The sequence below is a fragment of the Faecalibacterium prausnitzii genome, from assembly GCF_019967995.1.
Classification (GTDB): domain Bacteria; phylum Bacillota; class Clostridia; order Oscillospirales; family Ruminococcaceae; genus Faecalibacterium; species Faecalibacterium prausnitzii_E.
Map to the genome: position 1 here is coordinate 2,456,975 of NZ_CP065377.1, position 57,671 is coordinate 2,514,645.

47 protein-coding genes, 3 pseudogenes and 1 riboswitch (2 of these 51 running past the window's edge) are annotated in these 57,671 nt (G+C 54.0%); of the genes and pseudogenes, 27 read left to right on the forward strand and 23 right to left on the reverse strand.

All coding sequences use genetic code 11. The features are described 5' to 3' along the window. The 3 genes from I5P96_RS11930 to I5P96_RS11940 form a co-directional block, all read left to right on the forward strand. Positions 1-202, forward strand: partial view of a hypothetical protein gene (locus tag I5P96_RS11930; RefSeq protein ID WP_223382303.1) — the 3' portion only. Its footprint begins 2 nt before the window's first position; 202 of the gene's 204 nt are visible here — the last part of the coding sequence; only part of the start codon is in view: it crosses the left edge, with 1 base visible at position 1; it ends in the stop codon at positions 200-202. 12 nt (positions 203-214) lie between these two features. Beyond that, positions 215-1,090, forward strand: a complete 876-nt coding sequence (locus I5P96_RS11935; protein ID WP_223382304.1) for a hypothetical protein — start codon at positions 215-217, stop codon at positions 1,088-1,090. 144 nt (positions 1,091-1,234) lie between these two features. After that, complete coding sequence (locus I5P96_RS11940) at positions 1,235-1,381, forward strand: hypothetical protein (protein ID WP_223382305.1); 147 nt, start codon at positions 1,235-1,237, stop codon at positions 1,379-1,381. Positions 1,382-1,496: 115 nt separating this feature from the next. On the opposite strand, the gene I5P96_RS11945 is transcribed toward I5P96_RS11940, so the two are convergent. Next, entirely contained in the window at positions 1,497-1,748 is a 252-nt protein-coding gene (locus I5P96_RS11945; protein ID WP_118554049.1) for a DUF6061 family protein, read from the reverse strand. A gap of 554 nt (positions 1,749-2,302) precedes the next feature. Between I5P96_RS11945 and I5P96_RS11950 the strand changes: the two genes are divergently transcribed. Continuing rightward, positions 2,303-2,554, forward strand: coding sequence for a DUF6061 family protein (locus I5P96_RS11950; RefSeq protein ID WP_118554047.1), 252 nt, complete (start codon positions 2,303-2,305; stop codon positions 2,552-2,554). A 79-nt stretch (positions 2,555-2,633) separates the two neighbouring features. Here the strand turns inward: I5P96_RS11950 and I5P96_RS11955 are convergent, their stop codons facing one another. Genes I5P96_RS11955 through ribD form a run of 6 tightly spaced genes read right to left on the reverse strand, consistent with a single transcriptional unit; the run spans position 2,634 to position 6,953 of the window. Next, positions 2,634-3,083 (reverse strand): low molecular weight protein-tyrosine-phosphatase, encoded by a 450-nt coding sequence (locus I5P96_RS11955; RefSeq protein ID WP_223382306.1) that lies wholly within the window; start codon positions 3,081-3,083, stop codon positions 2,634-2,636. Further along, complete coding sequence (locus I5P96_RS11960; protein ID WP_223382307.1) at positions 3,080-3,496, reverse strand: winged helix-turn-helix domain-containing protein; 417 nt, start codon at positions 3,494-3,496, stop codon at positions 3,080-3,082. The genes I5P96_RS11955 and I5P96_RS11960 overlap by 4 nt, the downstream gene beginning before the upstream one ends. Positions 3,497-3,516: 20 nt before the next feature. Next, the gene (gene ribE, locus I5P96_RS11965) at positions 3,517-3,993 is read right to left on the reverse strand and encodes a 6,7-dimethyl-8-ribityllumazine synthase (RefSeq protein ID WP_223382309.1); all 477 of its coding nucleotides are present in this window, start codon (positions 3,991-3,993) and stop codon (positions 3,517-3,519) included. Between the two features lie 21 nt (positions 3,994-4,014). Then, positions 4,015-5,211, reverse strand: coding sequence for a bifunctional 3,4-dihydroxy-2-butanone-4-phosphate synthase/GTP cyclohydrolase II (locus tag I5P96_RS11970; RefSeq protein ID WP_223382310.1), 1,197 nt, complete (start codon positions 5,209-5,211; stop codon positions 4,015-4,017). 12 nt (positions 5,212-5,223) lie between these two features. Next, the gene (locus tag I5P96_RS11975) at positions 5,224-5,865 is read right to left on the reverse strand and encodes a riboflavin synthase (protein ID WP_223382311.1); all 642 of its coding nucleotides are present in this window, start codon (positions 5,863-5,865) and stop codon (positions 5,224-5,226) included. Then, the gene (gene ribD, locus I5P96_RS11980) at positions 5,829-6,953 is read right to left on the reverse strand and encodes a bifunctional diaminohydroxyphosphoribosylaminopyrimidine deaminase/5-amino-6-(5-phosphoribosylamino)uracil reductase RibD (protein ID WP_223382312.1); all 1,125 of its coding nucleotides are present in this window, start codon (positions 6,951-6,953) and stop codon (positions 5,829-5,831) included. The genes I5P96_RS11975 and ribD overlap by 37 nt, the downstream gene beginning before the upstream one ends. Positions 6,954-7,104: 151 nt before the next feature. Beyond that, positions 7,105-7,219: riboswitch (FMN riboswitch) on the reverse strand. 420 nt (positions 7,220-7,639) lie between these two features. Here ribD and I5P96_RS11985 point away from each other — a divergent pair. The 4 genes and pseudogenes from I5P96_RS11985 (at position 7,640) to xerC (ending at position 12,162) form a co-directional block, all read left to right on the forward strand. After that, a pseudogene (locus tag I5P96_RS11985) lies at positions 7,640-8,896 on the forward strand (phage/plasmid primase, P4 family). A gap of 251 nt (positions 8,897-9,147) precedes the next feature. Beyond that, on the forward strand, positions 9,148-10,395 hold the full coding sequence (locus I5P96_RS11990; protein ID WP_223382313.1) for a plasmid recombination protein: 1,248 nt from the start codon (positions 9,148-9,150) through the stop codon (positions 10,393-10,395). Positions 10,396-10,425: 30 nt separating this feature from the next. After that, positions 10,426-10,752, forward strand: a complete 327-nt coding sequence (locus tag I5P96_RS11995) for a helix-turn-helix domain-containing protein (protein ID WP_223382314.1) — start codon at positions 10,426-10,428, stop codon at positions 10,750-10,752. A 12-nt stretch (positions 10,753-10,764) separates the two neighbouring features. Further along, positions 10,765-12,162: a tyrosine recombinase XerC gene (gene xerC / locus I5P96_RS12000; RefSeq protein ID WP_223382315.1), complete on the forward strand. Its 1,398-nt coding sequence runs from the start codon at positions 10,765-10,767 to the stop codon at positions 12,160-12,162. A 104-nt stretch (positions 12,163-12,266) separates the two neighbouring features. Here the strand turns inward: xerC and I5P96_RS14325 are convergent. Together I5P96_RS14325 and I5P96_RS12020 are read right to left on the reverse strand one after the other, a co-directional pair. Next, positions 12,267-13,887, reverse strand: a pseudogene (locus tag I5P96_RS14325) (recombinase family protein); the annotation flags it as partial. After that, complete coding sequence (locus I5P96_RS12020; protein WP_223382317.1) at positions 13,886-14,761, reverse strand: AraC family transcriptional regulator; 876 nt, start codon at positions 14,759-14,761, stop codon at positions 13,886-13,888. The pseudogene I5P96_RS14325 and the gene I5P96_RS12020, both read right to left, overlap by 2 nt. A 154-nt stretch (positions 14,762-14,915) precedes the next feature. Here I5P96_RS12020 and I5P96_RS12025 point away from each other — a divergent pair, with 154 nt between their 5' ends. Genes I5P96_RS12025 through rhaD form a run of 3 tightly spaced genes read left to right on the forward strand, consistent with a single transcriptional unit; the run spans position 14,916 to position 18,342 of the window. Beyond that, positions 14,916-16,238 (forward strand): rhamnulokinase, encoded by a 1,323-nt coding sequence (locus I5P96_RS12025; protein ID WP_223382318.1) that lies wholly within the window; start codon positions 14,916-14,918, stop codon positions 16,236-16,238. Continuing rightward, on the forward strand, positions 16,235-17,494 hold the full coding sequence (locus tag I5P96_RS12030; RefSeq protein ID WP_223382319.1) for an L-rhamnose isomerase: 1,260 nt from the start codon (positions 16,235-16,237) through the stop codon (positions 17,492-17,494). Before I5P96_RS12025 ends, I5P96_RS12030 begins: the two co-directional genes overlap by 4 nt. A 20-nt stretch (positions 17,495-17,514) precedes the next feature. Continuing rightward, on the forward strand, positions 17,515-18,342 hold the full coding sequence (gene rhaD / locus I5P96_RS12035) for a rhamnulose-1-phosphate aldolase (RefSeq protein WP_223382321.1): 828 nt from the start codon (positions 17,515-17,517) through the stop codon (positions 18,340-18,342). Between the two features lie 88 nt (positions 18,343-18,430). Here rhaD and I5P96_RS12040 read toward each other — a convergent pair whose 3' ends face one another. The 3 genes from I5P96_RS12040 to I5P96_RS12050 form a co-directional block, all read right to left on the reverse strand. After that, positions 18,431-19,630 carry a helix-turn-helix domain-containing protein gene (locus I5P96_RS12040; RefSeq protein WP_223382323.1) on the reverse strand — a complete coding sequence of 400 codons (1,200 nt, stop codon included), beginning with the start codon at positions 19,628-19,630 and terminating at the stop codon, positions 18,431-18,433. Between the two features lie 36 nt (positions 19,631-19,666). Continuing rightward, positions 19,667-21,013 carry an MATE family efflux transporter gene (locus tag I5P96_RS12045; protein WP_223382325.1) on the reverse strand — a complete coding sequence of 449 codons (1,347 nt, stop codon included), beginning with the start codon at positions 21,011-21,013 and terminating at the stop codon, positions 19,667-19,669. 75 nt (positions 21,014-21,088) lie between these two features. Next, the gene (locus tag I5P96_RS12050; RefSeq protein ID WP_223382327.1) at positions 21,089-22,096 is read right to left on the reverse strand and encodes an SDR family NAD(P)-dependent oxidoreductase; all 1,008 of its coding nucleotides are present in this window, start codon (positions 22,094-22,096) and stop codon (positions 21,089-21,091) included. A gap of 194 nt (positions 22,097-22,290) precedes the next feature. On the opposite strand from I5P96_RS12050, the gene I5P96_RS12055 reads away from it, so the two are divergent. Then, positions 22,291-22,827, forward strand: coding sequence for a TetR/AcrR family transcriptional regulator (locus I5P96_RS12055; RefSeq protein WP_223382329.1), 537 nt, complete (start codon positions 22,291-22,293; stop codon positions 22,825-22,827). Between the two features lie 54 nt (positions 22,828-22,881). On the opposite strand, the gene I5P96_RS12060 is transcribed toward I5P96_RS12055, so the two are convergent. Next, positions 22,882-24,183: a glycoside hydrolase family 1 protein gene (locus tag I5P96_RS12060; protein ID WP_223382331.1), complete on the reverse strand. Its 1,302-nt coding sequence runs from the start codon at positions 24,181-24,183 to the stop codon at positions 22,882-22,884. A 228-nt stretch (positions 24,184-24,411) separates the two neighbouring features. Here I5P96_RS12060 and I5P96_RS12065 point away from each other — a divergent pair, with 228 nt between their 5' ends. The 4 genes from I5P96_RS12065 (at position 24,412) to I5P96_RS12080 (ending at position 30,862) form a co-directional block, all read left to right on the forward strand. Then, entirely contained in the window at positions 24,412-25,902 is a 1,491-nt protein-coding gene (locus I5P96_RS12065; protein WP_223382333.1) for an MFS transporter, read from the forward strand. A gap of 81 nt (positions 25,903-25,983) precedes the next feature. Then, complete coding sequence (locus I5P96_RS12070) at positions 25,984-28,191, forward strand: glycoside hydrolase family 2 protein (protein ID WP_223382335.1); 2,208 nt, start codon at positions 25,984-25,986, stop codon at positions 28,189-28,191. A 4-nt stretch (positions 28,192-28,195) separates the two neighbouring features. Further along, positions 28,196-30,010, forward strand: a complete 1,815-nt coding sequence (locus tag I5P96_RS12075; protein ID WP_223382337.1) for a family 43 glycosylhydrolase — start codon at positions 28,196-28,198, stop codon at positions 30,008-30,010. A gap of 3 nt (positions 30,011-30,013) precedes the next feature. Further along, positions 30,014-30,862 carry a sugar phosphate isomerase/epimerase family protein gene (locus I5P96_RS12080; protein ID WP_223382340.1) on the forward strand — a complete coding sequence of 283 codons (849 nt, stop codon included), beginning with the start codon at positions 30,014-30,016 and terminating at the stop codon, positions 30,860-30,862. Between the two features lie 109 nt (positions 30,863-30,971). Here I5P96_RS12080 and I5P96_RS12085 read toward each other — a convergent pair whose 3' ends face one another. Further along, a complete protein-coding gene (locus I5P96_RS12085; protein ID WP_411703331.1) occupies positions 30,972-33,590 on the reverse strand; it encodes a family 78 glycoside hydrolase catalytic domain in 2,619 nt (872 codons plus the stop codon). A gap of 1,034 nt (positions 33,591-34,624) precedes the next feature. Between I5P96_RS12085 and I5P96_RS12090 the strand changes: the two genes are divergently transcribed. The 3 genes and pseudogenes from I5P96_RS12090 (at position 34,625) to I5P96_RS12100 (ending at position 37,393) form a co-directional block, all read left to right on the forward strand. Further along, positions 34,625-35,080 (forward strand): DUF3592 domain-containing protein, encoded by a 456-nt coding sequence (locus I5P96_RS12090; RefSeq protein ID WP_015564803.1) that lies wholly within the window; start codon positions 34,625-34,627, stop codon positions 35,078-35,080. 251 nt (positions 35,081-35,331) lie between these two features. Beyond that, positions 35,332-36,505, forward strand: a pseudogene (locus I5P96_RS12095) (relaxase); the annotation flags it as partial. Between the two features lie 12 nt (positions 36,506-36,517). Further along, a complete protein-coding gene (locus I5P96_RS12100; RefSeq protein ID WP_223382343.1) occupies positions 36,518-37,393 on the forward strand; it encodes a hypothetical protein in 876 nt (291 codons plus the stop codon). Between the two features lie 593 nt (positions 37,394-37,986). On the opposite strand, the gene I5P96_RS12105 is transcribed toward I5P96_RS12100, so the two are convergent. The 6 genes from I5P96_RS12105 to I5P96_RS12130 form a co-directional block, all read right to left on the reverse strand. Further along, the gene (locus I5P96_RS12105) at positions 37,987-38,919 is read right to left on the reverse strand and encodes a carbohydrate kinase family protein (protein ID WP_223382344.1); all 933 of its coding nucleotides are present in this window, start codon (positions 38,917-38,919) and stop codon (positions 37,987-37,989) included. A gap of 11 nt (positions 38,920-38,930) precedes the next feature. Continuing rightward, entirely contained in the window at positions 38,931-40,757 is a 1,827-nt protein-coding gene (locus I5P96_RS12110; RefSeq protein ID WP_223382345.1) for an amylosucrase, read from the reverse strand. A 6-nt stretch (positions 40,758-40,763) separates the two neighbouring features. Next, on the reverse strand, positions 40,764-43,022 hold the full coding sequence (locus I5P96_RS12115) for an alpha-galactosidase (protein WP_223382346.1): 2,259 nt from the start codon (positions 43,020-43,022) through the stop codon (positions 40,764-40,766). Positions 43,023-43,131: 109 nt separating this feature from the next. Then, entirely contained in the window at positions 43,132-43,968 is an 837-nt protein-coding gene (locus I5P96_RS12120) for a carbohydrate ABC transporter permease (protein WP_117506307.1), read from the reverse strand. Between the two features lie 3 nt (positions 43,969-43,971). Continuing rightward, entirely contained in the window at positions 43,972-44,856 is an 885-nt protein-coding gene (locus I5P96_RS12125) for a carbohydrate ABC transporter permease (RefSeq protein WP_117534935.1), read from the reverse strand. A gap of 23 nt (positions 44,857-44,879) precedes the next feature. Next, positions 44,880-46,157 carry an ABC transporter substrate-binding protein gene (locus I5P96_RS12130; RefSeq protein ID WP_223382347.1) on the reverse strand — a complete coding sequence of 426 codons (1,278 nt, stop codon included), beginning with the start codon at positions 46,155-46,157 and terminating at the stop codon, positions 44,880-44,882. Positions 46,158-46,508: 351 nt separating this feature from the next. Here I5P96_RS12130 and I5P96_RS12135 point away from each other — a divergent pair, with 351 nt between their 5' ends. Then, the gene (locus I5P96_RS12135) at positions 46,509-47,321 is read left to right on the forward strand and encodes an AraC family transcriptional regulator (protein ID WP_411703332.1); all 813 of its coding nucleotides are present in this window, start codon (positions 46,509-46,511) and stop codon (positions 47,319-47,321) included. A gap of 102 nt (positions 47,322-47,423) precedes the next feature. Here I5P96_RS12135 and I5P96_RS12140 read toward each other — a convergent pair whose 3' ends face one another. Beyond that, complete coding sequence (locus I5P96_RS12140) at positions 47,424-47,705, reverse strand: DUF6061 family protein (RefSeq protein WP_223382351.1); 282 nt, start codon at positions 47,703-47,705, stop codon at positions 47,424-47,426. Positions 47,706-48,044: 339 nt separating this feature from the next. Here I5P96_RS12140 and I5P96_RS12145 point away from each other — a divergent pair, with 339 nt between their 5' ends. Beyond that, the gene (locus tag I5P96_RS12145) at positions 48,045-48,551 is read left to right on the forward strand and encodes a hypothetical protein (RefSeq protein ID WP_223382353.1); all 507 of its coding nucleotides are present in this window, start codon (positions 48,045-48,047) and stop codon (positions 48,549-48,551) included. Here I5P96_RS12145 and I5P96_RS12150 read toward each other — a convergent pair. Then, entirely contained in the window at positions 48,548-49,465 is a 918-nt protein-coding gene (locus I5P96_RS12150) for a helix-turn-helix domain-containing protein (RefSeq protein WP_156071739.1), read from the reverse strand. The two genes, I5P96_RS12145 and I5P96_RS12150, sit on opposite strands and share 4 nt — an antisense overlap. A 349-nt stretch (positions 49,466-49,814) precedes the next feature. On the opposite strand from I5P96_RS12150, the gene I5P96_RS12155 reads away from it, so the two are divergent. From I5P96_RS12155 to I5P96_RS12170, 4 genes are all read left to right on the forward strand, one after another. Beyond that, positions 49,815-51,230 carry a radical SAM protein gene (locus I5P96_RS12155; protein WP_097793640.1) on the forward strand — a complete coding sequence of 472 codons (1,416 nt, stop codon included), beginning with the start codon at positions 49,815-49,817 and terminating at the stop codon, positions 51,228-51,230. After that, positions 51,199-52,395 (forward strand): MFS transporter, encoded by a 1,197-nt coding sequence (locus tag I5P96_RS12160; protein WP_097778984.1) that lies wholly within the window; start codon positions 51,199-51,201, stop codon positions 52,393-52,395. Before I5P96_RS12155 ends, I5P96_RS12160 begins: the two co-directional genes overlap by 32 nt. A gap of 31 nt (positions 52,396-52,426) precedes the next feature. Next, on the forward strand, positions 52,427-53,515 hold the full coding sequence (locus I5P96_RS12165) for a radical SAM protein (RefSeq protein ID WP_118554303.1): 1,089 nt from the start codon (positions 52,427-52,429) through the stop codon (positions 53,513-53,515). A gap of 129 nt (positions 53,516-53,644) precedes the next feature. Then, positions 53,645-55,258 carry an ABC transporter ATP-binding protein gene (locus I5P96_RS12170; protein ID WP_015565741.1) on the forward strand — a complete coding sequence of 538 codons (1,614 nt, stop codon included), beginning with the start codon at positions 53,645-53,647 and terminating at the stop codon, positions 55,256-55,258. Between the two features lie 291 nt (positions 55,259-55,549). On the opposite strand, the gene I5P96_RS12175 is transcribed toward I5P96_RS12170, so the two are convergent. Beyond that, positions 55,550-56,365, reverse strand: coding sequence for a helix-turn-helix domain-containing protein (locus I5P96_RS12175; protein WP_097839210.1), 816 nt, complete (start codon positions 56,363-56,365; stop codon positions 55,550-55,552). Positions 56,366-56,811: 446 nt separating this feature from the next. On the opposite strand from I5P96_RS12175, the gene I5P96_RS12180 reads away from it, so the two are divergent. After that, positions 56,812-57,414 (forward strand): CHC2 zinc finger domain-containing protein, encoded by a 603-nt coding sequence (locus tag I5P96_RS12180; protein WP_223382355.1) that lies wholly within the window; start codon positions 56,812-56,814, stop codon positions 57,412-57,414. A gap of 73 nt (positions 57,415-57,487) precedes the next feature. Next, positions 57,488-57,671, forward strand: partial view of a phage/plasmid primase, P4 family gene (locus I5P96_RS12185; RefSeq protein ID WP_223382357.1) — the beginning only. 1,133 nt of this gene lie beyond the right edge of the window; the window shows 184 of its 1,317 coding nt (coding positions 1-184); it begins with the start codon at positions 57,488-57,490; its stop codon lies off the right edge, out of view.

Below are 57,671 nucleotides of genomic sequence, written 5' to 3' on the forward strand. Positions count from 1 at the left end.
GGCCTATTTCAAGGCAAACGACATCACCAAGTTGCCTAGTCCGAACAAACTGGAAGCCGAGTATGTGCAGCTGGCATCCGAAAAGGCAAAGTTCTACGAGCAGTACAAGGAAGCCAAGGAAGAACTGCTCAAACTGAAAACCGCAAAGCAGATTGTTGCGTCCTTTTTCCGGGAGGAAGAACCGGCGCAGCAGGAGAGATAAAGGAGTGTGCGTATGATCAACTTGAAAATCGACCCGGAGTTCCAGAACCAGATCCCGCCGCTGACGGACGATGAGTACAAGCAGCTTGAAGAAAACATCCTCAAGGAAGGCAAGCTGATTTCTCCTTTGATCGTTTGGAATAACATCCTTGTTGACGGCCACAATCGTTATGAAATCGTTCAGGAGCATCCCGAAATCTCTTTCTCCACCATGCCGCTCCCGTTTGAAAGCCGGGAAGAAGTTCTCGCTTGGATTTGTAAGAACCAGTTGGGGCGGCGCAACCTCACACCGGAGCAGAAGAAGTTCCTCATTGGAAAGCAGTACAGTGTGAAGCACCGAAAGCCCGGCGGAAACGGCAACAACCAGCACACGGCTGCTGCCAAGAAAACCGCCCCGGAGGAATTGTGTCAAATTGACACAATTCCTCCCACCTCTGCGGAAGCAAGCATCCGCAAGCAGATTGCAGAGCGGAACAACGTTAGCGAATCCTATGTTGCCCGTTCTGAAAAGTTCATGCGAGGCGTTCAGATCATGGATCAGATGATACCCGGTATGCAGGAGAAAATCTTGTCCGGGCAGTTCAAAGTCAGTGATGCCGATATGCACCGTCTTGCCAGAGCAGATTTTCCGAACCGCAAGCAGATCGTGCACGAGATTCTGCACCCGGAGGACCGCCCTGCTCCGCAGAAACGAATCTACGGAATCAACTATTCTGCACTGGAAGCTGCCGTCCGGCGAATCCAGCAGGATGTTGATTTCCTGATGAAGTATCTCCCCAAGGTGCCTGATGATGCCTATGTGAAAGTGGAGACCACGAAGATTCTCAAACAGCACAAGGCATATATGGCACAGTTTGAAGAAATGCTGAACGATGAAAAAGTCGCATAACGACAGGCACTTGTAAGCCATCAACGAGCCACCAGCCGCAAGTGCAGGGCGGAAACCATCTGCGCCCTTGCGCCTGATATGAAATTGGAACTTTGATTTTCTCGCCCAACTTAGCCACGGTGGGACGATCAAAGGAGCGTGCGTTTGAACAAAAAGAAAAAGTCCACAAACACTTCCCCTTACCCCGATGAAGTCATCGACCGTCTGGCACGGGCATTCTATCCGGCGGTCCTTGCCTGCTGGAACAGTGAGGAAGGACAACGGGAGTTTGCCGCATGGCAGGCGGAATAGGCTCATATTGCAACCAAAGAAAAACAGGAAGTTCCCGTTGGGGAACTCCCTGCCTTACTTATCGTGTGTGGATTTTTGCAGGGTGCGTCCTTCGGGGCGCACCCTGTTTTTGCGTTTAGTCCTCTAATCCGTGGTTCCCAGCCACGTTCTTCAGATATTCCTCCGGTTCGCTGTTCAGAATCAAGTCTGCATACGCCAGAGGGTCATTATAGATGAGGTAGTCCAGCTCTGACCGCTGCGCCATGGTAACATCCAACGCATCCTCGACCCCGGTACAGTCGATAGAGATTTTTCTCCCATCCCGGAGCAGCAGCTCCACACAGCCGGTGTCCATGTTGAAATGGCAAGCTCTTTCATCGTACTTCATGTTTGTGTCCTTTCTGCCTTACGGCACTCTTACAGTGGTCTGTCGTGCTTTCTTATGATAAGGTCTAGGACGTTTTTCGATGGAAGCAAGGGATTCGTTCTGTTTTCCAATGAATACAAAAAATCCGAACCCTTCTCCTATCGGAAAAAAGTTCAGATTTTGTTGTTGTGGTGCACCTCCAGGGACTCGAACCCTGGGTCCACTGATTAAGAGAAACCGACGTGCAACAATCATCAATTTCCAGAATTACACAAATTTATCATTTTTATCGTTTTATCGTAAATCAGCATTTTGCATCTGCTGCATTCTTTGCACCTGTTATCCCATCTTGCATCCGTTATCCAGCCGTTCCGGTGTGCAAAAAGTGTGCAAAAATGTGCAGAGCCAAAATCAACCCCTTAAAACAGGCATTGGGTTTTTATACAAAGCCGGGAAAATGGCCGCTGCAATCTAGCCTGTTCAGACCGAGCATCAAATGTACATCAACAACCATGATTCATGGCAGGGATTTGGACAATCGAACAGACACTACCTTATATAGAAAGAGGTTCACTATGAACAAACTGCATTCCTGCTGCTTCAACATAAACACAAACCGAGTGGAAGCCCGATTTGCGGACGGCTCTGCCGTTGCCATCGACTGCACCGCCATTGAGGACAAATACGGCAACACCCCGGCACAGCGGGCAGAACTGGACTGGCTGCTGTACCATAAGCCCTTGGAGTATGCACAGATGGTGCTGGATGGGGAGATCAAACGTTTCCTGTCACTCGGCTGCGACCACGGCAGACTGGAAGATCAATGACATAACAACCACAGCCCCGCCTTGGCGAAGAAGAAGCCAAAGCGGGGCTGTGGTTTAATGCAGGAGAAATGAAAGGAACTTAGCGCAGTTCTTCAAGCAATGCCGTACACCCTTCCAGCACATCCCGCCATGTGGCTTCAAAATCTCCCGTGAACCATGGGTCTGCTACCTCACGGGGCTGACCTGTATGCGCCATCAGCAGAGATACTTTATGCTGTGGGTCACCGCCGACAAGCCGCAGGATGTCGCACAGATTGCTTTCATCCATGCCAATCAGATGATCACACCGTGCATAATCCAGCCGGGTCATCTGCCGAGCGGTCTTGCCGTTGCAGTCGATGCCATGTTCTGCCAGCTTCTGCTGCGCAGGAGGATAGACCGGATTTCCGATCTCCCATGCACTGGTGGCGGCTGATGCGATTTCAAATCGCTCGGAAAGTCCTGCCTTGGACACAAGGTCTTTCATGATATATTCGGCCATCGGGCTTCGGCAGATATTTCCCAGACAAACAAATAAGATTCTGGTCATGCCGGGTCGTTCTCCTTTTTGCTCCTAAAGGTATAGCCGCCGTGGGTGGTGCGGATAAAGCTACCGCAGTCGGCCAGCTTCTTTCGCAGATTGGAAACGGTATTTGCCACGACCTTTAAGGTATCGTCACAGTTTTGCCCCCACACTGCCCGGAAAAGTTTCTCTTTGGAAAAAACTTGTTCTTCATGGGAAGCAAGTATCAGCAACAGATCAAACTCCAGTCTTGTAAGGGATGTTTTTCTTCCGTTGCATGACACTTCGTGGGTCATTCCATCCAGCGTCAGTCCCGGAAAAACCAGCTTTTCCTGTGAACCAATTGATATCTGCTCTGCCTCGATGTGCTCCCGTTCCAGAAGCATCCGAATCTTTTGCTCCAATTCCGGGTCAGGCTGTCGGGTCTTTATAACGATCATGACAAACTCCTGTGTGAATTTTATTCTGCGGCGGCATCCATTTCCCGGAGCAGGTTCACCATCTCAATGGCGCTGACCGCACAGTCATAGCCTTTATTGCCTGCTTTGGTACCTGCCCGTTCGATGGCCTGTTCGATGTTTTCGGTGGTCAGAACACCAAAGAGCACGGGAACTCCGCTTTCCAGTGAAATCGTGGCAATGCCTTTGGAAACCTCATTGCACACATAGTCGTAATGGCTGGTAGAGCCGCGAATCACGGCACCAAGGCAGATCACAGCATCATACTTTCCGCTTTTTGCCATTTTAGAGGCAACCAGTGGGATCTCAAAAGCACCCGGAACCCATGCGACATGGATAGCAGTCTCCTGCACATTATGCCGGAGCAGGCCATCCATTGCGCCGCTCAGAAGCTTGGACGTGATAAACTCGTTAAAACGGGCTGCTACGATACCGATCTTGATATTCTGAGAAACCAGCTTACCTTCAAACGTTTTCATTCTTAAATACCTCTTTCGTTGTTAATATTCCAGAATATGTCCCATCCGTGCCTGCTTCGTTTTCAGGTAGAACAGGTCATACGGGGTTGCCGTCATCTGAATGGGTACGCGCTCGGAGATCTCCAGCCCAAACTCGGAGAGCTGATATACTTTGTCCGGGTTGTTGGTAAGCAGGCGCAGGCTTTTTACGCCAAGTTCCCGGAGGATCTGCGCGCCGAGATAATACTCCCGTTCATCTCCATGGAACCCCAAGGCAAGATTGGCTTCCAGCGTATCCATGCCCTGCTCCTGAAGTTCATAGGCACGCAGTTTGTTGATCAGACCGATGCCCCGGCCTTCCTGCCGCATATAGAGCAGGATACCCCGGCCTTCTTTTTCGATCTGCGTCATGGCAGCGGCCAGCTGCTGGCCGCAGTCACAACGCAAAGAGCCAAATGTATCTCCTGTCAGGCATTCCGAGTGGACGCGGCACAGAATATCCTTTCCATCGCCAATGTCACCTTTTACCAGTGCAATGTGATGCTCTCCGTTCAGGCGGCTCACAAAACCATAAGCTCTGAAGGTGCCATACTTGGTGGGCAGGTTCACTGCCGTCACCTGATCGACCAGTTTATCGTGACACTTGCGGTACTCCTGTAAATCACGGATGGTGATGAATTTGATCTGGAAACGCTCTGCCAGCTTTGCCAGTTCAGCGGTGCGCATCATCGTGCCATCCTCCCGCATGATCTCGCAGCACAGGCCGCATTCTTTCAGCCCTGCCAGACGGCACAGGTCAACGGTTGCTTCCGTGTGACCGTTGCGCTCCAGTACACCGTTCTTTTTTGCCAGAAGGGGGAACATATGGCCCGGTCTGCGGAAATCTTCTGCTTTTGAGTGGTCGTCCACACAAGCCATCGCCGTAATGGAACGCTCTGCGGCAGAAATGCCCGTAGAAGTAGAAATATGGTCGATCGACACGGTGAATGCCGTTTCGTGGTTGTCGGTGTTGTGCTGCACCATCTGCGGAAATTGCAGCTTCCGGACAAAGGCTTCGGACATCGGCATGCAGATCAGACCCTTGCCGTGGGTCGCCATAAAGTTGATGTTTTCGGTGGTGGCAAATTCCGCAGCGCAGATGAGATCCCCTTCGTTTTCACGGTCGGGGTCATCCGTTACCAGAATGATTTTTCCTTGTCTCAGGTCTTCCAAAGCTTCGGGAATGGTATTGAAGTTCATTGTAAACGCTCCTTAAAAGCCGCAGCGCAGCAGCATTTCTTTTGTGAGTGTGTTTTGTTTCGGTGCTTCCGGTTGAAGCAGCTTCTCAATATATTTTCCGACAACGTCGGTTTCCAGATTGACAAAATCTCCTTTGTGCCGCTGGTGCAGGTTCGTCTGACGGACAGTGTGCGGTATCGTGGACACGGCAAAGCCCGTGGGTTCCACTGCAGCCACGGTCAGGCTTATGCCATCCACCGTGATGGAACCCTTTTCGACGACATAGCGAAGGATCGCAGGATCCCCATGAATGGTGTACCAGACAGCGGTATCGTCCTTTCGGATGTTGGCAATGCGTCCGATCCCATCCACATGGCCTGCTACGATGTGTCCGCCAAAACGTCCATTGGCAGGCATGGCACGTTCCAGATTGACCGCACTTCCAACGCTGAGCTGTGCAAGCGCAGAGCGGTTCAAGGTCTCGTGCATGACATCCGCAGCAAAGCTATCCGGGAAGAGCTGCCTGACGGTCAGACAGATGCCGTTGACGGCGATGCTGTCACCGATCCTGGTTTCTTCCAGAACGGTTTTTGCACGAACAGTCAGCACGGCGGAATGCTGTCCCCGTTCGATAGATCTTATTGTGCCGACTTCCTCCACGATTCCTGTGAACACGGGTACTCCACCTCACTTTCGATCAGGAAATCTTCGCCAAGCTGTTCCAATCGGCTGTTCTTCAGGCGGAATGCAGCATCCGGAAACGAAACACCTGCACCCTCAATGGGTGCTTTGGCATCCCTACCTCCGAACAGCTTCGGGGCGATGTAAGCCTGTACCTGCTGCACGATGCCGCTTTCCAGTGCAGACCAGTTCAAGGTTCCGCCGCCTTCCAGCAGAATGCTGTCGATCTGCTCCTGTCCCAGCTGTTCCATCAGTTGCGGAAGATTCACATGACCGCATTGCTCTTCCAGACAAAGGATCCGGCAACCGGCCTGTTGATATGCCGCCTGTTTCTCTGGGTCGCCGCAGCAGGTCGCAAGAATGGTGGGGACCTGTTTGGCGGTCATGACCACCTGTGATTGCAGCGGTGTCCGCAAATGTGTATCACAGATGATCCGGACAGGATCACGGCCACCCTCTATCCGGCAGGTCAGCAGCGGGTCATCTGCCAGAATGGTTCCGACTCCCACCATAATGCCGCGGAATCGGTGTCGCTGCCGTTGAACATGATTCCGGGCAATTTCCCCGGTGATCCATTTGGAAGCGCCTGTGTATGTGGCGATTTTTCCGTCCATCGTCATGGCGTATTTCATGGAAACGAAGGGGCGTTTTGTGGTGATATAGTGGAAGAATACCTTGTTCAGCGCATCGCATTCCTCTTGCAGAACATTTTCGGTCACATCTATGCCGTGTGCGCGCAGGATTGCAATTCCTTTTCCGGCCACCAGCGGATTCGGGTCAGCAGAACCCACGACCACCCGGTGAATGCCCGCGCCCAGAATCGCATCCACGCAGGGCGGCTGCTTTCCGTAATGGCAGCACGGTTCCAGTGTCACATACATGGTCGCTCCCTGCGGATCTTCGGTGCAGGATGCCAGCGCATTGCGCTCCGCATGAGCCTGACCGTATTTCTGGTGCCAGCCCTGTCCGATGATCCTGCCCTCTTTTACGACCACGGCACCCACCATCGGGTTGGGCGATGTCCACCCGCAGCCCTTTTTTGCAAGCTGCAAAGCCAGACGCATATAGTCTTTGTCGTTCATCGTGTTGCCTCCAAAAGAAAAAGCCCTGAACAAAAACGTTCAGGGTAAGCCGAAAAGACACAAGGGATCCTTGTGCAAAAAAGAAAGCTCCAGAATGCAAACGCATCCCAGAGCAGCCTCCACAAGCGCAGAACCGTGCGGGCTCTGCGCTTGGTATCTTCTTTCATCCAGACTGTACTGTCGGCTTCGGAGTTTCACCGAATCATGCCTTACGGCTCGTGGGCTGTACCACCGGTAGGGAATCACACCCTGCCCTGAAGATTTCTGATTCAATTACAGCGGCATTATAGCACGGCTCCTTTCGGATTGCAAGGGCATTCTGCAAACCGGGACGAAACCGGGATGAAGATGGTTTGAGGGTGGGAATGAAACTTTTAGGCTGTTGTTGCCTTGTCAAGAGGGCTGGCACCGCCCAGCCCTCTCTCTTTTTGCCAAAGTTTTCATTGCTTTTTCTTGCACACTGCCGAAAGTGACGTATTCTCAAAACTTTTTGTTGACACGGCTCGATTTTGTGGTAGTCTATTCCAACAATTGAATATAACATATTTTTACATATTCGTTCAGACCCTGCGGGGCTGAACATCTTGGCTTTCAGCCGTTACATAACCGACTAGCATGACCTTCCAGAAAAAGCGAAGGCAGGGCTAGTTTGTTTTGTGACGGCTTTTTTGTTGCCGTTTTGCCCGTTGGACCTTGAAAACCGCATGACCGTCTGCATGGGATACCCGGCGATGACCCCGGAAGGCAGGGTCACAGACACCATGAACCTGCGTTGTGAAATTTTCGATATGCTGCGAGACCATATCGGCGCAAATATCGCCAAACGAGTCAGCAATGTCGTGGACGTACTGAAGCTGGCGGCACAGGTGGAGGACTTCCCGCCCATCACCGACCGCATTGCGCTGGCAAACGGCACCCTGTATCTGGACGGCACCTTTCAGGAGGGCAAGCCGGAGATCGTGCGCAACCGGCTCCCGGTCAAATATGACTCGAAAGCCCCGCAGCCCACCCATTGGCTGCGGTTTCTGTCCAACCTGCTCTACCCAGAGGACATTCCCACGGTGCAGGAGTTCATCGGCTACTGCCTGATCCCCAGCAACAAGGGACAGCGCATGATGGTCATTAAAGGCAGCGGCGGCGAGGGAAAATCGCAGATCGGTGTGGTGCTGTCCCGCTTGTTCGGCTGCAACATGAAGGATGGCAGCATCGGCAAGATCTCGGAGAACCGCTTTGCCCGTGCCGATCTGGAGCACACCCTGCTCTGCGTGGACGATGATATGCGGATGGAAGCCCTGCGCCAGACCAACTACGTCAAGTCCATTGTGACCGCACAGGGACAGATGGACTTGGAGCGCAAGGGCAAGCAGAGCTATCAGGGTTGGATGTACGCCCGCCTGCTGGCGTTCAGCAACGGTGACTTGCAGGCTCTGTATGACCGCTCGGACGGATTCTACCGCCGCCAGCTCATCCTGACCACCAAGGACAAGCCCCTCTCCCGTGTGGATGACCCGGACATTGCCGAGAAGATGGCAGCATAGGTCGAGGGCATCCTGCTGTGGGCATTTGAGGGCTTGCAGCGGCTGGTGAAGAATGGATTCCAGTTCACCGAGAGCGACCGTGCCAAGCGCAACCGGGAACTGGTGAAGCGGGACAACAACAATGTGTTCGATTTCCTCGAATCCGAGGGCTACATCCGCCTGAAGGCGGATGCCTGTACCAGCTCAAAAGAGCTGTATGAGGTCTACAAAATGTGGTGCGAGGAGAACAGCCTGAATTCGATCAAGGCCAGAGGGTTCAGTGATGCCCTGATTGCCAACCAGCGCAGGTATAATCTGGAATCTACCAATAACATCGTCAACTCGTCCGGGCGGCGTGTCCGGGGCTTTGTGGGCATCGAAGCCCTTGTGCAGCCCGACCTTACTCCCAACAGTTGGCGAGTATGACCCCCTATAACGGAGAATTTGGGTGTTTTGCTGCGTACGTGCGTACGCGGCAGCTGCCCTCTCTCCGTACGCACGTACGCAGCAATTGACCGAAAACGCACTTTATAGGGGTGTTGTTGGCAGGATGTCAAATTGACAGCTTGCCAAATCAACGGGTCAAAATGACCCGTTGAAAAAGCCGGACGAGCTGGTGGGCAGGGATTCGCAAATCTTTGACCGCCAGCTTGTTCGGCTGTAAATCAAGTGCCGCCATGTGGCACCTGACAAGCGTCCGAAATCTCGCTGTTTCGGACAAGGCTGTTAGCAACACCCAGCAGCACAATGAACGCGAAAAGGACAGCTATCGGAACCCCGACATTCTTCCCCACCGCACCGAATGGAACGTCCATTTCAAGAAGCCCACCGCCAGCTACACCGACCTGTTCGCCCAGATGGAAGCTGCTGGCACCATTTCCACCCGTGGCCTGAAACCGGATGCCACCCACTACTGTGAGCTTATCTTTGATGTTAACTCCGCCTATTTTGACAACCATGGCGGCTACGAGTTCGCCAAGCAGTTCTATGCGGATGCCTATAAAGCCGCTGTCCAGATCGTAGGTGGTGAGCAATATATCCTCTCTGCCGTCATGCACGCCGATGAGATCAACCGTGCCATGACCGAGGCACTAGGCAGGGAGGTCTACCACTACCACCTCCATGTGGTCTATGTTCCTGTGGTAGAAAAGCAGATCCTCTGGTCGAAACGCTGCAAGGATAAGGCTCTGGTCGGCACAGTCAAGGAGACTGTCATGCAGGTCAGCCGGAGCAAGAAGTGGGCATCCAAGCCCCTGCTGGACGATGCCGGAAAGCCTGTCCTTCAAAAGAACGGCAAGCCAGTCCTGAAGAAGTCGTACAGCATCTTGCAGGACGATTTCTTCAACTATATGCGTGTTGCCGGGTACACCGATGTGGAGCGCGGCGAACGTGGCAGCACCGAAGAACACCTGACCGTAACCCAGTTCAAAGTCCAGCGGGAGCAGGAGCGGCTGGACAGCCTGACCGCCCAGATTGACCAGAAAGAGCAGCACCTCACCCAAACCAACAAAACCCTCTCCAAGACCAAAAAGGAACTCGTCGCTATTCAGAAGAAAGCTGCTGTCACAAAAGATGCTCTCATCCACGCACAGGATATGGAATCCTTGGGCAAGCGTACCCTGCTGGGTAATTATTCCCTGACCGAAGATGAATTATCCGCCCTGAAAAAGCAGGCAGCACACGGCTATGTCATAGATGTTGAGAACCGCCAACCGAAACAGCAGTTGGCGGCTGCCAAACGGGATTGCGCCGAATGGCAAGCTCGTTACCGTGACCTGCGGAATGATGTCCAGCCATATCTGAACGCTTTGCGCCACGCCCCGGAGCGTGTGCGCAATTTTTTTGAAAATCTTCTCTCCCAGAAACCGGAGCGCACAGCGAGTATCCCCAAAGACCGCCATCACGAGCAGAACGCTGAGCTTTAACAAACCAGATGTAAAAAAGGAGACTTGCCTATGACAAAAAACCGCACTACCACTATCCCCAGCAAAACCACCTCTGTGAAATATGAAAATTATACGAAAAACATCTTGCAAACGGACTCGAACCTCGCTACAATGGAGATGTCCAAATCCCCTGCCACAGAATCTTCTGACCAGACCAAAGCAGCCAAGCACGAACCCCTTGTTTACCGGGTAGAGGAGATTGCCCAGCTTTTGGCGATTTCTCCCCGTGCGGCGTACAACCTGTGCAACACCACGAAGGATTTCCGGGTCCTGCGCATCGGCACCAGCATCCGGGTGAACAAGCAGAGTTTCGACAACTGGTTTGCGGCGGTCTGAGGGAGGTAATCTATGGCATCTATTATGAAGCGCGGAGATTCCTACTCCGTCCGTTATAAGTACAAAGACCATTCCGGCAAGCCCTGCGAGGGCTGGGAGAGTTTCAAGACCAGGAAGGAGGCGCAGGAGCGAAAAATCACGGTCGAGAAAGAACTGCTGGACGGCACGTTCCTTGTTCCCGACACCATAACGGTCGAGGAAATGCTGTACAAGTGGATTCCGATCCAGTCCACCAAACACAAGTGGTCACCCAAGACCTACACCCAGTCCGTGGCGATGGTGCAGAACCTTATCGTGCCCTATATCGGCAATCGCAAGGTGCAGGAGCTGCGAACCTACGACATTGAGAAGTTCTATGCAACCCTCGCCAAGACCCCCTGCGGGCAGTATGTGCACGGCGTAAAGCAGACCCTGACCGACAAGCAGAAGAAGCGGCTGCTGTCCAGCACCTCCACCCATGAAGTCCACACCTTGCTGAAAACCGCCTTTTCCTACGCAGTGGAATGGGACTTGATCCACAAGATTCCCCTGCCCCGTGATGCCCCCAAGGTCAACATCGAGGAACGCACCATCTGGGACGAGAAAACCATGCTGACAGCTTTGCAGACCATCGAGAACCCTGCCCTGCATCTGGCGGTGCACATGAGCATGATTCTTTCGCTTCGTGAGGGCGAAATTCTCGGCTTGCAGCCGAGTGATCTGGATTTCGATGCCGCCGAAGGGCGCGGCACCATCTCAGTCAGCAAGACCATGCAGCGAGCCAACAAGGACGCTCTGGAAAAGCTCGACCCCAATCAGGTCTACCACACCTTCCCGGACAGGCGGGAGGGAAGCAAATCCTCCCTCATCCTGAAAAAGCCCAAGGCCAAGAAGTTCAACCGCATCCTGTATATGACCAAGCCTCTGAAAGCCGAGCTTCTGGCATGGCTTGAAAAGCGCAAGCAGGACGAGCAGAATGCCCCAGAAAAGTACAATAACTGCGGGCAACTGTTCCGGCTCCCGGACGGCTTGCCCATTGCGCCAGAACTGCTGACCAAGTGGTATCGGCAATGGCGGTCAGCGCACCCGGAGTTCGAGCAGATCGTGTTCCATGGTCTGCGGCATTCCAGTGCCACCTACCAGCTCTTGCAGTCGGACGGCGACTTCAAGTCTGTTCAGGGCAACACAGGTCATGCAACGGCATCTGTCCTGATGGACACCTACGCTCACACGCAGGATAAGCCCCGGTTGGAGCTGACCGAGAAGATCGAAGCAAACTTCTATTCCCAAGACCTGACCCCGGCAGCATCCCAGCCCCTGCAAAACGAAAAGCCGGCGGCAACAAAAATCTCCGGTAAGGAGATCCTTGAAGCCATCCGGCTGATGGACGCAGACGAACGCAGAGAATTGACGAGAGTTCTGTTTGCATAAAAGATTCACGTTTGCGAAGCAACAAAAGCCCCAGTGGGGCTTTTGAGTGACCGAACGGTCTTGCGCCAGCAAGATGGAGGGGCCTTGCCCCGACAAGTGACTTTTTATGCAAAGGAAAGCAGGCTGTGCAAGCCATGCGCAGAAACGCCCTTGATTCGGGCAAATGTGCAAACGGTGTGCAGAAAGTGTGCAGCCGCTTTCCTACATAAAGAAAGAACGCCAAATCTTTCGATTTGACGTTCAATATCTGGTGTACCTCGCGCACTCATATCCGAACTTTTCTCCGCTTTCACGGCTTCCCCGAAAGCGACCGTTTCTGTACCTTCCTTATAGTTAAAGGTAATAAGTACCTTACCATCGTAGAGATAGATGGCATTGATGAAGGTATCCACCAGTGCCTGCCGCTGCTCCGGCTGGGTCATATCCAGCTTGCGGAAGCGAAGCAGCCATCGCAATCCAACTTTTTCAATCGTTTGCAACATCGTTGGATTGCATATCGCAAAATATACCGGTTAGAACAGTATTCCAAACCTGCCCTTGCGATTGATCCGGACGAACTCCTCTTTCATCTTTGGCTTAGCCAGCCGTTCCTCTGCAATGCGGGCTTGCAGTTCTTTTCGCTGATCTTCCAGAGCTTCCAGCCGTTCCTTGGTAGAGCTGGTCAGAATGCCCATCTGGATGGCATTCAGCATATTGGTGATGCCGACTTCCGTTTCCTTCAACTGCTTTTCGTAGATGGGCAGGTCTGTGCTTTCCTGATTTTGCAATTCCATGACTTTGGCAATGATGGCATTCATGGAAGCGTCATCTTCCACCAGCTTCATGGTCTCGTTGACCACTAGATCTTCCAGCCACTGTTTCCGCACGGCCTTTTTATCGCAGGTCTTTTTCTTCTTGGCGGCGGCACACATGTAATAGGTATACATTTTCCCGGTGTGGCTGACACCGCTTTCTCCGAACATCAGCGCTCCGCACTTACCGCAGTACAGCTTGGTGGTGAGCAGATAGCTTTCCTCTGCCTTATGACGGGCAGGGGCCTTTTTATTTTTCGCCAGCTTTTCTTGCACCTTGTTGAACAGGTTCGCGTTTGCGCAGCGAAGCGGAGCAATGAAAGCCCCAGTGGGGCTTTTAAGCGACAGAACGGTCTTGCGTAGCAAGATGGAGGGGCCTTGCCCCGACAAGTTCACCTGATACCAATGCCGGAATTGCATTGGGCTGTACCACATCCCGCAAACGCAATTCGCCGATGTACCGGCGATTACTCAGCATCCGCTGAATTGTGTTATAGGACATCTCCCCGCCCATCGAATTTTTAATGTTGTGCGCCTTTAACCAATCCCGCAGATCAGTCATGGTCGCGCCGTCTGCATACTTCTGGAACGTCTGCTCCACATACGGGGCCAGCAGCGGGTCGGGCTGGTAATGCCGGGTCTCATCGATCATGTAGCCGAACGGAATCGTGCCGCCATTATAAATACCCTTGAGAGCGTTCTCGGTCATGCCGCGCACGACCTTTTCAGACAGGTCAGCCGAGTAGTATTCGGCGTAACCTTCCAGCACCGATTCCAGAATAATGCCCTCCGGGCCAGCTGAAATGACTTCCGTTGCCGATACCAGTTTCACGCCGTTCCGCTTCAGTTGGGTCTTGTACCGGGCACTGTCGTAGCGGTTCCGGGCAAAACGATCCAGCTTCCAGACAATGATGACATCAAAGATGCCACGCTCACCGTGCCCCCTCCAGCGGCTTCAGCGCACTTTTGCGGTATTGCAGGGGGCTTTGCCCGGTGGCTTTTGCAAAGCGGGTGGAAAAATTGCTGGCATCCCCAAAACCCACTTCCCGTGCGATCTCGCTGACGCTGTGGTCGGTGAGGACAAGCAGCTCCTTTGCCTGGGTGATGCGAAAGTTGACCAGGTAATTATACGGTGTCGTGCCCATATACCGCCGGAACAGCCGCAGAAAATAGCTTTTGCTCATGTGCGCCTCTGCCAGCAGGTCGGCAAGGCAAAGTTCCTGCTGGTAATTTTTGCGCAGGGTCTCCACTGCCTGCAAAATGACCTGCCGTGCGCTGGTGGTTTCAGCTTCCGCAAGAATGCTCTGTGCACATAAGGCAAGCATTTCGTGGAGAGCCAACCCGGTGTGCACCATGCTGTCCACGGTGCTGCGCTCCATCTGCGCTAAAAGCGTCTCAAAATATTCCTGCATCTTGACCCCGGTGAGCTGCACCGGGGTCAGTTTTTTGCCCGGCAGCAGCAGCGGCTCCATAGCGGCGACCCCTGCGCCGTCCAGATGCACCCAGTAATGATGCCAGCAGCTTTGCCCCGGGGCGGTACAGTAGCTCTGCGGCGTGCGGCAATTCAGCAGCAGCGCCTGCCCGGTGCTGAGTACCACATGGCTTTCCCCCTGCTCGATCAGCCCTGCACCCCGGAGGGTGTAAAACAGAAGGCAGCTTTCTTTATCGGTGCGGGCGGTGGAAAAGTGCTGCTGGGCGTAAAACACCCCTGCCTCGGTGCAGTAATAGGGCTGTGCCAGCTCTGCTTCGCTGGGGGTGGTGCGCTTCCAAACGCTTTCCGGGGTCACATCCATGTTGTAGGTCAGCATTTTCCGATCCCTCTCTTTCTGTGTTCAGTATAGCGCACCAGCCTTTGTCGTGCAAGAGTAGACTTTTCACAAAAAACGCGTCACCTTTGCGGATGGAATCGGCGGCATCATGGGGCTATACTGGTAACAGTCAAAGCCACACAGGAGGCGCATTATGCACAAAAACTATCTTGCCATCGACATTGGCGCGTCCAGCGGGCGGCACATTGTGGGATGGATGGAGAACGGCGTTCTCCGCACCGAAGAAGTGTACCGTTTTCCCAATAGCGTCCGGCGGGTGGACGGTCATCTGGAATGGGACATCGACAGCCTGTTCGTCCACGTGAAGCAGGGCATCCGGGAAACCTTTGCCAAGTACCCGGAAATTGAGAGCCTTTCCATTGATACATGGGCGGTGGACTATGTGCTGCTGAAAGATGGCAACCCCCTCTCCCCGGTCTACGCCTACCGCGACAATCGGACGCAGGCCGTGCTGAATGAGGTGCACAGCATTCTGCCGTTTGAAAATCTTTATGCACGCACCGGCATCCAGTTCCAGCCCTTCAACAGCATTTATCAGCTGTACGCCGACAAAACAGCCGGGCGGCTGGCGCAGGCCGAGGACTTTTTGATGATCCCGGAATATCTGCTGTGGAAGCTGTGCGGCGTGAAGGCGCGGGAGTACACCAACGCCACCTCCACCGGCCTTGTGAACGCCCAGACCGGGGAGTACGACCCGGAGATTCTCAAAGCTTTGGGCTTGCCGGAGGCGATGTTCCCCAAGCTCACCGCTCCCGGCACGGTGCTGGGGCCTCTGAAAGCAGACATCGCCGCCGAGGTGGGTGGGCAGACCAAGGTGGTGCTGTGCGCCACCCACGACACCGCCAGTGCCGTGGAGGGCATTCCCATGGAACAGGGGGCTGCGCCGTTCCTCTCCTCCGGCACATGGAGCTTGCTGGGGGTCAAGCTGGCAACGCCCATCACCAGCCCGGAGAGTTGCCGCGCCAACTTTACCAACGAGGGCGGCGTGGGGTACATCCGCTACCTGAAAAACATCATGGGTCTGTGGATCATCCAGTGCTTGCAAAAGCAGTTGGGCATCTCCTTTGCCCAGATGGTAGAGCTGGCAAAAACCAGCACCTACACCCGCATTTTTGATGTGAACGCAGCCCGGTTCTCTGCCCCGCAGGATATGCGCGCAGAGATCAGAGCCGCCCTTGCCGAGACCGGCGAAGCTCCTGCCACGGATGCCGACCTCATCAACAGCGTCTATCATTCGCTGGCGTACTGCTACGGGGAAGCCTTCCGGGAGCTGGAAGCCCTCACCGGGCAGCACTGGGACAAACTCTACATCGCAGGCGGCGGCGCAAAGAACGCCACCCTGAACGAGCTGACCGCCCACTATACCGAGAAACAGGTGGTGGCGCTGCCCATTGAGGCCACCGCCATCGGCAATTTGAAGATTCAGATGAGCATTCCTGAAGGAGGAACTTTATGAGCTACGCAGAAGCAAAAGCCCGCTACGCCGCCATTGGCGTGGACACCGAAGCTGCCATTGCCCGGTTAAAGACCGTGCCTATCTCCCTGCACTGCTGGCAGGGAGATGATGTCCGGGGCTTTGATACCGACCCCACCAAGCCCCTGACCGGCGGCATCCAGACCACCGGCAACTACCCCGGACGTGCCCGCACCCCGCAGGAACTGATGGCCGACATGGACAAGGTGCTGTCCCTCTGCCCCGGCACCAAAAAGATCAATCTCCATGCCTCCTACTCCATTTTTGACGAGGAAAACCCATGGGTGGACCGGGACAGGCTGGAGCCGAAACACTTCAAAAAATGGGTGGATTTCTGCAAGGCAAGAGGGTTGGGCGCAGACTTCAACCCCACCTTTTTCTCCCACCCCAAGTGCGACCCTCTGACCCTTGCCAGCCCCAACGAGGAGACCCGGAAATTCTGGGTAGAACACGGCAAAGCCTGCATCCGCATCAGCCAGTATCTGGCGGAGGAGCTGGGGCAGCCCTGCACCATGAACATCTGGACAGGCGACGGCTTCAAGGATATCCCGGCGGACCGCAAAGGTCCCCGCGACCGCTATAAGGCAAGCATTGACGAGATTCTGAGCGAACCTTACGACTTCAGGCTGGTAAAGCCCTGCATCGAGAGCAAGGTGTTCGGCATCGGTGTGGAGGCGTACACCGTGGGCAGCGCTGAGTTTGCCCTGAGCTATGCCGCCTTCAACCGGGAAAAGTGCATTCCCCTGATGGACAACGGTCACTACCACCCCACCGAGGTGGTCAGCGATAAGATCCCTGCCCTGCTGGCCTTCTTCCCGGAGATCGCGCTCCACATCACCCGCCCCATCCGCTGGGACTCCGACCATGTGGTGCTGTTCGACGATGAAACGAAGGAAATTTGCAAGGAGATCGTCCGCTGCGGCGGTCTGGATGGTCGGGTGAACATTGCACTGGATTACTTTGATGCCTCCATCAACCGCATTTCCGCATGGACGGTGGGCTTCCGCAACGTGGAAAAGGCCCTGCTGTCGGCTCTGTGCGCCCCCCACACGGTGCTGAAGGAGCTGCAGGACACCAACCAGTTCACCGAGCTGATGGTGCGGCAGGAGGAGTTGAAGACCCTGCCTTTTGGGGAGGTCTGGGACGAATACTGCCGCCGGAACGGTGTGCCGGTGGACGGTGCATGGTTTGAGGAAGTAAAGAAATACGAGCAGAATGTGCTGTGCAAGCGCATTTGAAAACAGAGAGGTGTTTGAAGATGGGTATTCTGGATATTGATATCGTCAAAGGTTTTATGCGGATGTGCAACGATGGCTGGCTGCAGGGCTGGCACGAGCGCAACGGCGGCAACCTGACCTACCGCATGAAGGAGGAGGAAGTGGCCCAGTGCCGTTCCTTCTTCAATGCACAGCCCGGTGAGTGGGTCAACATGGGCGTGCAGGCAGGTAATCTGGCGGGCGAGTATTTCATTACCACCGGTTCCGGCAAGTTTTTCCGCAACGTGGAGCCGGACCCTGTCCACAGCATCGGCATTGTGGAGATCAACGAAAAGGGCGACAGCTGGCGCATCGTCTGGGGCTTGGAGGGCGGCGCAAAGCCTACCAGCGAGTTCCCCAGCCACTTTATGAACCACAGCGTCCGCAAGGCGGCCACCAATGGCGCAAACCGTGTCATCTACCACTGCCACGCCACCAACGTCATTGCCCTGACCTACATCCTGCCCCTGACCGACCGGGACTTCACCCGTGCCCTGTGGCAGAGCGCCACCGAGTGCCCGGTGGTGTTCCCGGAGGGTGTGGGCGTCTGCCCCTGGATGGTGCCCGGCGGGGCGGACATTGCCATGGCCACCAGTGAGCTGATGAAGCACTATCAGGCAGCCATCTGGGCACAGCACGGTCTGTTTGCCTCCGGTCCGGACTTTGACATCACCTTTGGTCTTGCCCACACCATCGAAAAGAGTGCTGAGATCTACGTCAAGGTGCTCTCCATGGGCGGCGGCATCATCCGGCAGACCATCACCGACGATGACCTGCGCGCCATTGCCCGCGACTTTGGCGTGACCCTGAACGAGAAGTTCCTTAACTGAGCCATTCTTCCCTCATTTTTCTTCTTCAACGCAAAACAGGCATCCTGTCCGATACCGACAAGTGGTATCGCAGGATGCCTGTTCTGCTTTATGTTTCCCGGAACTCCATAGGCGTTTTTCCGGTGACCTGTTGAAAGACTGCGCTGAAATAATTGCGGGTGGCAAAGCCAAGCTGCTCGGAAATTTCCCGGACGCTGAGCGTTGTGCTTTTCAGCAGAACCTTCGCGCGTTCGACCTTTGCAAACTTCACATAGTTCGTGACGCTCAGACCCGTTTCTTCCTTGAATTTATGGGTGAGGTAGTATTCCGTGTAGCCCACCAGAGCGGCAAGATCTTCCGCCACGATCTTTTTGTCCAGATTCATCTCGATATGATCCACACATTTCTGGATCTGCATACTGAGGTTGGGGTTCGTCCGGTGTTTGTGGACACGCCGAATGAAATCATCGTACATCATCATTGCAAGCGGGCTCAGTTCATCCAACGATTTTGCCGCTTCCGCCGTCTGAATGTAGCTGTCCCCCAGCGAGTACGCCTCCTCCGGGGAAAGACCGCCCTCAATGGCGGCACGGCACACCAGCGAGGTGAACACGATGATGGAAGTCTTGCTCTGGCGCAGAACATCGCTGCTCTGCACCGGAACGCCTGCACTCATGCTCATACTGTTGGAAAGCGCCTGCTTGTAATTCAGGTCTCCGGTGCGGACCATTTGCAGCATTCCCTGCTCCGCCATCCAGATCTTATGCCGGTCATGGGGAATGGCATCGCTTTTCAGCCGTTCGTCCTGTGCTGCACTGCTGTTCACACTGCTCAGCTCCAGCCGCTGCCCGGTCAGGCAGTAGTGCATCATCAGCAGATAGCGGTTCATAATGGTGTTTTGCAGGGTAGGAACTTTTTCAAGGGCTTTGTAAAGCTGGATCGTCCATGCCACACTGATCTCCAGCTTGCTGTAATATTTCAGCCCTTCCTCGATCCCGCGCATTGTCACATCCTGATAGAACACCGGCCCAATGACCCAGACACGCTTCAGTTTTCCCTCTTCCTTTTCAAAGGCTGCGCCCCACAAAAGACCCAATGCCGTCCCCAAGGTAACAGGTACATCGTCCCGATCCCCATGCTCCAGCATCCGCTGTTTGCAGCCGAACAGTTCAAATGCACTGGCAAGAAATGCCTCGTCCGGGCAGTTGCTCCGCAAGAGCACACCTTGTGCATCATAGCACCATGTATATACATTTCCGCCGCACTTGACAAGCTCGGAAAACAGCATCATATTCTGGAGAACATCCATGCCTAATCCCTCCGGCTCATTGATGGAAACAGTATATCATACTTCTGCCGTTTTTTCTACCGATGCCCGGAGCCAGTGCAGCAGGATGCCTGCGGAGATGACCGCAGCGCCCACGTCTGCCATCAGGTGCGCCGCCGCAATGCCCTGCACCCCGCAAAGCGCATTCATCAGGTACAGCAGCGGGATCAGCAGCAGCCCCTGCCGCAAAAGAGAGAGCACCACCGCACCACTTGCCCTGCCTACGGATTGCAGCAGGCTGGTTGCCAGATAGGTCAGACCGATCACCGGGCTGCCCAGCACCAGATAGACCACCAGCTGCGTCCCCAGACGGAATGCGCCTTCTTCCTTGATGAACATCCCGATCAGGGCATTGCGTCCGGCAAAGCTGGCCGCCCCGGCAAGAACACCAAAAACAACGGTCAGCAGGATCAGATCCTTCAAAAGCTGCTTCAGGCGCTTCGTGTCGCCTGCGCCGTAGCTGTACGCCAGAAGCGGCTGGCACCCCATGCAGATCGCCATGGCGATCATGCTGATGATCATGGTCGTCTTGCCCGCTGCCGCCATGGCTGCGACCGCCGCCGTGCCGTGGGTCACCAGCAGCCGGTTGCTGAAGGAGGAGGCAAACCCTGCCAGCAGGCTGCTGATCCCGTTGGGCAGACCAATGGCCAGCATCTCACCCAGCATCTGCGGTTTTTTCAGGGCAGGACGGAGATCAATGGTCAGCACCGTGCCGTGTTTGACGATGTAGCGCAGATAGCAGCCCGTCGCCACAAGATTGCCCAGCACACTGGCAGCAGCCGCACCGCTGACGCCGAAGTTCAGCACCAGAATGAACAGCGGGTCAAAAATGCAGTTGACCAACGTGCCCAGAAGATTGCCGATCAAGCCTTCTTTTACTGCGCCCTCTGCACGCACCAGCATCGCCATGCTGTTGGACAGGATAAAAAGCGGCGCACCCAGTGCAAGGACCTGAAGATACCGCTCTGCATAGGGAAAAAATTCTGCATTTGAGCCCAACATCCCCAGAAGTGGCACTCTGCTCACCAGCAGACCGATACTGACCAGAACGCCCAGAAAAAAGCTGCTCCAGAAGCAGAGCGAGGAGCAAGTCTTGCCCTGCTCGATCTCGCCTGCGCCAAAACAGCGTGCAATGATGGCGCTGCTGCCTGCGCCAAGCATGGTCGCTACTGCCGAAAGGATCGAAAACACCGGTCCCACAACGGAGACCGCCGCCACCTGTGCGGTATCGCCCAGACAGCCCACAAAAAACATATCCGCCATGTTGTACAGCACCATGACAAGGATAATGACAATGGAGGGCACCGCCATGGAAATGATGGATTTCCAGACAGAGCCGGTACGGAAAAGTGCTTCGTTTTTCATGGTCTCCTCCCAAAAATCAACCACACGCAGGCAGAACGAAAGCCCCTGTCAAAGAGGCTTTCCGAGCTGCTTCGGTCACAGGTTGTCCAGCGCACCCAGCAGTGCTTTCAGCGCCGTTTCCGGCAGCCCAAGCATAGGGCCGATCTTGCCAAATGTCATGCCGTAGGCAGCTTTTGCCTGCTGGTTGTCGGCAAAACCGGGCAGGTACTGCTCCACGATGGCTTTTGCGGCCTCGTTTTCCATCAGTGCTGCAATCGTGCTCTGGCTGTTCAGCTTGCCGCCGGTCAAAATTTCCGGGTGCTTCCAGCTGCTGATGCTCTGGTGTCCGGCAGACAGTGCGCCGTCCACCGGGATGGCTGCACCGGTGATGTACCGTGCCAGACCGCTGGCAAGGAAAAGTGCCAATGCAGCGCACTCCTCCGGGTCGCCCATCCGCTTTGCCGGGCAGTCGGCTGCAAAGAAGTCCATGGCCGCAGCCGGTGCATCCCCGAAAATGCTGGTTCTGGTGTAGCCGGGACAGATGGCGTTGACGGTAATGCCGTATTCTGCGTAATCCAGCGCCGCTGCGCGGGTCATGCCGACCACGCCGAACTTGGTGGCACTGTACAGCGCCTGTCCACGCTGGGGCACAAGACCCGCCACCGATGCCACATTGATGAGGAATCCGCCTTCGCTGTGGCTCTTGAGGATGGCCTTGGCGCCGTACTTCATCCCGGCAAAGACACCCTCGCTGTTCAGGGAGAAGATCTTCTCGTAATCCTCTACCTCATACTCATGCAGTGGTGTGCCGCCCATGCCGATGCCTGCGTTGCTGACAACGCCATCCAGCTTGCCGTAGTGCGTCACCGTCTTATCCACCAGTTCTTTGATGGCAGAAGCCTTGCTGCAATCGGTCTGGATAAAGATGGCATCGCCGCCCTTGGCGCAGATGCCATCTGCCACAGCCCGCCCCTGCTCTGCACTGCGGGCTGCACAGACCACCTTCATGCCGTTTTCGCCAAAGCACTCGGCAATGGCCCGGCCGATGCCACGGCTTGCGCCGGTGACGATGACCACTTTTCCGTTCACACTGCTGAAATCCATAAAATGCCTCCACTTGATGTTTCATTCTCAAATACTCAACTGTGAGTTGCTTATCCATCTCCATGGTGCTATAATAGCACTGCGCCGCAGGGGCCGCAATCAGCAGTTTCCGGCGTATCCGGTGTTTAAGCAACGAATCACGTTCAAAGCGTTGGTTAAGCACCCTTTATGAAATCAATTGATGGAGGAATTCTATGGATATCCGGGTCAAAAAAACGAAGCGTGCCATTCAGAAAGCGTTTGTTGCCCTGCTGCGGGAGAAGCCGATCGAAAAGATCACGGTCAAAGAAATTGCCGAACGGGCCGAGATCAACAAAACGACCTTTTATTCCCACTATGAAACGCTGGATGCCCTCACCGCCGAAATGGAGCGGCAAACGGTCCAGCTCGTCTGCGACAATATGGGCGGCGCACAGCAGCTGCTGGATACGCCGGAGGCGTTTGTGCGGGAGATGTTTGCTTCTCTCCAACAGGCAACCGATTACCTCGGTGTCGTTCCGGCATCCGCGATGAACCGCTTTACACAGCATCTGCGTGATGCGATTCTGGAACAAATCAAACTCGCAAACATGGAACCATCCCAATATGAAAATGTCGGTGCCATCCTGATCTTTGTAATGAACGGTCTTTCCGGGCTTCTGAACACCGACGCAAAACTGGCACAAAAACAAATTGATGTAATCGCCGCCGTGGTTGCGGATGGTGTCCATGGTCTGCATCTTTCCCGCTGAGCAAAAACAGGCTGCGAGAAGCATCTTCCGCAGCCTGTTTTTTGCTATTGCAGCTTATCTTTCTGCGTAACTACCCAACACCGCAAGGCTGGGCTTTGCGGTCCGTTCCATGGTTTCACGGTTCACGGCGATCAGTCCAAACTGCATGGCATAGCCCTTCTGCCACTCAAAGTTGTCCATCAGGCTCCAATGGAAGTATCCCTTCACCGGAATGCCGTCGGCGATGCAGTGCTGCACACCATCCAGTGCCTGCCGGATAAATGCCACACGGCGGGTATCATCGGCGGTGGCAATGCCGTTTTCGGTCACGATCAGGTCACCCTTGAATTCCTCTGCCACCTTGCGAATGACGTGTTCCAGTGCCTGCGGATAGACCTCGTAGTCCATCTGGGTCAGCTCTGCGCCCTCCGGTGCCGGCAGCTGCCCCTGCGGGCCATAAAGGGTGCGGGTATAGTTCTGCACACCCAGAAAATCATCGTCTTTGATATAAGGCAGATAATGGGTGAACTCCTCCTGCCATGCGGCTTCGGCAAAGGCTTCGCCGCCGGGCTGTGCCTGCAAGTCGTGCAGCGAAAGGGTCAGACCCACCTTGACCTGCGGGCAGAGGGCTTTGATGGCATCCCGTGCGGCTGCATGGGCACGCATCACCAGCAGATCACCTTCCGGGGTGCGCTCGCTGACAAAGATCTGCGGCTGGGGTGTGCCGAACACCTGTGCATTCTCCATGGCGGCATACTTCATGTTTTCCATCATCTTCTGGAAGTTCATGCCCACCTGCACCGTGCCCTCGGCAGACTTTCCGGCCGATGCGGCATTTTGGGCAGCCCGTTCTGCCATCAGACGGAACCGCTTGGAGATCGCGGCCAGCTGCAAGCCCATATTGGCCTCGTTGATGGTGCAGACATAGCGCAGCTCGCTGCCCAGCTGTTCCATCACATAGGTCACATAACGTTTGAAATCCTCTACGGTGCTTTCGGTTTCCCAGCCGCCCTTGCAGATGAGCCATTTCGGGCTGGTGAAGTGCAGTAGGGTGACGATGGGTTCTACGCCATGCGCTTTGCAGCAGGCGATCACCTTGCGGTAATGCTCGATAGCTTCCGGATCGAACTTTCCTTCCTCCGGCTCTACCCGTGCCCACTCGATAGAAAAGCGGTAGGCGTTCAGCCCGGCATCGGCCAAGAGCTTGATATCTTCTTCGTACCGATGATAATGGTCACAGGCAATGCCGCTGGGCTCCGTAAAGCTGGAATGGGGCAGCTGCTCCTGTGCCCAGTAGTCACTCTTCGTATTGTTGCCCTCTACCTGATGGGCTGCTGTTGCAGCACCGATGAAAAAGCCTTTTTCAAATTTCTGCATGATGGTTCTCCCTTCCTGCGTGTTGCTTGTTGAGACTATTGTAGCAGACCTGTTTTGCCCCTATGGGACAATAAATCGCGAAGGCGGATGCAAATTCACGCACCACAAATTATTGCACGAATTTTTGTCCTTAACTATCGTTTTTCATCCGGCAGTGGCTGTTGCATTCTGTTATTCTGGTGTCAGAGAAAGCGGAACTCAGTTCACACAAAAAGGAGGAAAATCATTATGTTCCAAAAGAAACCCAGTGCCAGTGAAGTAGACGGCGTCCAGTACCGCCGTGCAAAGCTCTGGCAGATCATCTGTTACGCCTGCAACGCTTTTGTGGGCATGAGCATCTATTCCCTGATCGGTATGGCCAGTTATTCTGCCAGCATCGGCTACGGCATCACCACTGCAACCGTCGGTCTCATCCTGATGCTGGCCCGCATTCTGGACGGCTTTACCGACCCGATGCTGGCGTTCATCTACGACCGCGTCAACACCCGTTTCGGCAAGCTGCGCATTCTGCTGATCAGTGGCTACCTGATCGAGGCTGTCGGTCTGCTGTGTATGTTCAACCTGTGCTCCAGCAAGGGCTTCGGCTTGCCGGTGTTCGTTTTGACCTACATTATTTACATCATCGGCTATACCGTCACCAACATGACCGCCCAGACCCTGCCGGCTATCATGACCAACGATCCCCGCCAGCGTCCCACCATCGGTGTCTGGAGCACTGCGCTGAACTACTTCGTGCCCATGGGCATGAGTATGCTGATCTACACCGTCATCCTTCCCAAGTGCGGCGGCACCTTTAATCAGGACTTCCTCAGCACGGTCTGCACTATCGTGCTGATCATTGCCGGCATCGGCACCCTGATCGTCTGCGCCGGTATCTCCGCCTACGATAAGCCCGAAAACTTCGAGGGCACCAGCAAAAAACACGAGCCGCTGAAAACTGCGGATATTCTTGAGGTGCTCAAGCACAACAAGCCCCTGCAGTGCTACATCGCCTCCAACGCTTCCGATAAGCTGGCACAGCAGGTAGGCAGCCAGGCCATCATCAACACGATGCTGAACGGCATCCTCATCGGCAACATGGGTCTTGCTACTACCCTTGGCGTGATCAGCATGGTGCCTTCCATCTTCTTTGCAGCCTTCGGTGCGAAGTATGTGGGCAAAAATGGCAGCAAAAAGGGCATCGTGACCTGGACCTGCGTCAGCATGGCCATCGCTTCTGTGCTGTTCCTGTTCTTCATCTTTACCGACACTCGTCAGATCGGTGTGATCGGCAGCTGGAACATGATTGTTTACGTCCTGCTGACTCTGCTGCAGAACGGTTCCATGATGTGCATTACCACCTCCAACACTTCTTACATGGCCGATACCATCGACTACGAGCTGGACCGCAGCGGCCGCTATATCCCGGCTGTCGTTTCTGGTACTTACAGTCTGGTGGACAAGCTCATCACCTCGGTGGCTGCTGTCATCGCCACCGGTGCGGTCGCCCTTCTGGGTTACACCACCACCATGCCCCAGCCCACAGATTCCTACACCAGCGGCATCTTCTGGATGACCCTTGCCATCAAGTTCGGTCTGCCCATGCTGGGCTGGGCCATCACCCTGATCGCCATGCTGGGCTGCCCGCTGACCAAGGAAGAAATGGTCAACGTCCAGAAGCGCATCGCAGATAAGAAAGAAGCCCTTCGTCATGAAGTAATTGCAGAACAGATGCAGTAACACCCTGCAAAGACCGAAAGGGCTCATACGCTCTTTCGGTCTTTGCTGATTCCATCCATCTTTTATAAAGGAGTTTTTACCATGAGCAAGACCATCCTGTTGAATCAGAGCGACTGGCATTTTACCAAGGAGAACCCCGGCATCCCCACCGCTGTTATGGGTGAGGCCATTGCTCTGCCCCACACCTGGAACGCAGTGGACGGTCAGGACGGCGGCAACGATTACTACCGCGGCACCTGCTGGTATACGCTGGCCCTGGCAAAGCCCGCCATCCCGGCAGGCGGCAAGGCTGTTTTGCAGCTGGATGGCGCAGCTATGACCGCCGCCGTCTACCTGAACGGGGAAAAGCTGGCCGAGCACAAGGGCGGCTACTCCACCTTCCGGGTAGACCTGACCGACCACCTCAAAGAGGAAAATCTGCTGGCCATTTCCGTGGACAACCGCGACAACGACACCGTGTATCCCCAGAAAGCCGATTTTACCTTCTACGGCGGCATTTACCGGGATGTGACCCTGCACATCGTCCCGGCAGAACACTTTGCCCTGCCCGCTAATGGCGCACCGGCACTGAAGGTGACCCCCATCGTCACCGACCTTACTGCCAAGACCGCCGAGGTCACCGTGGAAGCCGCCGTGGTGGGCGCACAGAACGTGACCTTTGCACTGGAGGGGCAGACCCTCACCGCCCCGGTGGAAAAGGGCACCGCAAAGGTTGTTTTCACGCTGAACAACGCCCACCTGTGGGATGGCGTGAACGACCCCTTCCTCTACACCGTATCTGCCAAGCTGGACAATGGCGAGGAGACCTCCGCCCGGTTCGGCTGCCGCAAGTTTGAGATCGACCCCCAGAAGGGCTTTATCCTGAATGGCCGGGAATATCCGCTGCGCGGTGTTTCCCGCCATCAGGACCGAAAAGGTGCGGGCATTGCCCTGACCAACGAAATGATGGAGGAGGACATTGCCCTCATTCTGGAAATCGGGGCCAACACCATCCGGCTGGCACACTATCAGCACGCACAGTATTTCTACGACCTGTGTGATGAAAAGGGTCTTGTCATCTGGGCAGAGATCCCCTACATCACCATGCACATGACCAACGGCCGTGCCAACACCCTGACCCAGATGGAAGAGCTGATCGTCCAGAACTACAACCACCCCTGCATTGCCGTGTGGGGCTTGTCCAACGAGATCACCGCTGCTTCTGCTGTCAACGAGGATCTGCTGGAAAACCACCGTCTGCTGAACGAGCTGGCGCACAAGCTGGACCCCACCCGCAAGACCACCATGGCAAACGTGTTTATGCTGGAGACCACCAGTCCCATTCTGGAAATTCCCGATGTGAACAGCTACAACCTCTACTTCGGCTGGTATCTGGGCGAATTGGAGCAGAACGACGAGTTCTTTGACAAGTACCACGCCGATTACCCTGACCGCTGCATCGGCTTTTCGGAGTACGGCGCAGATGCCAACCCCCAGTACCAGAGCAGCCACCCGGAAAAAGGCGACTACACCGAGAGTTATCAGTGCGTCTACCATGAGCATATCGCAAAGATGATCGCCGACCGTCCGTGGTTGTGGGCGACCCATGTGTGGAATATGTTCGACTTTGCCGCCGATGGCCGTGATGAGGGCGGCAAGCACGGCGAGAACCAGAAGGGCCTTGTCACCTTTGACCGCAAGCTCAAAAAAGACCCCTTCTATCTCTACAAGGCCTATTGGAGCAAGGAGCCGTTCGTGCACCTGTGCGGCAGCCGCTATGTAGACCGCGCCGAGGACGTGACCGAGATCAAGGTCTACTCCAATCTGCCGGAGGTCTCGCTGTACAAGGACGGTCAGCTGGTGGAGACCCGTAAGGGCGACAAGGTGTTCACCTTCCAGCTGCCCATCACCGGCAAACACAGCATTGAGGCACGCTCCGGCGAGCACAGCAGCGTGATTCTGGTGAACAAGGTGGACGCCCCCAACCCGGATTACGCCATGGACAACCGCAAGAACGTGACCAACTGGTTTGACGGCGAGCTGGACGAAAGCTGCTGGTCGGTCAAGGACAACATGGCTACCGCCACGGCAGACCCCAAAGTTGGTCCCATTCTGAAGCAGATCTCTGATAAAGCTGCCGCTGCCCGCGGAGATGTTGCCGCCGCCGTGAAGGACAACCCGGCTCTGGTGGCGATGATGGAGCGTGCCATGCGGCGGATGACCATTGAATCCATGCTGATGCAGGCCGGCGCTTCGGAAGAGGACATCAAGCAGCTGAACCGTGTATTGCAGGGCATTTCCAAGGAGTGATTCGATGAAACAAACCTATTGCAACCCCCTTGATCTGGGCTACCGTTACCAGCACATGAAGGAAGGTCCCCGTACAGCAGGTTTCCGGGAGGGTGCAGACCCCACGCTGGTATCCTTCAAGGGCAAATATTACCTCTTTGTTTCCATGTCGGCGGGCTTCTGGTATTCGGACGACCTGCTGCACTGGGACTTCCATGCAGACCCGGATCTGCTGATCTACGATTATGCCCCCGATGTGCGGCAGGTGGGCGATTCCCTGTACTTCTGCGCCAGCCGCAAGGGGCGCAACTGTCCCATTCTGCGCACCGCTGACCCCCTGACCGAGCCGTTTACCGAAGTATCTGCGCCCTTTGCTTTCTGGGACCCGGATCTGTTCTGCGATGATGATGGCCGGGTGTACTTCTACTGGGGCTGCTCCAATACTACGCCCATCTACGGCGTGGAGATGGACCCGGACACCATGACCCCCATCGGTGAAAAGCAGGAGCTGATCTTCGGCAATGAAACCGTACTGGGCTACGAACGCCCCGGCAACAACGGCATTGTGGACCGGGAAGCCAGCGTGCTGTACCAGTCCATGAAGCAGTTCTATGACCCCAAGACCGGCAAGCTGGATCTGCCGCCGCAGATGGCAAACATCCCCGGCCTGAGTGCCGAAAGCCTGACTGCCATGTTCAACGCCGTGGGCAAACCCTACATTGAGGGTGCCTTTATGACAAAGCATGACGGCCTCTATTACCTGCAATACGCCTGCCCCGGCACCCAGTACAACACTTACGCCGATGGTGTATACACCTCCACTTCTCCGCTGGGTCCCTTTGTGCGACAGGCATCCAACCCGTTTTCCGCAAAGCCCGGTGGATTCATCACCGGCGCAGGCCACGGCAGCACCATTGCCGACCGCTATGGCAACTGGTGGCACGCCTCTACCATGCGCATTTCCGTCAACTATGACTTTGAGCGCCGGGTGGGGCTGTTCCCTGCCGGGTTCGACAAAGACGGGGTTCTCTACTGCAACCAGAACTTTGCCGATTACCCGCACTGCATCCCGGCTGGCAAATTCGATGCCGCCAGCCAGCAGCCGGAATGGATGCTGCTGAGCTACAAAAAGCCGGTCACGGCTTCCAGCACTGCCGAGGGCAGCAGCCCGGCACTGGCCGTCAACGAGGACTGCCGCAGCTGGTGGAGCGCCGCCGGTACAGAGCCGGGCGAATGGCTCTGCGTGGACCTTGGCAAAGAGAGTGATATCCGCGCCATTCAGGTAAATATGGCAGATGAAACGCTTGTGGTGGACTTCCCGGCCGACAGCTACGGCGATACCCGCAAGACCCGCCACATCGAGACCCGACCGCAGATCTCCCATTACACGGTAGAGACCAGTGTGAACGGAGCAGACTGGACGACCCGCGAAACGGTTGTCCGGGAGTGTTCCAACGGCTACTACGAATATGCCGACGGCATCCGCGCCCGGTATGTCCGGGTGACCGGCGGCGAACTGCCCTATGGGCAGGCACTGCGCATCAGCGGCCTGCGGGTGTTCGGCAACGGCGAAGGCCCGAAGCCCGCACAGGCCGAAGCCGCCGGGATTCGTGTGGATGCACTGGACGCAAAGATCAGCTGGCAGCACATCGAAAATGCGCAGGGCTGCAATGTCCGCTATGGCGTTGCACCCGACAAGCTCTATCTGAGCTGGCTGGTCTACGATGCAGACGAAGTGACCCTATCCACCCTGACCGCCGGGCAGGAATACTACATCTGCGTGGACAGCTTTAACGAAAACGGCATCACGCCGGGCAAGACATTCAAACTGGAGGGGTAAATCATGCCCATCAAAGCCATCCAGCAGTTTATGCTGGGCACTGTACTGAGCAACGAACAGCAGGCGAAAGAAACGCTTGCCGCCATGAAGGCCGCCGGGTACGACGGCATTGAACTATGTGGATTTATGATTCATCCCATTGGCTTTGTGGTAAAGCTGCTGACCAAGGCCGCTGGAATGCCGGTGGGCAAGGGCGGCAATCTGGACTGGCACAAGCTGGTGCAGGAAGCCGACCTGAAGGTGGTCAGCCTGCACACCGACCTTGGCAGTCTGGAACGGGATGCCCATGCAGTGGCCGAGGAAGCAAAGAGTTTTGGCACGGAGTATGTGGTCATCACCGGGATGTACCGCTTTGATTATGGCGATGAAGCCACGATGCACCAGTTGGCACAGCGGCTGAACAAGGCGGGCGAGACCCTGCAAAAAGAGGGCATCCATCTGCTCTACCACAACCACAACTGCGAGCTGCGTCCTGTGAACGCAGAAAAGCGTGCTTACGATATTCTTTTAGAGGAAACCGATCCGGCCTTCGTCAACTTTGAGTTTGACAGCTACTGGTTCACCGAGGGCGGTGCAAACGCCTTGGCGTGGATGCAGCGGCTTGGCGCGCGCATGAAGCTGTGGCACATCAACGACCGGGGCACCCGCATCACCGGCAGCGCCATTACCCCCATTCTGAAAACCGACAGTATGGAGCTGGGCACCGGCAACATGGATCTGGACAGCCTGATGACACAGGCACTTGCCGTGAATGTAGATGCCATCATTCTGGAAAGCCACCGCAACTGGGTGGACAATTCCCCTGTCAAGAGCTTCCAGCTCAGTGCAAAATACCTTGCACAAAAATTCTGATCTGCCATTTTCTCATCATTTCCTTCTTCATTACCCCATAAAAGCAACGCCCCGCACCGGTTATTCCTTCCGGTGTGGGGCGTTGTGTTTTGCGGGGAATATTTTTGCGTTACAGGGTATGGGTTCCCGGCTGCAAGGTCAGGTTTCTGCCATCCGGGAGGACAACTTCTGCGGTCAGATTACAGGGCACGGTGATGGTGTAGGTCACGGCATCGCCTGCATACTGCCAGCCGCTTTCAATGCGCCCCACCGGGGAATCGTACACCGCTTTTGCCCAACCCAGTGCAGGGTTCGGGGTGGGAGCGATGGTCAGGGTCTGGCCTGCCAGATGGATGCCGCACACACCGCCGAACAGCCAACCGCAGATCGCGCCATAGGAGTAGTGGTTCAGGGATTCACTGGGGTGTCCATTGGTGTCAATGCCCGTCCACGTTTCCCAGACGGTGGTAGCGCCCTGTTTGACCTCATAGAGCCAGCTGGGGGCGGTATCCTGCAGCAGCAGCTTGTAAGCGGTGTCCGCATGACCATACTTTGCCAGCACCTCACAGAGGAAGGGCGTGGAAAGGAAGCCGGTGTTCAGGTGGCAGCCGTTTTCCAGCACCATCTGGTTCAGCGTATCCGCAGCGGCTTGGCTCTCAGCTTCATCCAACAGACCGAATGCAATGGCACGGACATATTCGCACTGCCGGTCGGATGTGATTTTTCCATGATCCGTAAAGGCGGCACGATAGGCAAGGCGGGCTTTTTCCGCTGTGTCACGGTACTGCGCTGCGTCCTCTGCCTTGCCCAGTGCCTGTGCAATTTCTGCCAGAAGCCGCCCGGAATAAGCCAGATACGCCGTACCCACGCTTTTGCGCGGGTTCATCATCGCCTGCATGGGGGTAATGCCCGGCTCACACCATTCGCCGTAGTCCAGACCGTTCAGAACGGTGTATTTGGCGTACTCGCCGGTCTGCTGCTCCTCGGTGGTCTGCTGGGCACGACCCAGCAGGAACGCATACCACTTCTGCATCATCTCGTAGTTGTCTGCCAGAATCTTGCGGTCGCCGGTACGCTGATAAAGAGCGTAGGGCACCAGAATGGAGGCATCGCCCCAGCCCGCCGACATACAGAGCATGGGAGTCATATAACCGGGGCGGCTGGTGGGCGGAGCAATGTTTGCCATGCGCCCATCCGGGTACTGGTTCAGGCGGCATTCTGCCAGCCATTTTTCCACCACCGGGTAGCAATCCATCAGGGTCAGACCGGTTTCAATGAACACCCCCATGTCGCCCGTCCAGCCGGCACGCTCACGGGTAGGACAGTCGGTGGGGATATCGCAGAAGTTGCCCTTCTGGCTCCATACGCTGTTTTGCACCAGCTGGCTCACATCCGCATTGCCGCACCCAAAGCTGCCGGTCACCGGCATCTCCGAATAGACGGCATGGGCGGTAAACTCTGCACCGGTCAGGTCGATGTCCGTTTCCACCTTTGCGTACCGGAACCCCATGATGGTAAAGCTGGGCTTATAGTGGTTTTCGCCCTCTTTGCAGATCAGCTCCAGCATCTGTGCCGTGCCGCCCTCTTTGTGGCGGTTCCGATCCTGAAAGTTCTCCTGTGTGAAGTTGCCGTTCTCGTCCAGCGTTTCGCCGCAGAGCAGACGGATCTTCTGACCTTCGTGGGCAGTCAGCTTCATTTCTACATAGCCTGCCATATTCTGCCCGAAATCCAGAACCGTTTCTCCATTGGGTGTGCGGAACAGCCTGCCCACAAAGGCTTCCTGCTCCCGGATGGGCACGGTGTTCATGCCAATGAGGGGGAGCGTGTTGGGCGCAGTTCTCACGCCGTGCCAGCCGGTCAGTTCTCCTTCCAGCCGGGCATCGTACACTTCGCCCTGCTGCAGATCGTTCTGGCGGATGGGGCCGCACTGGGTTGCTTCCATGGCATCATCCGAAACGCAAACCGCCTTGCCATCCACTTCCAGCTGGAACAGGACAGTCAGTTCCTTGCCGAACAGGTCGCGGTCACCATCCACACCGGAAGTGCTGCGGTACCAGCCGTCGCCCAATGCGATCAGCAGCTCGTTTTCCCCCTCACGGACAAGCGCTGTCACATCGTAGGTCTGTGCCCCAAGGTGCTTGTCTGCGGTAAAGCTGCCGGGAGCAAGCACCATATCGCCGATTCGCTTGCCGTTCAGCCATGCCATATACAGACCCTTGGCGGTAATATACAGCCGCTTGCTTTCTCCTGCCGGGGCGGTGAACACTTTGCGCAGATAGCTTGCCGGACGGTGGGGCTGATACGGCTGCGCCTGCCCTTTGCCGGAGGCTTCCAGCGCAGCCTGCTTCTGCTCCCAGTTGGGCTTTGCAAAGGCGTTGATTGCATCGGTGCAGTCGATATCCGGCTCTTCCGTTTCCGGGCAGACCCACACGCCCTGCCAGTCGGCAAAGGGCAGACCCGTTTCAAAGACCGCTTCGCTCCACGCACCGGGCTGGTCGTTTTCATCCCACAGCCGGATGCGCCACTGTCCCTGCGTCTTGGGCGGCACAGGGGTGGGCGTTTCGGTGTGCATCACACTGCTCAAGATCTTTCCGCTTGCCCACAGTGTTTCAGCTCCGGCGGTCACTTCGATTTCGTAGGCGGTCTGGCGCACGCCTTCGGCGCACTGCCACGATAAAAACAGCGTCCCGGCATCTATGCCGAGAGGCTGGGTCAGATGATTCGTTTTCAGGTTTGTTGCTTGCATCATCCACATCTCCTTTTTCCGTTTGATCTCTGCTCTTATTATAGAGGGAATCCCACGGAATAAGGGTGCAAAATTTTGTGTTATCGGTCAAAAAATCGTGTTATTTATGACAATTTAAAAAATTCATCTTGCTTCACGACTTTTCATCCGTACTATCTGCGGCTCTCCTGTTATACTTTGGGTAAGGCAGGGATTGCACGATAAAATAAGTCCTACTCTCTCCACTTTACTGGCATAAATCTCTCAAAACCCTCTTGACGCATTCTACATACTGTGGTATTTTTCTTCTAAATTCCACCGTTCTTGTGGATTGGTTTGAAACCCTCTACAAGATGTGGTCGTGTTCATTTTGAACGCTGCCTCACCGTGGATTTTCCCTGAAAGATTTACCGCCCCGCAACACACCCGATCAATTTTGCCGCCGATTCACCCGACAAAATCATCGCTGCGCTGCGTGGGCGGTATTTTTCTTTTCCGGGGAAGATTGCACCTTGAAAATTTCATGAGCCGTCCGAACGTGATATCGGCTTTCCAGTCAACGACGCTGCATAAACAGGGGCAGGAACTTCGTTCGGAGCAAACGGCGATCAACATACACGAGCAGTGGAACTCTCTACTTATTTTTGCGTCTTAACAATTCGGAAACATCTGTTAAAAATACATTTTGAGCGCAGCGGTAGAGGACAAGAACCGTCCCGTGGCCACAAATTTTCAATTCTTGAAAATTTCCTGTCCATCCGGGACTTCACTTCTCAAACTCTTGCGAGTTTTCCAAGTGATCTTGTTGGGGCGTGCCTGCCCCAAACCCTGCCGAGTAACAATAAAGTTCATAATTGTTCCATGGACTGAGTATAACACATCTTTCGACGATACACTACTCCTCTTTTTGCAAAAATCCAATTATCTTTGGTGACCTGTCGTGAGATACAATTATTTCATGTCGTTTCACCAATCACTTGACTTGGTTTGAAAAAACACAGAGCATATGATACAATAGAACAAATAATGTTGTCTACCGAGAAAGGAAGTGTCTTTCCATGAAAAAAATCCATAAGTTCTTTTCTAAAGATTTGCTCCATATTCTTGGTGCTGTTGGGATTTTTGTTGCTTTTCTGATTTCTATCGCCTATAAGCAAGTTGGAATCGGGGCACTCATAGCTGCGTGGCTTATTGCTATGGCAATTATCGGGGTAGCATGGATTACAGACATCCGCAAAGCAGACCTGCTGAAAAACGGAAAGATTGTTTCCGGAAAAGTTAATGCAGTAAAAAGGGTTCACATAAAATTCCACATGAGTACCTATCACCTTGCTGATGAAGATGTAATTTATCCTTGGGTGATTCGGTACCAATACAAGATTGGAAAAGACACTTATTATGGACAGTCCCATTGGTTTTGGTTCAACCCTCTCGTGAGCAAGGGAACACCTATAAAGGTGACTATTGACCCTCAAAACCCAGAAAGAAGCATTGTTGCTGCATGGGAAAGTTAATAGATTGTTTCTTTCCTCTATGATAACGGAAATTTCAAAGGAGCGTAATCTCCTTTGGCACACGACTTTGGAACAAAGTCTAGTGTGTTACACCTCGATAGAGGTGTGCCGCTCCCAGACACAAAAAGTCCCATGGCCAACACCTCGGCGGTGTGGTCATGGGACTTAATGCTTTTTAGGCCTAGCGGAGTGAACAGTAACCAATCCTGACATCCAGTTGCCGTGTCATTTGTTGAATACTGTTTTACGAACAGTCTGCGGACGTGAAGACCCACCATTATACCATCAGCTTCGACCCGAAGGACGCAGTAGAGAACGGCCTGACCATGGAGCGGGCGCAAGCCCTATATGCAGAAGCCCCGCGACTGGCTAGAGGGCATGAAGCACTCCAGCACAGCCCAGACCATGCGGCACTTGCGTGTTGAGGTCATGGAACTGTGCGAGAGTGTTGGACTGTACCAGATTGACCTGCTCAACGGCTCGAAAGAGCGTGTCAGCGAAGCTGAGTATTGGGCGCGTAGGCGTGGTCAGTTGAAACTTGACCGTGAGAACGCAGCCCTTACCGCAACCGGACAGCAGCCCAAGCAGAAGAAGTTTGAAACCGTAAAAGATACCCTGCGGAAACAGATTTCTTCAGTGCTGTACCGTGCCACGAGCTTTGAAGATTTTTCCGACAGGCTCTTGCAGCAGTACGGCATTGCCGTCAAGGAAAGTCGCGGATGCTTAAGTTATCTGCCTGCTGGCAGAACGAAGTTCATCCGGGCAAAAAAGCTCGGTGACAAGTTCGATCAGGCAGCAGTGCTTGCCGCCTTGCAGGAAAACGCTGAGCGCAAGCGCACGATTCAGTTTAAGCCTGACCGCATCGGGAAACTGGTGGATATTCAAGCGAAGCTGAAGCAGGGCAAGGGCATCGGCTACGAGCGTTGGGCGAAAAAACACAACCTCAAAGCCATGGCACAGACCTTGATTCTCCTAGAAGAAAAGGGCTTGACTGACGAGGGCGCACTCGACCAGAGAATTACAGAGCTTGATACCAAGTTCCACGATTCGCTGGCGGTGGTGAAAGACCTCGAAGGTCGTATGAAAGCCAACAAAGAGCTGCGCTATCATGTCGCAGCCTACGCCAGCACCAAGAACATCGCACAGCAATTAAAAGCTGCAAAACGACCCGCAGCCTTTGAAGAACAGCACCGTGCAGAGCTGACAGCGCACCGGGCGGCAGCAGCCTATTTCAAGGCAAATGATATCACCAAGCTGCCCAGCCCGAAAAAGCTGGAAGCCGAGTATGCGCAGCTGGCATCCGAAAAGGCGAAGTTCTACGAGCAGTACAAGGAATCTAAAGAGGAACTGCTCAAACTGAAAACCGCAAAGCAGAATGTTGTGTCCTTTTTCCGGGAGGAAGAACCGGCGCAGCAGGAGAGATAAAGGAGTGCGCGTATGATCAATCTGAAAATCGATCCGGAGTTCCAGAATCAGATTCCGCCGCTGACGGACGATGAGTACAAGCAGCTTGAAGAAAATATCCTCAAAGAGGGCAAGCTGCTTTCTCCTTTGATCGTTTGGAATAACATCCTTGTTGACGGCCACAATCGTTATGCCATTCTCCAGAAGCATCCTGAGATTTATTTTTTCACCATGCCGCTCCCGTTTGAAAGCAGAGAAGAAGTTCTCGCTTGGATCTGTAAGAATCAGCTGGGGCGGCGCAACCTCACGCCGGAACAGAAGAAGTTCCTCATTGGAAAGCAGTACAGTGTGGAGCATCGAAAGCCCGGTGGAAACGGCAACAACCAGTATACGGTTACTACCGAAGAACCTGTTCAGGAGGAATTGTGTCAAAATGACACAATTCCTCCCACTGCTACGGAAAACAGCGTCCGTAAGCAGATTGCGGAGCAACACAATGTCAGCGAATCCTATGTTGCCCGTTCTGAAAAGTTCATGCGAGGCGTTCAGATCATGGAGCAGATGATGCCCGGTACGAAAGAGAAGATCCTGTCCGGGCAGTTCAAAGTCCGTGATGCCGATATGCACCGTCTTGCCAGAGCCGATTTTCCGAATCGCAAGCAGATCGTGCACGAGATTCTGCACCCGGAGGACCGCTCTGCTCCGCAGAAACGCATCTACGGAATCAACTATTCTGCGCTGGAAGTCGCCGTCCGGCGGATTCAGCAGGACTTTGATTTTTTGATGAGATACTTGCCTAAGCTACCGGACGATTCCTACGCCAAAACTGAAACGCTAAAAATCCTCAAGCAGCACAAAGCGTATATGGCACAGTTTGAAGAAATGCTGAACGATAAAGAAATCGCATAACGACAGACACTTGTAAGCCATCAACGAGCCACCAGCCGCAAGTGCAGGGCGGAAAGCATCCGCGCCCTTGCGCCTGATATGAAATTGGAACTTTGATTTTCTCGCCCAACTTAGCCACGGTGGGACGATCAAAGGAGCGTGCGTTTGAACAAAAAGAAAAAGTCCACAAACACTTCCCCTTACCCCGATGAAGTCATCGACCGTCTGGCACGGGCATTCTATCCGGCGGTCCTTGCCTGCTGGAACAGCGAGGAAGGCCAGCGGTCACTTGTCGGGGCAAGGCCCCTCCATCTTGCTTGCGCAAGACCGTTCGGTCGCTTAAAAGCCCCACTGGGGCTTTCATTGCTCCGCTGCGCTGCGCAAACGCGAGCTTGCCGCGTGGCAGGCGGAACAGGCCCATCACACCCCCAGCAAAGAAAAACAGAGCGTTCCCGACGGGGAACGCCCTGTTGTACATATCGCTACCGTATGTGGTCTTTGGCAGGGTGCGTCCGGGTGGACGCGCCCTGTTTTTTATTTTGTCCTTAATCTTCTAACCCATGGTTTCCGGCCACCGGCCTGTATGATTTGCTACAGGTCGGTGGCCGGTTCTGTTATTTTTCGATTTCTTCCAATGTAGGCATGGCAGGGATCGCACCGTGGCGGCTGGTGGTGATGCTGGCAGCTTTATTAGCAAAGGCCAGAATGCTTTCCAGCTTGTCCACGGTCAGGGTGTTCAGCTCCTCCTTGCAGAGCTTGGACAGGGCAGCCCCAAAGAAGGTATCGCCTGCGCCGTTGGTGTCGCCCACCTTGCAGGGAACGCCAGCTACATGACCAGTCTTGTCCCCAAAGCGGTAGAATACGCCGTTTGCACCCAAGGTGACAAAAATCAGCCGGATGCCGTTCTGTGCCAGCTGGGCTGTGCCCTCGGCACAGTCGGTGGTGCCGGTGATCAGAGGCAGCTCTTCATCGGACACTTTCAGGATATCCACCAGCGGCAGGGGGGCTTTCATCTGGGCAATGGCATCCTCTTTGTTCTTCCAGAGGTTTGCACGGTAATTCGGGTCATAAGTAATGACAGCACCCAGCTTTTTGGCACGGGCGGCGGCATCCAGCGTAGCGGTACGGGAGGGGTCAGCGGTGAGGCTGACCGAGCCAAAGTGGACGATTTTAGCAGCTTTCAGAGCTTCGTCCGAAATGTCCTCCCTGCACAGCATCACGTCAGCGTTGGCACTGCGGTAGAAGCTGAAATCCCGCTCACCGGCGGCATCCACCGAGACCACCGCCATGGTGGTGGGATGGTCTGCATCCACCGCCATGCCGGAAACATCCACCTTGTTTTCCGCCAGAACCTCTTTCAGGTAGCGGCCAAAGGCATCTGCCCCCACCTTGCCGATAAAGGCGGTCTGTGCGCCCAGCCGGGCGGCAGCTACCGCCAGATTTGCCGGGGCACCGCCTGGGTTTGCGGCAAACTGAGGAATGCCCTTTTCGTCCTTACCGGTCTGGGTCAGGTCGATCAAAACTTCACCGATCGTTACAATATCCATGGTTGCTCCTTTCAGCGGCGCACCAGCAGTGCCTGATACGGCTCCAGTTCCACATCCGCCAACCAGACCGGCTTGCCATCGGCGGTCTTATACTCGCCGCCCAGCGCATCCAGACTTGCCCCTGCCGGGTACTCGGTAAAGTTGAACAGTCCCACCAGCGTCTCCTCGCCACGCTTGCGCACCAGTGCCAGCACACCGGGGTTGTGGCTGTCCCATGTGGTCACCCACGCATCCGGGGCAAAGCAGGGGTCTGCCCGCATTTGGCGCAGCTGCTCCATGCCCTGCCACAGCTGATTTTGCAGCGTGCCTTTTTGGGTGCGCTGTTTTGCGTCCTCCCAGTTGAATTTTGTGCGGTGCAGATTGCGGCTGTCCTCCACGCGGTCGGGGTCGTTTTTGTAATCCCAACCGTTGCGCTGTGCGATCTCATCCCCGCAGTTCAGCATGGGGAAGCCCTGCAAAAACGCCATGGCAGTGTGCAGCAGCAGGTCGCGCTTCACGGCGTAGTCCAGTGCGGTCTTGTCGTCCTTTTCCAGTGCCTGCTCCACGCCGCACAGACTGGCGGTGGTGCCGCAGCTCCGGGCGTCGCCGGTGGCAGGGTCGTAGTTGTACAGCTCGCCCTTTGCCCAGCTGCCGGGGAAATTGCCCTCGTAGAAGTGGTACAGGTATTCCTTGTGCTTCTGCGGGTCAATGCCCAGCCGGTTTTCCACCGCTTCATCCAGACCCCAGCCGATGTCATCGTGGCAGCGCAGATAGTTCACGAACCAGCAGTTGTCCGGCAGGGCATGGAGGGCATCCAGCTGCGCCTTCAGCAGCCGGGTGTCCCGGCTGGCAAGGGCACCCCACAGGTTGACCATGGTGGATACGTTGTAGAGCATGTGGCATTCCGGTTTTTCCGGGGTGCCGAAGTAAGCAGCCAGCTCCTTGGGAGCCATGACCACCTCGCCCTTGAGGATGACCGCCGGGCAGACGCATTCCAGCACCATGCGGAGCATCCGCACGATGGTGTGCACCTGGGGCAGATTGCGGCAGGTGGTGCCCAGCTGCTTCCAAATGTAGGGCACGGCGTCAATGCGGAACACTTCCACACCGAGGTTTGCAAGGTGCAGGATGCTCTTGGTCATGTCCACGAACACCGCCGGGTTTGCATAATTCAGATCCCACTGGTAGTCGTGGAAGGTGGTCAGCACCCACTTGTGCATCTCCTCACACCAGGTAAAGTTGCCGGGTGCGGTGTTGGGGAACACCTGGGGCACAGTCTGCTCGTACTGGTCGGGGATGGTGCGGTCATCATAGAGATGGTAATAGGCCTGAAACCACGGGTCGCCTGCCTTTGCTGCCATGGCCCAGCGGTGGGTGCTGGCGGTGTGGTTCATGACAAAATCCAGACACAGGCTGATGCCGGCTTTGCGCAGTTCGCGGGTCAGATTCTCCAAATCCTGATTTGTGCCGAGGGCAGGGTCTACGGTGTCAAAATCCTCCACCGCATAGCCGCCGTCGTTGTGGGGGTGGGGCATTTGCAGCAGGGGCATCAGGTGCAGATAGGTCAGCTTCTGCTCCTTGAGATAGGGCAGTTTCTTTGCCAGTCCTTTCAGGTTTCCGGCAAAGAGGTCGGTATACATGGTCATGCCGAACATATTGCCACGCTTGTACCACTCCGGGTCGGCAGAGCGTGCCTTGTCCAGTGCTTTCAACTCGGCGCTGCGGGCGTTGTAGGCTTCTGCCATCTCCCGCTCCAGAACTTCCAGCCCTTCCCGGTTGTGGTACAATTCCATGAACAGCCATTCCAGCTCGTCCTTGTGGTGGGCAAAGCGGGTGGAAAATGCAGTTTGATCCTTCATATCCTTTTATCCTTTTCGAGTCAGATGAAGCTGCATGCTGGGGTAATCGCCAAACAGCTGCGGCAGGACAAGCCCCGCATACAGCAGCGTGCTGCCGCTGAACCGCATCCCCTTGTGAATGCCGTCCTCTATGGCTTTGCCGCCGTCGCGGTCATACTGAGAGCCGAAATAGTCGATGCCATCCAGCTCATACACAGCAGCCTCCTCCAGCCCACGGAAGCAGAGGTGGATGGGCAAGGGATTCGCCTGCGGATGGGTCACCACCAGATTCAGCAGTGCCTCGCTGCCGTCCTCTGCGGCAAACTGCCATGCCGTGAAATATGCGTTCTCTGCCGGGTCGGTCAGCCGGTAATAATCGCCGGTACGGATCAGGTCGTTCAGCCGTTTGAACCGCTTGATCTGGTTTTTCACTGCAGTGCACTCGGCGCGCTTTAATTTGCCCAGATCCAGCTCGTAGCCAAAGGTGCCGCTCATCGCCACCACGGCGCGGGTGTCGATGGGGGTCGTGCGGCCGGTCTGGTGGTTGGGGCAGGCAGAAACATGGGCACCCATGGTGCAGACCGGGTAGCCAAAGGAGGTGCCATGCTGGATCGTCAACCGTTCAATGGCATCGGTATCATCACTGCACCAGATCTGGGGGTAGTAGCACAGCATTCCGGCATCAAAGCGTCCGCCGCCGCCTGCGCAGCCCTCGAACAGCACCTCCGGGAAGCCCTGCGTCAGCCGCTCTGCCAGCGCATAAACGCCCAGCATATAGCGGTGCATGATCTCTCCCTGCTGCTCAGCAGGGAAAGCACGGCTGTACACATCGCTCATGCTGCGGTTCATATCCCACTTGATATACTCGATGTGATGCTCCCGCAGCAGCTTGCCGATAGCCTCTGCCAGATAGTCCACCACCTCCGGGCGGGAAAGATCCAGCACCAGCTGGTTGCGCCCCATGGCAGGCTTGCGTCCGGGCAGGGTCAGCGCCCAGTCCGGATGGGTGCGGTACAGCTTGGAGTTCTCGTTGACCATTTCCGGCTCGATCCACAGGCCGAATTTCATGCCCAGCGCATTGATCTGCTCGATCAGCGGATCCAGTCCGCCGGGCAGTTTTTCGCAGTTCACGGTCCAGTCGCCCAGACCCTGATTGTCGTCATTCCGGGTGCCGAACCAGCCATCGTCCAGCACCATCATCTCCACGCCGAGAGAGGCCGCTTTTTCAGCGATCTTTACGATCTTTTCGGTGTTGAAATCAAAATAGGTGGCCTCCCAGTTGTTGATCAGCACCGGGCGGCGTTTGTCCTTCCACGGGCCGCGGCAGATGTTGCGCCGCAAAAAGCGGTGGTACTGCTGGGAAAGCGGGGTCAGACCCTCTGCCGCAAAGGAGAGGATCACCTCCGGGGTATCAAAGGTCTCGCCCGGCTTCAGATTCCACGCAAAGCGTTCCTCCTGAATGCCGCTCACTACCCGGACAAGTCCGGTCTGAGAGCGCTCCACGTCCATCTGGTAGCTGCCGGAATAGACCATCATCACCCCGTAGCAGGCACCGCTGGTCTCCGTTGCATCCCGCTGGCAGAGGATCAGGAAGGGATTATTGTGGTGGCTGGAGCTGCCCCGCACCGAAGAAATGGTCTGGATATTGGTGCCCACAGCTTCCCGCTCCAGCTGCCGTTCCATGGCGTGTCTGCCGTGGAAATGCAGCAGATCCCATCTGCCAAAGGGCAGATCCAGACAGGCAGATGCCGCCTTGTCCAGCCGCAGCGGGGTATCTCCGTGGTTTGTCAGCCGCACCGCACGGGTGATGACATCCTGCTGTGCAAACACGCCGTACAGCAGCTCCAGCGTCAGACCGGTGGCCTCGTCCTGCATTCGGACGATCAGGGTCTCGGCATCGTTTTCCTCTGCGTGGGCACAGGGCAGACCGGTCAGGGAGTATTTGCCGGATTCTATTGTATGATCAACATAGGTGAAATCCGCACCGAATGCACCTTTTTCGTCTGCGACTGTCAGACAGGAGATGCGGAAATCACCCACGTTGCAGCCGGTATACTCCTGCGGGAGCAGATCCGGGGAAATGCCCCGGTGGGTGCGGTAAGCGTAGTAATCCGGCGAGAATCCCCGGTCTGTGCGAGGATACAGCTGCATCAGGTCCCCGGTGCCGATGGTTTTGCCGTAGTACAGATGCAGCAGGTGCCCCAGCGCATCCACCTTCATGTGGTAGCTGGTATGGGCGGTCTCCAATACAAAAATGCGGGAGTCAGAATCAAATCGAATGCTCATTAGTTCAACACCTCAAAGAATTATTTCCAACAAAAATGCCGACAGGCAGGCGGTCGTATTGGAACGGCTACCCGCCTGTCGGCTATGATGAAGGAGAAATGTGAATTGCTTATTTACCGCCGGTCATGGCAATGCCCTGAATAAACTGCTTTTGGAAGATCAGGTACAAAATCACCATGGGGATCATGGCCAGCAGGCTGCCTGCCATCAGCACCGGGAAGTTGGTGGTGTACTGACCGTTCAGGGTAGAAAGGCCGGCAGACAGGGTCATCATGTTCAGATCGGTGTTACAGATCAGCGGCCACATCAGGTCAGCATAAGCGAACACCGCCGTAAAGATGGCCAGTGCCGCCATGCTGGGGCCGGTCAGCGGCAGCATGACCTTGACGAAGGTCTGCCACTTGTTGCAGCCGTCCAGATACGCTGCCTCTGCGATCTCGTTGGGGATGCCCAGATACGCCTGCCGCAAAAAGAAGGTACCGAAGGCGCTGACCAGACCGGGGAACACCAGCGCGAAGATGGAGTTGGTGGCTCCCATCTTTGCCAGCATCTGGTACTGCGGAATAATGAAGATCTGGCTCGGCAGCATCATCTGGATCAGCACCAGACCGAACAGCAGCTTTTTGCAGGGAAATTCCAGCTTGGCAAAGGCATAGCCTGCCATGGAGCTGAACACCACCGCAAAGATCACACGGAACAGGATCAACAGACCCGTATTGACGTAGAGGTTGGTAAAGGGCAGGCTCTGCAATGCCTTGACAAAGCTGTCCAGATTCCAATGGGAGGGCAGGATCTGCGGCGGGATCGCCATAGACTCCGCCTGCGTCTTGAAGCTGGTGAGCACCATCCATACAAAGGGGAAGATCATGCTGATGCTGCCGAGGATCAAGACCAGATAGGTAAAGAACGTTACGACATTCTTTCTGGTTTTCAGACTGGCATTCATAGTTTACACCTCGTAATTGACCCACTTCTTCTGACCGATGAACTGCACCAGGGTGACCAGACCGATCAGCAGCACGGTCCACACCACAATGGCCGATGCGTAGCCCTTATTGCCGGCAACAAAGCTCTCGCGGTAGAACAGGTACATCAGGCTCTGTGCACTGGTCAGCGCAGGGTTCGTCTGCTCCACCATCATGTAGATCAGATCGTAGACCTTCAGGGAAGCCATCAGACGCATAATGAGCACCACAAACAGGGTGGGCGACACCATGGGCAGCGTAATGCTGAAGAACTGGCGGATCTTGGATGCGCCGTCCAGCTCGGCGGCTTCGTACAGGGACTGGGAAATGTTCTGGATGCCGGACAGCAGCAGCACGGCATCGTAGCCGATGGAGCTCCAGATGGAAACGATGGCACAGGTGACCAGAACGATCTTGGGGTCGGTCAGCCAGCGGATGTTCGTGCCAAGGACCTGATTCAGAATGCCGTACTCCGCATTGAAGATCCACTTCCAGACCATTGCTACCGCAGCAGGAGCCACCACCATGGGCAGGAAGAAGATGGCGCGGAAGGCGGTCTTGCCCTTGATCTTTGCGTTCAGCAGCACTGCCACGATCAGCGCCAGAAAAACGCCCACCGGCACAGTGAGGATGCAGAAGTAGATGGAGTTCCAGTTTGCCTTCCAGAATTCCGCATTGCGGAACATTTCAAGGTAGTTTTCCAGACCGCAGAACTGATAGGCTCCAAAGGCTTTCGTCTTGGAAAAACTCATGTAGATGGTCTGGAAGAACGGGATAATATTCAGGATCATCAGACCGAGGATGGTGGGAGCTACCATGACCAGCCCCCAGAAACGCCCATCCCGACCCAGTTTTGATGTGCTTTTCATTTGGTTCCTCCCAAGCTGCATTTTCAGCCCGCACTCGCCTGATCCACAATGTCCTGCATCTTCTGCAGGCCGGTGTCGATATCCTCGGTACCTGCGTAGATCTTCAGCAGCTCATCATTGACCTTGCTCTTCCACTCCGGGCGAGAGGCGTTGTTGACGCTCTGAATGCTGTACTCAAACATCTCAATGAAGCACTGGATATTGATGGGATACTCTGCAAAGCAGCCTGCCCAGGTATCCTCCAGACCCTGATAGGCAGGGATGGCCGCACCGCTTTCACCCTGAATGCGCTGGCCCTCCTCGCTGCCGAAGAACTTCAGGATATCCTTCACGGTGTCCAGATTCTTGTTGCTGGCAGCAGTCGCGTAGCACAGACCGTTGGAGATGGTAGCACGGCCGTCTCCGCTTTCCGGGTCGGGGCACTTGGGCAGAACAGCCACATCCCACTTGCCCACCATTTCGGGGTAGTTCTGCAGCTCGGCAAGGATGTTCCAGTCGCCTTCCAGGAACATTGCGCCCTTCTCGGAGAAGAAGGCAGTGCCGGGAGCGGTCTCGGCAAAGTAGGTCTGGTCCGGGCACCAGTCGTTCTGCTGGAGACCGATGTAGAACTTCATTGCCTTTTCGGTGGCAGGCTGGGTAAAGCCCGCCTTGGTCTTGTCCTCGTTCAGGATGTAGCCGCCAGCCTGATACACAAAGTTCCAGTAACCAAGCTGGTCGTCGGCGTATGCCATATAGCCGTACTTGCCGGTGGCAGCGTAGATCTTCTCGGATGCGCTGACCAGATCGTCCCAGGTCCAGTTCTCGTCCGGGTAAGCAACACCGGCAGCATCGAACATCTCCTTGTTATACACCAGACCGACCGTGTCCTTGTCCTTGGGGACTGCATACAGGGTACCGTTGGAGCCCATGGCGTTGGACAGCGAGATCTCCGAGAACTTGTCCTTTTCCACAATGTCGGTGCAGTCTGCCAGCATCCCGTTGTCGGCATACTTCAGCAGCTCGTTGGTGTGCATCCAGAAAATATCCGGCATCTGGTTGCTGGTGGCTGCAGCCTCCAGCTTGGTCCAGTATTCGTTCCAGCTGGTGACCTGCACCTCAATGCTGACATCCGGGTGCTGCTGGGTGTAGGCCGCACACATAGCCTCCATGCCTTCCTTCTGTGCAACGTCCCAGATCTGGAAGGTCAGTGCCTTCTTGCCGCCGGAAGAACCGCTGCCGCTGTTGCCGCCGCAGGCTGCCAGCATGGATGCGGCGCTCATTGCCGCCATTGCCTTTACGAATTGTCTGCGAGAGATCTTCATTTTTGTTCTCCTCCAAAGTCCTTATTCCGTAGGGTGATCTTCGTACTGTGTCGCACCGGCCGGGTCGATTTTCTTGCTTTTGTCAGCTCTTACAAAAGCAGCGAGAAAATTTTATGCATCATCACATTGCACAGTTTCTTTTCTCTTGTTGTGTCATTATTATACTATCTGCCAGCAGTTTCGTAAATGCAAAAATGCGACTTGTTATATCTCAATTTGAAGGAATACTGCGAATTATGTTGAAGTCATAACGCATTTTGGTATATAATAAGAAAAAGCGGACAGGAGGCATCTTGTATGCAAGAATGTACAAAAAGAAACGTATCAACGGAAACAAAATGCAGGTTCCATGTGTTTCAGGATGAGCGATTCGTCGATCTCAACTTATACCAATATGGCTGGGAGCAGACAGAGCCTCTACACTCCTATGGTCCCTATGCCCGCAACCACTATCTGTTCCACTATGTCATCTCCGGCAAAGGGCTTCTGCTTGCAAACGAGCAGGAATACACCATCGAGGGCGGGCATGGTTTTCTGATTGCTCCCGGTCAGGTCACCACCTACCGTGCCGATGAACAGGAGCCGTGGGAATACACATGGATCGAGTTTGACGGTCTGCGTGCCCACGAAGCCCTGAACCTTGCAGGCATCAGCGGACAGAACCCGGTGTACTCGCCTGCGAGCACCAAAGCCGGACAGCTGCTGCAAGAGCAGATGCTCTTTCTGGTAAATCACAGTCAGGACAGCCCCATGCGTCAGATCGGCTACGGCTTTCTGTTTCTAGATCAGCTTGTACAGTCCTCTGCCTCCCATCAGGCACAAAGTCCCCGCCGCCTGCGGGACTTCTATATGAAGGAGGCTCTGTCCTTCATCGAGCAGCATTACAGCGAAGATATTTCCATCGAGGACATCTCCTCCTTCTGCGGACTGAACCGCAGCTATTTCAGCAAGGTGTTCCGGGATACCATGGGCGAAAGCCCGCAGGGGTTCCTGCTGCACTACCGCATGGCACGGGCGGCACAGCTGCTGACCGAAAGCCGCCTGCCCATCAGCACCATCAGCACCATGGTCAGCTATCCCAATCAGCTCCACTTTTCCCGCGCGTTCAAAAATGTATACGGCATCAGCCCACGGGACTATCGTGCAAAGCATCTTGCACTATAAAAATCGGTCTCATTCTCCGCTATACGCCTTTCGTTTTTCCAATATATAAAGACACCCCATTTGTCCGACCGAATACCGTCGGACAAATGGGGTGTTGTTCATTCAGGGGCGCACCCTGTTTTTGTTTTGCCTTTGATCTTCTAACCAATGGCTCCCGGTTACGTTTTTCAAATATTCCTCCGGGTCACCATTCAAAATCAAATCAGCATAGCTCAGCGGGTCATTATAGATGAGATAGTCTAACTCCGACCTCTGCGCCATGGTCACGTCCAGTGCATCCTCGACCCCGGTGCAGTCGATAGAAACCTTTCTGCCATCCCGGAGCAGCAGTTCCACGCAGCCAGTGTCCATGTTGAATTTGCAGGCTCTTTCATCGTACTTCATATTTGTGTCCTTTCCGCCTTACGGCACTCTTACAGTGGTCTGTCGTGCTTTCTTATGATAAGGTCTAGGACGTTTTTCGATGGAAGCAATAGATTCATTCTGTTTTCCGAAAAACACAAAAAATCCGAACCCTTCTCCTATTGGAAAAAAGTTCGGATTTTGTTGTTGTGGTGCACCTCCAGGGACTCGAACCCTGGGCCCACTGATTAAGAGAGCAAGCCGCCGGTTCGTCTCAATTTATGGAAGTTTCGAGTCATCGTTATTTTTAATCAAAGCAATGTGATTTTTTACCCGGTAATTTCTGCACCCTTTGTCCGATTTTGCAACGATTTGCACCCTTTGCACGTTTTGAAACCGTGCAAAAACCGTGCAGAAACCGTGCACTTACTCCCAGACAAACTAAAATCCACTTCATCCGACAACGACTTGACGGCATTGGTTTGGGTGGCCATTCTCTTATTTTTAGTACTTGCTGCATCACAAGCCGATTGGAAAGCATCTGACCTCATTCTCAGTATAACCCGTCGTTTTGTGTTAGAAAAAAGCAACACAGCACGATATGGTCTGTATGGCCTTGTAGTGGTATCCTTTTGCCAACAAGAAAACAACATAAAACGAAAGGAAAAACAAATGATGAAACGTATCTTTACCCTGATTACCTCTATTGTTCTGGCCACCAGTCTACTGGCTGTCCCCTGCTTTGCCGCTGAGCCTGAAGACTTGCCAGCACCGCAGCCTGGTGTGACCGAAACGGAACAGCCTGACGGTTCTGATCAGCCTGAGAATCCGGACAGACCTTCTATCCAGCCATGTGATGCTATGCCGGGCGTTGGAGACATGGGTTAACTCATAAAATCGATGTTCAAGTATTCTTTCGCTTCTTTTTTGACAACCTCTAACCCGATTTGATATCCAATGACTTTGCAGAGATAATACGATTGGTAGTACAATTCTTTGCTGATTTCGTCATCGCCCATAAAATGTCGGCATTCCGCTTCAATTTCCAGACATCGGGGCAATACTTGGTAATGTCCATATTGAATACAGGCTTCTCGTCCTTCTTTAGCGAGTGCAGCTCCTTCCTCATAGCGACCGCACAAATCCAGTACCCGAGCATAATTATAAAGGACCAAAGGCAACACCCCAATAGATGTTATGGTTTCCTTAAAATGCTTACGCACATACTTAAGCAGCTGATAGTAGATTTCAGCTGCTTTTTTATTTTGGCCAGCATCAGAGTAAGCAAGCCCAATCTGATTGATAATTGTGATTTCATCTCTTGTATAAAGGAAACTTTCTATACTCTCTAGGTCAAAGCGGGGCACAGTCAGCTGAATTGCCTGCATTAGCAGATCGATTTGTTCCAGCGGCGTGTAGCGTCCATCTAAGCGTCCCAGAAGTACCCTTGAACGCAGGGCAAATTGCTGCGCAATTTGATCATCCGGATCTGCCAGCTTTTCAAATTGTGCAAGCTTCTCAAAGCCCTCCGGCACCTTTTCGGTCACATTGCAGGCAACAATTTCTTTCTGAAGAGCTTCCATCTCCAGTTCATTTTTACTCAGCAGAGCAAAATAGCGGTCATCCGGCAGGCCCAGACGCTGCAAAAGGGCATTGATCCGGTTGCGGCTGGGGGTCTGTTTCCCATTTTCCAGCCGGGAAAGAGTCATAGGCTCACAGATTCCATAGCAGAGCTGCTCCTGGGTCAAACCCAGATCCAGCCGCCGCTGCTTGACGTACTCGCCAAGAAAGACATTCTTCATCCCTAAACCCTCCTATAGAAGTAATATCTCTATTATTATAAAGGATGGCACAGCGGATTTCCAGTGAACGGTTCAACTTTTACTGAAAACTTATCGTTTTGTGTTATTTTCAAGTAACTCGGCACGATATGTTCAGAAGTGCGTCGTGCTGCTACAATATAGTCACAGCGATGAACCAAACATCCAGAGCTGAAAAAAGAAATGAGAAACAGAAAATGTATACCGTAACTTTTTCCAATGAAGAGCTGGAAGAGATGAAGGCAAACGACGCGGTTGTTATCGTTAGCTGCGATGATGACAACGGGCACCGCCTCTACTGATCAGTGACGGTTTCCCAAGGAGCAAATGTTTGCTTCTTGGGATTTTTCTGTATAATGGAACCATGTTTTATGAATTGAAAAACGGAACGCTTGTGGAAACCAAAGACGCACAGGGGAATTTTGATCTGACACAGGTCCTTGGAAATAAATATTTAGAAGATGTTGATTCCGAAAAATGTGTTATTGTTGATACGTACAGCAATAGATGTTTCCTCATCTCAAAAGATCTCCTCCACCATGGTGTGAGCGAAGAAGTATACCACAAAATGCTGGATAGCGATGAAACCGACTCAAACAAGTCAAGCGAAGAAGTCACTTTCATCTTAACAATTACGTATAAATGCAACATGCACTGTACTTACTGCTATCAGCAAAACGATAAAACCTTGGAAAAGAAACTTATCAGTGATGAAACTCTGGATAAAATTTTAAGTATCATTGCACAGTATATGGAAGCAAATCCGAACAAGACCGTTCGACTGGGTTTATTTGGTGGCGAACCCTTGCTGATCGAGAATGAGAAAGTAATTGATAAAATTCTCCAATTTTGCAAAGAGCACAAAACCACTGTTCATATCACCACAAACGGAAGTTTCCTTTCGTATTATTTGAAGAAATTTATCATCAATCGTCGCTTCATCAGCGGTATTTATCCCACAATCGACAGTATGGCGTTAAATTATATGACGCGATACGATCTTGATCCGAGCCGGAACAATACAAATGAAACTTTCAAACTCCTGTGCTGTATTAAGACACTTCTGCATTACGGCATCCATGTGGACTTAGGAACCAATATCGATAGGCACAATCATAAAGAAATCTGGAATACACTGGATGACTTGAAGAAGTTACAGCTTTTGCAGGATAAAAACTTTGCGTGGACTATTGGTCGAGTAGATGATCGTTTGTATGAAACAAATTTCCCTGACATCATGATGGAAAGTGAGATTCTCGCTGAGCTTCAAAGCAAGCCTCTCCCGGACAATGTTCACGCGGCATTTTTAAAGACCTGCTATAACTTTGCCGACAAAATGGGCCTAAAGTTGAATTTGCGGGAGCATAAACAAACACATAGTTATTGTTGGAGCACTTCGTCATCCAGTAATGTTTTTTATGTTGATATGAATCTGAAAACATATCGTTGTACTTGCACAGTTGGTAGATCTAGGTACAGCCTTTTTGATTTTTCCTATGAAAATTTAACAAATTATCGGCCCGTCGCTGTAACCTGCAATTCTTATGCGGAGTGTAAGGATTGTAAAATCGGTGGCTTCTGCGGTGGCGGATGTCAGCTGTCCCACCAAATCGATTTCAAAAAGTGCTGTACATATGAAGAAGAAGTTTTTTCTCACTTCATGAAAACACTGTTTATTCCTTATATTAAATCCAAATATAACGAGGTGAATCAAAATGAACGCAAAGCTGAAAACAGATGCACTTGACCTTACCTCTCTGCTCAATGGGCTGGTGTTTTTCTCCCCAGTCTCTCTACTGGTACGAACCACTGCAGGAATCTCTCTCAGCCAATTCTTCATTTTGCAAGCAATTATGGCTACTATGGTCCTCCTCACAGAGATTCCTCTCGGAAAGCTGACCGATCGCATTGGCTATAAATCCACGTTGGTACTATACCAGATCGCGCTGCTCATTTCGAGAACCTGCCTCTTGCTGGCTCATGTAAGCTGCAATTATAGTCTGTTTATTTTACAGGCTATCCTCGAAGGCACAGCGGCTTCCTTTTCTTCTGGGACGCAGAGCGGCTATATTTATATTATGTTTTCAAAGGAACATTACGCTGAAAAATCTGCACATGTCGCCAATTATGGAACTGTCGGATTTTTTGCCAGTACCCTAGCTTATGCGGTCCTGTACACGCTGATTGGCATCAAGGGTCTGCTTCTGGCAACGATTGCCGCAAACCTTGTTGCTGTCTTTACCTCTTTAAAAATCCCCAAGGAAACAGTGCAGCCCAGAAGTGAAACGCGCCAAAAGAAAAACATTCCCTATCCGCAGTTGTTTCAGCAGAAAAAGATATGGATGCTTCTAATGATTTTGGCAGCTTTGAACATTGGCCGCATTCTGATCAATTTCTTCTATGCGGAGAAGCTGCAGTTGTGCGGGATCAATGAAACCTGGCTCGCCGCAATTATTATGGGTTATTCTGCAATTCAGTTGCTGTCCGAACGGATTCTCGCCCGTACCAAGCCTGAACACTATAATCAAATGATGGCACTGTTTTTCATTCTGAGTGGAATAGCCCTTGGTGTGTTGGGCTTGGTCAATGTGCCGGTTTGGACTATCCTATTTATGCTGATCCTTCCGCTTTTTTTGGATATTCCATCCTATCTGCTGGGAGAAGTCCAAAACAGCATTGTAGATGCTGCCGGCAGGGAAGACAATCGCGCCGAGCTGCTTTCCGTCTTCAACATGGGCGTCAATGTTACTGAAATTTTTTATCTGTTTGGCTCATCACTACTGGTGAGCGCCGGGTCAACGGCTTGTTTTGTCATCCTCGGTGCTTTTATGACCGTAGTTGGAATTGGCATCTGTCTTTCTGTGAAGAGCGCATGGTTGCTTTCACTTCAAGAAAAAAAGAACGGCAACTAATTTTAGTCTACAATATCAAGAGGGCTTATATATGATGTCTGGATACATCTCCGATTGCCTAGGAGAAAATTTCAGTTGTATTCAACCCAAGCCAATATTACCTCAAAAATTCAATTGGGATGTCTTCATGGCCACACTGATTCCTACTGAAGGGTGTAATTTTCAGTGTTCATACTGCCACAAAAACCACCCGGCAGCCAGTATGACTCGTGACACACTGGACCGAATTGAGGAGTATATAACTGCACAAGCGCCGCGCTATAAACAGGTCATACTTGCATGGTTTGGAGGTGAACCTACTCTTTGCAAAGACACTGTGCTGGAAGTGTCCAACATTGTGCAAAATCTGCAGAAACAGTATGGCTTTCACTATGCTGCCAATATGACCACCAATGGTTATCTGCTGAATGACAAGCTATTTCGGCAGTTCTATCAGGCAGGGATCACCAGCTATCAAATTACAATTGATGGTTGGAATCACGACAAGACTCGGCCCCATGTATCCGGCAAAGGAACCCTGCAGACCATCATTAACAATCTGGCCTCTCTTTCCAAGTTGCCGCCGGCAGAGTATTCCTTTCATATCACGCTGCGCCACAATATTCTGGCCGACGATGAGGACTACAGTTGGTATGATTATCTGTACCGTCTGTTTGGGCATGACAAACGCTTCGCCGTACTTGTTCGTGCTGTTGGTGACTGGGGTGGTGAAGGCGTCCACAGTCTATCCATCCTTCATCAGGATACAAAAGATGTGTTGGTAGCAAAACATGTTGCATATCTGGATAAGATCGGGATGTCGTGTCATAACCACAGAAACGGAGCCCTTGCACAGGTGTGCTACGCTTCCTATCCACATAGCATGGTATTCCGGGCCAATGGAAAAATTGGCAAATGCACTGTGGCGCTTGACCACCCGCAAAACCAGTTAGGTTGGGTTGATCCCGAAAAAGGTATTGTGATCGACCCGGAGGTTAACTGCCGGTGGAGCTTTTCTGATCTGAAGCCCGAGTGTCGTAGCTGCCGGAATGTTTTGCGCTGCATGAATATGCAGTGCAAAAAGTCTGAAATTATTGATGGAAAGACAGTTTGCCTCTATAGAAAATCAGAATGTGTGTAATCAGTTAACTAACGCAAAACGATATGTTTATTCCTCATCCTGTGTGCTACAATTTGAATCAGAAAGAGCAAAGCACACAATCCACTGTTCATAGAGACAGATGGAACGATCACCGAAGAGGTGGAAATCATGAAGTATTATCTCAAAAAGTGCTGGCCCACTGTTACAGCGGCCTCCATCTGTATGGTTGTTGCCTATGGTTTGCAGGTCTGCACCAGTCTGGTACAGATTCAGATCACCCAGGGACTGCTGGACGGTGATCTGCGGGCTTTCACCATTCGGATCATTCTTCTTCTGCTGACCTGGCTGGCCGTGGTCCTTTGCCTGATTGCAGAGACCTTCTTCCAGGGCCGGGCCGTGCGCCGGATGAACAACGCTCTGCGCCGGGATATGGCAGCGGGCCTGTTGCACAAGACCCATCAGGAGTATCATAAGCAGGAGAGCGGCGAGTACCTCTCCCAGTTTACCAACGACGTGAACCAGATTGAGCAGATGGCCTGGACTCCGTTTTTCACCATCATGGGTTCTGCGGCACAGGTGGTGTTCGGCATCGTTGCACTGGCATCCATTCATTGGCTGCTTCTGGTGATTTCTCTGGTCATCGCATTGGTTATGATCTTCGTTCCTCGTCTGTTCAGCAAACGGTTGGGAACCGTTGGCACAGCCTGTGCCGCCAGCCAGGCTGACAGCGTCAGTAAAATCAAGGATCTGCTGGCAGGTTACGATGTGCTTCGCTTCTTTGGCAAGGATGAACGGTTTACCAGCGGAGTCGATGCAGCCAGCGACAGCATGGAGCAGGCCAAGTACAAACTGACCATCAACAAGGACGGCATCGGCTGTGGTCTGGCCTATGTCAGCGCCGTCTGCCAAGTGGCCGTTGTCATCCTGCTGGGTGTCCTGATCCTCAATGATATGATTCCTCTGGCCACCTTTATGGGCACCGGTACCATCTGCGCCGGCGTGTATAATGGACTGAACCAGGTGTCCAAACTTGCAGTGTCCTTCTCGGCCAGCAAGCCCTATTTCGATAAGATTACCATCCATGCCGGCGAGGCGCAGCTTCCTGATTTCGGTCTGCCTACCCTGCAGGAAGGCATTACGGTCAAGGATGTCTCTTTCGGCTACGATGAAAAGAAGCCGATCCTGGTCCACATGAACGCGGAATTCAAGAAAGGCGGCAAATACGCCCTCACCGGTCCCTCCGGCTGCGGCAAGAGCACCCTGCTGAAGATTCTTCTGGGCTGGCTGCCCGGCTACCAGGGCAAGGTCCTTTATGACGAGAGAGACGTGCGGGATTACACGCCCGAGCAGCTCCAGCAGAAAATGAGCTACATCGAACAGAATGTGTTCCTGTTCAATACCACCATCCGTGAGAACATTACCCTGGGTGAGCACTTTACCGACGAGCAGATGGAAAAGGCACTGCGTGACAGCGCCCTGGCAGGCGACCTTGCCAATATGCCCAAGGGTCTGGATACGCCGGTGGGCGAGGAAGGCAACGCCCTCTCGGGCGGCCAGAAGCAGCGCGTGGCCATCGCCCGTGCTCTGATCCATAACCGCAGCATCCTGCTGGTGGATGAGGGCACCAGCGCCCTGGACCAGAAGAACGCCGACATCGTGGAGAAGAGCCTGCTGTCCAACCCTGACCTGACCCTGATCCTGATTAGCCATCACCTGAGCGACGAACGTAAAGCCCAGTTCGATCATGTGTACGAGTTGACGCCCGCATCTTCTATTGTCTGAAACCGGGAAGCAACGCAATAGCCGGAAGAATCCAAAGAAACCGTGCCGGGGTTTCGTGGCACACGACTTTGTTTGCAAAGTCTAGTGTGTTACACCTTGGTTCCGGCTGATGCGGAAAAGGGACTGCGAGCAGCTCCGGCAAGCACCTATTCTGCGGCAGAAGGATGCGCGGATGGGGATGGCAGCTAATGGTTTCTGCCCACCCAGCGCAGGCTTGCAGAGGAACCAATGGTGTACATTCTCCCGTCCTGCCGTAGCAGCGTTTTTCCCTATAAGCCGCAAGGTAAATAATCAGCGTCTGTATTTGCCCCGCATCCCGGCCTTTGTGCGGTGCTTTAACATAGAGGATTTATTGAACACTCGCAGCAAGGTCATCTGTTCTTCTTTCGTCAGCTTGGAATAGTCGATGCCGATCTGTCCCATCAGGACATTCATCTTCTTTTCCAACGGAGAACCTTCAAACTTCTGTGCATTTTCAAGCTGCTTCCTCGCTTGCTCGACCGCTGCGCCGTCCGACGTGGTCTTATCGGTCCCATGTGCCGCTTTGATCTGCTTCAGGATCGCCGCCAGCTCATCATAGAGGATCTGCCCGAAATATTCGTCCTCGTTGATCTGCGCCGCCTTCAGCGTCCGCATGGTCAGGTCCTCTGCATCGGCATGGTATCGCTTTTCCAGTTCCTGCCGGGTGGCTTCCACCATGGCATTCATATCCCGGATGCGGTCACTGACCAGACCGTCCACACAGATCTCAAGGTCGGTCATCCACCGGGAAAAATCGGGATGTTCCAAAAGTTCACACAGCAGCCGATGATTGAAATTCCCATTCCTTAATACGTCCACTGCGCCATCGCTCAGATGCAAGTCCGAAAGGACTGCATCTGGGCGTTTTTTGTTTTCCGTCACGCCCAACAGGTAGTCCGTGGTCACGCCATAGAACTCAGCCAGCGTTGTCACCGCATAAATGCTGAGGTCGGTCACATCGTCACTCTCGTATTTCGACAATGCCGATTTGGACAGACCCGTCTGCTCTGCCAGCGTTTCCAGCTTCAGACTCCGCTCCACACGCAGGTCTTTGAGCCGTTCTCCCAGTGTCAGCTTGATGTTCATGGTCGCACCTCCGATGTTTTTTGCACAGTATACCACTTCCGGCGGTTCCTGTCCATAAGCGTGGAATTTTGCAGTTTCTGCACCTGTTTTCCGACATTATGGATATACGGCACAGCAGCCATGGAGGTGCTATCCTATAGACAGAAGGAAAACATATCACTCCCCAGCAGCGAACATATTAAGGGCTTCCCGTAAAAGCCCTCCCGAATCATATAACCGAACCTTGACAACAGAATGACCGTCCGAACTGCCCAGACCGCCAAGACCTCCCATCGGGGGAGCGAGCGCCCTGCATAGGGCCGACACAGAGTCCAAAAAGATTTCCTGTCGGGAGGCAGCAAGGGAGACCGGCTTCACCGAAGTTCCCATTTGGGGGACCCCGGTGACTTTGAACGTGGCAGGGATCAAAACGATCCGTGCCAAAACCTTTGACCAAAGGAGAAATTTTGAGTTTATATCAAAAGATCAAGTCCGCCATCACCGTTCGGCAGGTGGGAGAGATGTACGGCATGGAGCCCGACCGCCATGGCATGGTGTGCTGTCCGTTCCATTCTGACAGCGACCCCAGCATGAAGCTGAACGACACCTATTATTACTGTTTTGGCTGTGGGGCCAACGGAGATGCCATCGACCTCACCGCCAAACTGTTCGACCTGAACCCCCGGCAAGCCGCCGAGAAGCTGATACACGACTTCGGGCTTGACCCGGACAAGCCGCCCGCCAATGCCATCGCCCTGCTGCCGCCCAAGCGTGGCCTGACAGATGAGCAGTGGGCAGACATCGCCTACTGCCTGCGGGTACTGACCGATTATCTTGACCTGCTGCATGACTGGCGAGAGCGTTATAAGCCTGCCACCCCGGAGGAGCCGCATGACCCACGGTTTGAAGAAGCCCTCCACGCGACCGAGACCATCGAGCACTTGACGGACTGCGTTGCATTCGGAACGCCCCAGCAGAAGGCCGATGCCGCTGCACGGCTGCTGTCCGGGTCATTCCTGCTGATGCTGGAGGAGCGCACCGACCGCCTTTCTCTGGCAAAGTGCGCCTGATAATTTATTCACCTGAAGTGGTGGGTCTCACGGTGAGACCCACCACTTCACTTTTCTAAAGGAGAACCACCCTATGAAGAAAAACATTTCCCGCAACCCCTTATGGCCGGACTGGTACAACGGAAAGAAGATCGATGAAGTCCAGTTTGGCCGTACCTTTCTGGAACAGTGGCCGCTGAAATGCGTCAACGGTACGCTGTACACGCTGGACGGTCCGGTGGAGGACGAGAGCGAGATCAAGCAGCGCATCTTGGAGA

Coding starts and splice junctions, on each gene's coding strand:
- I5P96_RS11935 (WP_223382304.1), top strand. CDS start 215: ATGATCAACTTGAAAATCGACCCGGAGTTCCAGAACCAGATCCCGCCG.
- I5P96_RS11945 (WP_118554049.1), bottom strand. CDS start 1,748: ATGAAGTACGATGAAAGAGCTTGCCATTTCAACATGGACACCGGCTGT.
- I5P96_RS11950 (WP_118554047.1), top strand. CDS start 2,303: ATGAACAAACTGCATTCCTGCTGCTTCAACATAAACACAAACCGAGTG.
- I5P96_RS11955 (WP_223382306.1), bottom strand. CDS start 3,083: ATGACCAGAATCTTATTTGTTTGTCTGGGAAATATCTGCCGAAGCCCG.
- I5P96_RS11960 (WP_223382307.1), bottom strand. CDS start 3,496: ATGATCGTTATAAAGACCCGACAGCCTGACCCGGAATTGGAGCAAAAG.
- ribE (WP_223382309.1), bottom strand. CDS start 3,993: ATGAAAACGTTTGAAGGTAAGCTGGTTTCTCAGAATATCAAGATCGGT.
- I5P96_RS11970 (WP_223382310.1), bottom strand. CDS start 5,211: ATGAACTTCAATACCATTCCCGAAGCTTTGGAAGACCTGAGACAAGGA.
- ribD (WP_223382312.1), bottom strand. CDS start 6,953: ATGAACGACAAAGACTATATGCGTCTGGCTTTGCAGCTTGCAAAAAAG.
- I5P96_RS11990 (WP_223382313.1), top strand. CDS start 9,148: ATGTGGCACCTGACAAGCGTCCGAAATCTCGCTGTTTCGGACAAGGCT.
- I5P96_RS11995 (WP_223382314.1), top strand. CDS start 10,426: ATGACAAAAAACCGCACTACCACTATCCCCAGCAAAACCACCTCTGTG.
- xerC (WP_223382315.1), top strand. CDS start 10,765: ATGGCATCTATTATGAAGCGCGGAGATTCCTACTCCGTCCGTTATAAG.
- I5P96_RS12020 (WP_223382317.1), bottom strand. CDS start 14,761: ATGCTGACCTACAACATGGATGTGACCCCGGAAAGCGTTTGGAAGCGC.
- I5P96_RS12025 (WP_223382318.1), top strand. CDS start 14,916: ATGCACAAAAACTATCTTGCCATCGACATTGGCGCGTCCAGCGGGCGG.
- I5P96_RS12030 (WP_223382319.1), top strand. CDS start 16,235: ATGAGCTACGCAGAAGCAAAAGCCCGCTACGCCGCCATTGGCGTGGAC.
- rhaD (WP_223382321.1), top strand. CDS start 17,515: ATGGGTATTCTGGATATTGATATCGTCAAAGGTTTTATGCGGATGTGC.
- I5P96_RS12040 (WP_223382323.1), bottom strand. CDS start 19,630: ATGGATGTTCTCCAGAATATGATGCTGTTTTCCGAGCTTGTCAAGTGC.
- I5P96_RS12045 (WP_223382325.1), bottom strand. CDS start 21,013: ATGAAAAACGAAGCACTTTTCCGTACCGGCTCTGTCTGGAAATCCATC.
- I5P96_RS12050 (WP_223382327.1), bottom strand. CDS start 22,096: ATGGATTTCAGCAGTGTGAACGGAAAAGTGGTCATCGTCACCGGCGCA.
- I5P96_RS12055 (WP_223382329.1), top strand. CDS start 22,291: ATGGATATCCGGGTCAAAAAAACGAAGCGTGCCATTCAGAAAGCGTTT.
- I5P96_RS12060 (WP_223382331.1), bottom strand. CDS start 24,183: ATGCAGAAATTTGAAAAAGGCTTTTTCATCGGTGCTGCAACAGCAGCC.
- I5P96_RS12065 (WP_223382333.1), top strand. CDS start 24,412: ATGTTCCAAAAGAAACCCAGTGCCAGTGAAGTAGACGGCGTCCAGTAC.
- I5P96_RS12070 (WP_223382335.1), top strand. CDS start 25,984: ATGAGCAAGACCATCCTGTTGAATCAGAGCGACTGGCATTTTACCAAG.
- I5P96_RS12075 (WP_223382337.1), top strand. CDS start 28,196: ATGAAACAAACCTATTGCAACCCCCTTGATCTGGGCTACCGTTACCAG.
- I5P96_RS12080 (WP_223382340.1), top strand. CDS start 30,014: ATGCCCATCAAAGCCATCCAGCAGTTTATGCTGGGCACTGTACTGAGC.
- I5P96_RS12085 (WP_411703331.1), bottom strand. CDS start 33,590: ATGATGCAAGCAACAAACCTGAAAACGAATCATCTGACCCAGCCTCTC.
- I5P96_RS12090 (WP_015564803.1), top strand. CDS start 34,625: ATGAAAAAAATCCATAAGTTCTTTTCTAAAGATTTGCTCCATATTCTT.
- I5P96_RS12100 (WP_223382343.1), top strand. CDS start 36,518: ATGATCAATCTGAAAATCGATCCGGAGTTCCAGAATCAGATTCCGCCG.
- I5P96_RS12105 (WP_223382344.1), bottom strand. CDS start 38,919: ATGGATATTGTAACGATCGGTGAAGTTTTGATCGACCTGACCCAGACC.
- I5P96_RS12110 (WP_223382345.1), bottom strand. CDS start 40,757: ATGAAGGATCAAACTGCATTTTCCACCCGCTTTGCCCACCACAAGGAC.
- I5P96_RS12115 (WP_223382346.1), bottom strand. CDS start 43,022: ATGAGCATTCGATTTGATTCTGACTCCCGCATTTTTGTATTGGAGACC.
- I5P96_RS12120 (WP_117506307.1), bottom strand. CDS start 43,968: ATGAATGCCAGTCTGAAAACCAGAAAGAATGTCGTAACGTTCTTTACC.
- I5P96_RS12125 (WP_117534935.1), bottom strand. CDS start 44,856: ATGAAAAGCACATCAAAACTGGGTCGGGATGGGCGTTTCTGGGGGCTG.
- I5P96_RS12130 (WP_223382347.1), bottom strand. CDS start 46,157: ATGAAGATCTCTCGCAGACAATTCGTAAAGGCAATGGCGGCAATGAGC.
- I5P96_RS12140 (WP_223382351.1), bottom strand. CDS start 47,705: ATGAAGTACGATGAAAGAGCCTGCAAATTCAACATGGACACTGGCTGC.
- I5P96_RS12150 (WP_156071739.1), bottom strand. CDS start 49,465: ATGAAGAATGTCTTTCTTGGCGAGTACGTCAAGCAGCGGCGGCTGGAT.
- I5P96_RS12160 (WP_097778984.1), top strand. CDS start 51,199: ATGAACGCAAAGCTGAAAACAGATGCACTTGACCTTACCTCTCTGCTC.
- I5P96_RS12165 (WP_118554303.1), top strand. CDS start 52,427: ATGATGTCTGGATACATCTCCGATTGCCTAGGAGAAAATTTCAGTTGT.
- I5P96_RS12170 (WP_015565741.1), top strand. CDS start 53,645: ATGAAGTATTATCTCAAAAAGTGCTGGCCCACTGTTACAGCGGCCTCC.
- I5P96_RS12175 (WP_097839210.1), bottom strand. CDS start 56,365: ATGAACATCAAGCTGACACTGGGAGAACGGCTCAAAGACCTGCGTGTG.